This window comes from Streptomyces sp. NPDC012466, assembly GCF_042955215.1.
Taxonomy (GTDB): domain Bacteria; phylum Actinomycetota; class Actinomycetes; order Streptomycetales; family Streptomycetaceae; genus Streptomyces.
In genome coordinates, this window is record NZ_JBIBEQ010000007.1 from 1 (window position 1) to 56445 (window position 56445).

A 56445-nucleotide genomic window follows, 5' to 3' on the forward strand; every position below is an offset into this window, starting at 1 on the left:
CCGATGTTCGCCTTCAAAGCCGCCGGGTTCATCGCCACCAGCACGTTCGGCGCATCCCCGGGCGTGAGGATGTCGTGGTCGGCGAAATGCAGCTGGAACGACGACACACCCGGCAGCGTCCCGGCGGGCGCCCTGATCTCGGCCGGGAAGTTCGGCAGCGTCGACAGGTCGTTGCCGAACGACGCCGTCTCCGAGGTGAAACGGTCACCGGTGAGCTGCATACCGTCACCCGAGTCCCCCGCGAACCTGATGATCACCCGGTCCAGGCGCCTGACATCCTTCGCGCCCGCCGCTTTGCGCTGCTCTCCTACGACTGCTCCGTCGGCCTGCTCCGCTGGGCTACTGACCTGGCTGGTCACTGAACTGGACCTCCCTAGAGGCGGCTGTCCGGGAGCGGCCTTCCCGCAGGCCCTCCCAGGATCAACCCTACGACCGCAAGGGTCGCCTTCTTCGGGTCATTCGCATCTTGGACACGACATTGAGATGATCGCGCGCCCGGACTTGTCAGGATTTTCCGCGCGCCCTCAAGTCGAGGTGTGTCAGGAGTTGAGGTACGTCAGCACCGCCAGCACCCTGCGGTGGTCACCGTCGCTCGGGGACAGCCCCAGCTTCAGGAAGATGTTGCTGACGTGCTTCTCGACCGCCCCGTCGCTCACCACGAGCTGCCGCGCGATCGCCGAGTTCGTCCGCCCCTCGGCCATCAGCCCCAGCACCTCACGCTCCCTGGGGGTGAGCCCCGCGAGCACGTCCTGCTTACGGCTGCGGCCCAGCAACTGCGCGACCACCTCCGGGTCGAGCGCCGTACCGCCCTCCGCCACCCGCACCACGGCGTCCACGAACTCCCGCACCTCGGCGACCCGGTCCTTCAGCAGATAACCGACACCCCGGCTGGACCCCGCCAGCAGCTCCGTGGCGTAACGCTCCTCCACGTACTGCGACAGCACCAGCACGCCGAGCCCCGGGTGTGCCTTGCGCAGCTGCACCGCCGCCCGCACTCCCTCGTCCGTGTGCGTCGGCGGCATCCGCACGTCCGCCACGACCACGTCCGGCAGCTCGCCCTGCGCATCCAGCTCGGTGATGGTCTTGATCAGAGCCTCACCGTCACCCACGCCGGCGACGACGTCGTGCCCCCGGTCGGTCAGCAACCGGGTCAGGCCCTCCCTGAGCAGCACTGAATCCTCGGCGATGACCACCCGCACCCTGTCCTCCACGATGTTCGGCCCCCCACAGCCCGATGCCGCCCGTCCGCAGCCCACAACGGCTCCGCGCCCACCCGTGCGACGGGTCCAGCATTTCAGGGTCGGGAGGTGTATGGGGACGGGACCGGTTTCTTGACTGGCCGAACGAGTGGTTGGGGGGCGGGGGGAAGCTTCGGGGCCAGAGGTGAAGACCCCTGGCCCCGTCACAGATCACGGGGGCCGGGCCCCCGCGGCGGTCAGCGCACGTGCGCCCCCCGCCACGGCAGCTCCGCGGTCACCCGGGTCGGACCGCCCGCCGGCGAGTCCACGACCAGGATCCCGTCCACCGCGTCGAGCCGCTCCGCCAGCCCCGCGAGTCCCGATCCCTGGGCCGTGTCGGCCCCGCCCACGCCGTTGTCCACGACCTGCAGCATCAGCCGGTTCTCCGTCCGCCACACCTCGACGCCCGCCCAGGTGGCCCGGGCGTGCTTGCTGACGTTCTGGAGCAGCTCCGACACCGTGAAGTACGCGATCCCCTCGATCGCCGGCGCCGGCCGCTCCGCCAGGTCGACCTCGACCTGCACGGGCACCGTGCAGCGCGACGCCACCGACGACAGGGCCGCGTCCAGCCCGCGGTCGGTCAGGACCGCCGGATGGATCCCCCGGGCGAGGTCCCGCAGCTCCTGGAGCGCCGTCTTCACCTCGCCGTGTGCCTCGTCCACCATCCGCGCGGCCGTCTCCGGGTCCTCCTGCAGTTTCTCCTTCGCCAGCCCCAGATCCATGGCCAGCGCCACCAGCCGGGCCTGCGCCCCGTCGTGCAGATCCCGCTCGATGCGCCGCAGGTCGGCCGCCGCCGTGTCCACCACGACCCCCCGGTCCGACTCCAGCTCCACCACCCGCGAGACCAGCCGCGACGGGCCGAGCAGTCCGTGCACCATCAGCCGGTCCACCATCGTCAGCGCCCGCACGATCCACGGCGTGGCGATCGTGAACAGCAGCCCCACCAGCGCGGTCACCGTGATCTCGAAGGGGTTGTCCAGGTAGATCCGGTGCGCCTCGTCGCCGTACAGCTGGACGCCGTCCTGCCCGGCGTACATCGGGAACACCCAGAACCACAGCGGGTACGTCAGCAGCGCCCAGCCCAGCACCCAGACGTTCACGGCGACGACGAACGAGAACACCGCCCAGGGCAGCTGCAGCACCGCGTAGAGCAGCGCCCGCCACGAGGCGCCGCTCTTGAGGACGGCCCCCATCCACGCCAGGGCCCCCGCCTTCCTCACCCGCAGCGGCTCCGGCTCGGCCACCTCCAGACCCAGCAGGGCCCGTGCCCGCGTCCGCTCCATCGCGCCGAAGCCGCGGCACCCGGCGAGCGCCGCCGCCAGCACCGGGATGCCCAGGAACGTGACCAGCAGGCCCGCCCCCAGCGACACCATCGTGACCGCGTAGGTGAACAGCAGGATGCTGATCGGCAGGCTGAGCAGCACATGGGCGAGCTCGCGCCAGGTGCGGCCCTCGACCGGCGCCCGCAGCGCGGCGGGCACCCGGTGCCGCCGTTCGGTGCTCCCGGTGAACCCGGACCCGCTGTCGAGCCCGTATCCCTGTCCGTACTCCGTGGCCATCGGCGTCGTCCTTCTCCTCGTCCTGCGGCTGTGCTCCCGTACCTCCACCCTGCTCCGCCGCAGGTCGACGGACCATGGAGTCCGTCGGCGTCTGTGGAGGGGGGTTTTCCCTACCTATGGCCCACCGGTCTATGGCCCACCGGTCTATGGCCCACCGGTCTATGGCCCACCGGTCTACGGCCGACTGGGCCACGGCCCGGTGGAATAAGGCCTACTGGGCCGGGGTTCGCCGGGCTGAGACTCGGCGGACCACGGCCCGGTGGGCCACGACGTGCAGGGTCCCGGCCCGGAGGCTCAACGTGCGCCCATGGCGACGGTGGCGTCGCCACGGTCGCGCCACGGCAGCTCCGCCGTGATCGTCGTCGGGCCGCCCGGAGGCGACTCCAGGACGAACAGCCCGTCGACGGCGTTCAGCCGGTCCGCCAGGCCCTTCATCCCCGTACCGCCGTCGAGGCTCGCGCCCCCGCCCCCGTCGTCCCACACCTGTATGAGGAGCCGGGTGTCCGTCCGCCACACCTCCACCGAGGCCGCGTTCGCCCCGCTGTGCTTGCTGACGTTCTGCAGCAGCTCCGAGACGGTGAAGTAGGCGATGCCCTCGATGGCCGCGGCCGGCCGCTCCGGCAGATCGACCGTCACCTTCACCGGAACCGTGCAGCGCGAGGCGACCGACGACAGGGCCGCGTCCAGCCCGCGGTCTGTCAGGACCGCCGGATGGATACCGCGCGCCAGATCACGCAGCTCCTGGAGCGCCAGCTTCACCTCGCCGTGTGCCTCCTCGACCATTGCCGCCGCCGCGTCGGGATCCTCCAGCACCTTCTCCTTGGCCAGGCCGAGACCCATGGCCAGCGCCACCAGCCGGGCCTGCGCCCCGTCGTGCAGATCCCGCTCGATGCGCCGCAGGTCGGCCGCCGCCGTGTCCACCACGACCCCCCGGTCCGACTCCAGCTCGGAGATCCGCCGCTCCAGCTCGTCGGAGGGCGACAGCAGCCCCCGCACCATGGCCCGGTCGGCGTTGGTCAGCCCGCGGGCGATGAACGGCAGCACCGGCCACAGCACGAACAGCGAGGTCAGCGTGACGGTGAAGGTGAGGACGCCCCACGGCAGCCGGATGAACTCGTACAGGACCGTGCGCCAGCCCACCGGGTCCTTCAGCTGCATCCACAGCCGCTGGAAGAAGCCGCCCTCGCCGCGCAGCCGCAGCCGGCTCGGCTCGTCCACCCGCACTCCGAGCAGCGCCCTGGCCCGCGCCCGCTCCAGCCTGCCCAACTGCCGCGCGCCCACGAGTCCGGCGGCGAGCAGCGGGAACCCAATCACCGTGACGGTCAGTCCGAAACCGGTGAACAGCACCGTCACGACGTAGGTGAATCCGAGCAGCGCGACCGGAAGGTTGGCCAGCAGGTGCGCGATCTCTTTCCAGGTGTGCCGGTCGTAGGCGAGACGCGGGGGCGGCGGACGGTCGTCCGGCCCGGCCGCCGTGGAGGCCGCCTTGGTACCCGGGGACGGGATGCGTTGGGTCATATGCGTTAGCGTGCCCGGCGGCGGGCGGCCGCGCCATGAGGTGGACCGCCAGGATCAACTGAGGAAAACCCCACCCCCGCATGCCGGGCCGTGACGGGCTGCTTACCCTGCCTTTATCAGGGCCTAGACTCCCGTGCGTACAGATCGTCGAACGGCGGCATCCGAGTGAGCCGCAGCATCGTCGCAGGATCCAGGTCCGAGTTTCAGGGAGCGAGGGACGGACGTGCCGGAACCGACCGTCGTCACCACGACCGTCGTCGCGGCGGACTACTTCCAGTCCTATTCGGTCGTCGGACTGCTCGCCGTCGTCGGTGTGCTGTTCGTCGCCGTCGCCTTCGGGGCCGGCCGCCTGCTGCGGCCCGTGGTCCCCACCCCCGAGAAGCTCCTGACATACGAATGCGGCGTCGACCCCGTGGGCGAGGGCTGGGCCCACACCCAGGTCCGCTACTACGTGTACGCCTTCCTCTACGTGATCTTCGCCGTCGACTCGATCTTCCTGTTCCCCTGGGCGACCGTCTTCGCCGCCCCCGGCTACGGCGCCGCGACCCTGGTCGAGATGTTCATCTTCCTCGGCTTCCTGGCCGTGGGCCTGCTCTACGCATACAAGAAGGGCGTCCTGGCATGGACGTGAACCCCTCGGTGTCCGAGCCCGTTCTGCTGCCCGAGCCCAAGCGGCTGGGCGCCCTCGCGCGCCTCGCCCCCGAGCCGATGAAGGTGATCCTCAACTGGGGCCGCCGCTACTCGCTCTGGGTCTTCAACTTCGGCCTCGCCTGCTGCGCGATCGAGTTCATCGCCGCGTCGATGGCCCGCCACGACTTCATCCGGCTCGGCGTCATCCCGTTCGCCCCGGGCCCGCGCCAGGCCGACCTGATGGTGGTGTCCGGCACGGTCACGGACAAGATGGCACCGGCGGTCAAGCGCCTCTACGAGCAGATGCCGGAACCCAAGTACGTCATCTCCTTCGGCGCGTGCAGCAACTGCGGCGGCCCCTACTGGGACTCGTACTCCGTCACCAAGGGCGTCGACCAGATCATCCCCGTCGACGTCTACGTCCCCGGTTGCCCGCCCCGGCCCGAGGCGCTGCTCCAGGGCATCCTCAAGCTCCAGGAGAAGATCGCCCGCGAGTCGCTGGGGGAGCGGTACGGCACCGCCCGCCCGTCGGCGGCGGCGCTGCAGAGCGGCCTGGTGCAGCCGCCCGCCCCCGCCCCGGGTTCCGACGCGACGCCGGGGGAGGGACGATGACCGCCGTCGGCTGGCTGCCCACCGACGCCGAGGAGCTCTTCGGCCCCGACGCCACCGCCGAGGAGTCCTACGAGGTCCTGACGGTCGACGTCCCGCCGGCTGCCTGGATCGCCGCCCTGCGAACCGCCCGCGACCGGCTCGGCTGCACCTACTTCGACTGGCTGAGCGCGGTCGACGAACCGGGCACGGGCTTTTGCGTCACGGCCCACGTCGCGGCGCTCTCCCCCGTACGGCGTCTCCTCCTGCGTACGACCGTCCCGCACGAGGCTCCCGCCCTGCCCTCGGCGGTCGACGTCTACGCGGGTGCCGCCTGGCACGAGCGCGAGACGCACGAGATGTTCGGCATCACCTTCGAAGGCCACCCGGGGCTGGACCACCTGCTCCTGCCCGAGAACTTCGAGGGCCACCCCCTGCGGAAGGACTTCGTCCTGGCCGCCCGCGTCGCCAAGGCCTGGCCCGGCGCGAAGGAACCGGGCGAGTCGGAACACGGCGGCCCCAAGCGCCGCCAGATGCTCCCGCCCGGCGTCCCCGACCCCAACGAGTGGGGCCCCCTCAAGGGCCAACTCCCTCCGGCCCCCGCCCGTCCGGCCCGGGGAGCGGGGCGCGCGGCAGGCGAACGCCCCGCCCGAGCCGCGGCACGTCCCGCGGGCGAACGCCCGGCACGCCGGACCCGCTCGGCCTCGGAGGGCTCCGCGAGCCAGACCGGTGCCGCGGAGACCCCGACCCCGGCTTCTTCCCCACGGCGGACCCGTACGGCGACGGAGGGCTCGGCGAGCCAGTCCGTCTCGGGTGACGCGGCTGCTCCGACTTCGACGGGTCGGTCCGCGGCGGGGGAGCCGGCTGCTCGGGGCGCGGCGGGCCAGCCCGCGCCGGGGGAGGCGCAGGCTCCGACTTCGGCGGGCCAGCCCACGCCGGGGGAGCCGGCTGCTCAGGGCGCGGCGGGCCAGCCCACGCAGGAGCCGGGTGGGGTGGGCCAGCCCACGCCGCAGGAGCCGGGGGGCGCGGGTCAGCCCACGTCCGGCGGGCCGGCCGCTCCCGCTTCGGCCCGACCGCGGCGCAACCGCTCGGCGTCGGAGGGTTCGGCGAGTCAGCAGCCGACCGGCTCGACAGCCGCGACACCTCACCCCGAGTCCGCGGTTCCTGACCCCGAGTCCGCAACACCTCACCCCGAGTCCGCGACACCCGGCCCCGACTCCGCGACGCCCGGTCCGGAGGGCGGGGGGAGCCGGCGGGCCGCGCCCGGCCGCGGTGACAGTCGGCCGGGCAGGGCTTCGAGCGCCCCGCGCAGCTCGGACGCCCCCTGGCACCACGCCCGCCCGACCTTCGACGAACCGGCCCCCGAACCCTCGCCGGAGGCGGGGCAGTCGCCGTCTCCGGAGCCGCCAGGCGGGTCGCAGACCTCCGCGCCCACGGACGACGACACCAAGCCCACCGGCAACCCCGACAACCCCGGGAAGCCCGACAACCCCAACCCCGGCAATCCCAACCCCGGCAACCCCGAGGACCCCGCAGGAGGCTCGCAGTGAATGACGTGCTCGACGTCGCCCTGCGACTCCTGGTCGTCTTCGTCGTCTTCCTCACCTTCCCCCTGGTCATCGGCCAGACCGAACACAAGGTGATGGCCCACATGCAGGGCCGTCTCGGCCCCATGTACGCCGGCGGCTTCCACGGCTGGGCCCAGCTCGTCGCCGACGGTGTGAAGTTCGCGCAGAAGGAGGACGTCGTCCCCGCGGGCGCCGACCGCCGCATCTTCCAGCTGGCCCCGGCCGTCGCCCTCCTGCCGTATCTCCTCGTCCTGCTCGCCATCCCCATCGGCCCGGGCGAGGGAGCCGTCGGCCAGGTCATCGACGCGGGTGTCTTCTTCGTCCTGGCCGTGATGGGCGTCGGCGTCCTCGGCTCGCTCATGGCCGGATGGGCGTCCGCGAACAAGTTCTCCCTGCTCGGCGGCCTGCGCACCGCCGCCCAGCTCCTCGCCTACGAACTGCCGATGCTCCTGACCGCCGCCTCGGTGGCGATGGCGGCCGGCACCGTCTCCCTCCCCGGCATCCTCGACGCCTTCGAGTGGTGCTGGCTGCCGTGGCAGATCGTCGGCGCGATCGTCTTCTTCGTGGCCGGCCTCGCCGAACTCCAGCGCCCGCCCTTCGACATGCCCGTCGCCGACTCGGAGATCATCTTCGGCGCCTACACCGAGTACACCGGCCTCCGTTTCGCCCTCTTCCTCCTCGCCGAGTACGCCGGAATCGTCGTCCTGTGCGGCCTGACCACCGTCCTCTTCCTGGGCGGCTGGCACGGTCCCTGGGGCGCCGACGGCCTCGGCTGGGTCTGGACCCTGCTGAAGACCGCCGTCCTCGCCTTCCTCGTGATCTGGCTGCGCGTCACCTACCCCCGTCTGCGCGAGGACCAGCTCCAGAAGCTCGCCTGGACCCTCCTCGTCCCCCTCGCCCTCGCCCAGATCGCCCTCACCGGCATCGTCAAGGTGGTGATCCAGTAACCATGGCCCCCCTTCCCGGCAGTGGCCTCGCCAAGGGCCTGGCCGTCACCCTCCGCACGATGACGAAGAAGTCCGTCACCGCGCAGTACCCGGACGCCCAGCCCGACCTCCCGCCCCGCAGCCGCGGTGTGATCGGCCTGTTCGAGGAGAACTGCACGGTCTGCATGCTGTGCGCGCGCGAGTGCCCGGACTGGTGCATCTACATCGACTCCCACAAGGAGACGGTCCCGGCCGCGACTCCGGGCGGCCGCGAGCGCAGCCGCAACGTCCTCGACCGGTTCGCCATCGACTTCTCCCTGTGCATGTACTGCGGTATCTGCATCGAGGTCTGTCCTTTCGACGCCCTGTTCTGGTCCCCGGAGTTCGAGTACGCCGAGACCGACATCCGCGACCTCACCCATGAGCGCGACAAGCTCCGCGAGTGGATGTGGACCGTCCCGGCCCCGCCCGCCCTCGACCCCGGCGCGGAGGAACCGAAGGAACTCGCCACCGCCCGCAAGACCGCCGAGAAGCTGGCCGCCCAGCAGGCCCCGCCGGTCACCGAACCGCACGCCGACGAGCAGGCCCGCGCCGCCGAGCAGCCCACCCGTCCCCAGGGCGACTCCAAGCAGCAGACCGACCAGCCGAAGAACCCTGGCCCGCCCGAGCCGGGCCAGTCCGGGCCGGGTCAGCCGAAGCCCGGGCAGGAGGGCCAGGAATGACCTTCTCCGCGACCGCAGCTCTCCTCGCGACGGGCCGGACCACCGGGGCCGCCGCCGAGACCCACGGCTTCCTCTCCCCGACCGGCGTCGAGATCGCCTTCCTCCTCGTCGGCCTGGTCACCTTCGGCGCCGCGCTCGTCACCGTCACCACCCGGCAGCTGGTGCACGCCGCCCTGTGGCTCGTGGTCGCCCTCGGCGGCCTGGCCGTCGAGTACCTCCTGCTCACCGCGGAGTTCATCGCGTGGGTGCAGGTCCTCATCTACGTCGGTTCCGTCGTCGTCCTCCTCCTGTTCGGCCTGATGCTCACCCGGGCCCCCATCGGCCGCTCCCCGGACGCCGACTCGGGCAACCGCTGGGCCGCCCTCACCGTGGCCGTCGCCGCGGCAGCCGCCCTGGTCTGGGTCGTCGTCGACGCCTTCCGCACGACCTGGATCGACCTGGACGGCCCCGCCGCCGGCTCCACCGAGGTGACCGGCGCGAGCCTCTTCCAGAACTGGGTCCTCCCCTTCGAGGCCCTCTCCGTCCTCCTCCTCGCCGCCCTGGTCGGCGCGATCGTCCTGTCCCGCAAGGCGAAGGCCGACGCCACCACCCCGAGCGGCGCGGACACCCGGCGTGACACGGAAGGGGCCCGCTGATGCACCTCGCCTATCCCGCCGTGCTCTCCGCCCTCCTCTTCTGCACGGGCCTGTACGGCGTCCTCGCCCGCCGCAACGCGATCCTGGTCCTGATGTCGGTCGAGCTGATGCTCAACGCCGTCAACCTCAACCTGGTCGCCTTCGACGTCTGGCTGAGCAAGACCGCCGAGGACACCCTGCACTCCGGCCAGGCCCTGACCCTGTTCACCATCGCCATCGCCGCCGCCGAGATCGGCATCGGCCTGGCGATCGTCCTCGCCGTCCACCGCAACCGCGGCACCGCGGACATCGACAGGCTCCGCGACACCGCCGAACGGCACGACCCCGACGACCCCGGCCACGAGGCCCGCACGGCCGGGAAGCCCGACGAGGCCCAGAAGGCTGAGGCCACCGCGTGACCACGACCACCCTCGCCGTCCTCGTCCCCCTCCTTCCGTTCCTCGGCGCCGCCGCCGGCCTGCTCCTCGGCCGCACGGCACCCGGCTTCGTCCGCCCGCTCGCCGTCCTGCCGACGCTCGCCTCCCTGGTGCTCGCCGCGCTGGTCGCCGTACGCCAGGGCGGTGACGCGGCCGTCGACTCGGCCACGGAACTCACCCCCACCGGCTCGGTCCCGATCGAGCTCGCCCTGCACATCGACGGCTTCGCCGCCCTCGTCGCCGTCCTGGTCGGCCTGGTCGCCTCCTGCGTGCAGATCTACTCGACGGGCTACCTGCGCGACGATCCGCGTTACCCCTCCTACGCCGCCCTCGTCTCGCTGTTCACCTCCGCGATGCTCCTGGTCGTCTACTCGGGTGACCTGATGGTGCTGCTGGTCGGCTGGGAAGTCATGGGCATCTGCTCCTACTTCCTCGTCGGGCACTACTGGGAGACCCCGGAGGCCCGGGCCGCCTCCCTCAAGGCCTTCCTGGTCACCAAGCTCGGCGACGTCCCCTTCCTCATCGGCCTGTTCGCCCTGGCCACCGACGCCGGATCGTTCCGCATCACCCGGATCCTCGGCACCGTCGCGAGCGGTGGACTCGACCATCCGACGCTGATCGCCCTGCTGCTCCTCGCGGGTGTGGCGGGCAAGTCGGCGCAGTTCCCGCTGCACACCTGGCTCCCCGACGCGATGGCGGGCCCGACCCCCGTCTCCGCGCTGATCCACGCCGCGACGATGGTCGCCGCAGGTGTCTACTTCATCGCCCGTCTCCTCCCGGTCTTCGAGGCCTCCCAGGCCGCGATGGTCGTCCTCGCCGTCATGGCAGCCGTCACGATGACCGGCTCGGCGCTCGCCGCGCTCGCCCAGGACGACATCAAGCGCGTCCTCGCCTACTCGACGATCGGCCAGCTCGGCTACATGACGGGCGCCCTCGCCGTCGGCGACCGCGGGGCCGCCGTCTTCCACCTCCTGTCCCACGGCGCCTTCAAGGCGCTGCTGTTCCTCGCCGCGGGCGTGATCATCCACGCCGCCGGCACCAACTCGCTCGCCGCCATGTCCCGCATGCGGAACCTGCGCGACCGCGTCCCCGACGCCTACTGGACGATGACCGTGGCGCTCCTCGCACTCGCCGCGATCCCGCCGTTCAGCGGCTTCTTCTCCAAGGAGGCCGTCCTCGGCGTCGCCGAGCACGTGGTCACCGGACACACCGAGCACGCCCCCGCCGCCGCGGGCTGGATCGTCCTCGTCGCCGGTCTGCTCACGGCCGTGCTCACCGCCGCCTACGCGATGCGCCTGTGGCTGCTGGCCTTCCGGGGCCGGGGCACCGAGGCCCCCGACCACGGCAGGCAGCCACTGACGATGACCGTCGTGCTGTGGGTGCTGGCCGTCCCGTCCCTGGCCCTCGGCGGGTTCACCTTCCGCCTGCTGCCCGACTGGTTCGACGGCCGCGACCTCGGCCCGACCCTGACCACCTCTGTGCTCGGCACGGGTGTGGCCCTGGTCGGCGGCATCGTCACCTACGCCGCCTGGCGGCACACCACCGCGCTCACCGCCCGCGTCCCGCTCGGCGCCGTCGCGGCCCACCCCGAGGGCGACGCCGCGCAGGTCGAGGCGGAAGCCATCGCCACGCACGAGCCGGCCTACGGGGACATCGCCTACGCGCCGGACCCCGCCGACCCCGGACGGCTGCTGCTGGGCCCCCTGCACCGGCACGCCGCCGCCGGCTTCCACGTGGACGCCGTGTACTCGGCCCTCTTCGTCCGCCCGGTCCAGGCCGCAGCGAGCCTCGTCCGGTTCCTCGACCGCGAGGTCGTCGAGACCTACGTGCGCGGTGCGGGTGCGCTGCCCCGCTGGCTCGGCGCCGCCGTACGGCGCGCCCAGACCGGCAACGTCCAGACCTATGTGAGCGCGCTGCTCGCCGGCACCGTCGTCCTCGCGGTCGCCGTCGTCCTCGTCGCCACCGGAGCGTGAGCAGGCGTGATCGATATCAACGAGTCCGTGATGCAGTTCCTTCTGGCGTTCGTCGTCGTCGGCCCGCTCCTCGGCGCCGCCGCCGCTCTCCTGCCCGCCCCGCCCGGGCTGAAGGGGAAATCACCCGAGCAGGCCGTGCTCCGGCACGGCGTCACCGTCACGGGCGCGGTCCTCATCGCGGCGATCGCCCTCGCGCTCGGCTTCGACCACGACCAGCCGTCGAAGATGCAGGCCGACACTGACATCAGCTGGATTCCCGCACTCGACGTACGCATCCACCTCGGCATCGACGGCATCTCCCTCCCCCTTCTGGTCCTGACCGCGCTGCTGACCTTCCTCTGCGCGCTCTACTCGTACTTCAAGATGCCCGCGGGTCCGACCCCGAAGGCCTTCGTCGCCCTGCTGCTCGTCCTCGAGTCCGGCACGCTGGCGACCTTCGCCGTCCTCGACCTGCTGCTGTTCTTCCTCGCCTTCGAGATGGTCCTCATCCCGATGTACTTCCTCATCGCCCGCTGGGGCGGCGAGGGCCGCAGCCAGGCCGCGTGGCGGTTCATCCTCTACACGCTGCTCGGCTCCGTGGTCATGCTGCTCGGCCTGCTCCTGATCGGAATCAAGGCGGGCACGTTCGACATGGTGGCACTCGCCACTGACAACGGCCGGTCCCTGACCGCATCCGTGCAGGTCATCGCCGTTCTGGCGATCGGCGTCGGGCTCGCCGTGAAGACGCCGATGTGGCCGCTGCACAGCTGGCTGCCCGACGCCCACACCGCCGCCCCGACCGTCGGCTCGGTCCTCCTGGCCGGTGTCCTGCTGAAGATGGGTACGTACGGATTCGTCCGGATCCTGCTCCCCATCGCACCGGACGGGTTCCGCACCTTCGCGCCCTACCTCGCCGCCCTGGCCGTCGTCGGCATCATCTACGGATCGCTGGCCTGTCTGGCCCTCGCCAAGCAGGGCGCGAAGGGCGACCTCAAGCGCCTCATCGCCTACTCCTCCGTCGGCCACATGGGCTTCGTCCTGCTCGGCATCTCGACGATGACCCCGACCGGCGTGAACGGCGCCCTGTTCGCCAACATCGCCCACGGCCTCATCACCGGCCTGCTGTTCTTCCTGGTCGGCGCCCTGAAGGACCGCACCGGCACCACCGACCTCGACACCCTCGCCGAGGAGACGGGAGCCGCCCTGTACGGCAAGGCCCCGCGCCTCGGAGGCCTGCTCGCCTTCGCCGCCGTCGCCTCGCTCGGCCTGCCGGGCCTGGCCGGCTTCTGGGGCGAGATGCTGGCCCTGTTCGGCGCGTTCCGGCCGGCCGAGGGCCTCAGCCGGCCCGCGTTCCTCACCTTCATGGCGATCGGCGCGTTCGGCACGTTGCTGACGGCCGCGTACCTGCTGATCGTGGTCCGCCGCGTCTGCATGGGCGCCCTGCCCAAGGACGCCCCCGGGCTCACCGACGTCCGCTCGTACGAGTTCGCGGCGTGGACCCCGCTCGTCGTCCTCACCGTCGTCGCGGGCCTGTGGCCCAAGGCTCTCCTCGGCCTGAGCGACCCGGCCGTCCAGCAGCTCCTCGCAGGAGGCACCCGATGAGCTCCCCGGCCCAGTCCCTGGCCGCCTCGCTGGTCCAGTCCGTCGACTGGCTCGCCATCGCACCGCCCACCATCGCGGCGGTCGTCGGACTCGTCGTGCTGGTCGCCGACCTGTTCGTCGCCGAGCACCGCAAGGCCCTGCTCGGCTGGACGTCGGTGGCGGGCCTGGCCGTCGCCACGGCGATGCTGCTGCCCCTGCTGGACGGCGACCGCAGCACCTTCTGCCTGACCGGCGACGCCGCCGTGTGCAGCTACACGGCCGACCGCTTCACCCTGGTCATCCAGTTCCTGGTCCTCGGCGGAGCCCTCCTCGCCGCCCTCCTGTCCGTCACCGCCCTGAAGGACGCCCGCAAGGAGCTTCCCGAAGGCGAGTACTGGTTCCTGCTGCTGTCCTCCGCGGCAGGCGCCGCCCTGCTGCCCGCCTCCCGCGACCTCGCGACGCTGATCGTCGCCCTTGAGGTCGCCTCCCTGCCCGCCTTCGCGCTGGTCGGCCTGCGGTACGGCGACCGGAAGTCCTCCGAGGCGGCCCTGAAGTTCTTCCTGTCCTCGGTCACCGCGACCGCGGTCAGCCTCATGGGCGTCAGCTTCGTGTACGCCACCACCGGCACCCTCTACCTCACCCAGGTCGCCGACCGCGTCCAGAACGTCGACGGGCAGTTCCACACCCTCGCCCAGACCGGCGTCGTCCTCACCCTCGTCGGCTTCGCCTTCAAGACGGCCGCCGTGCCCTTCCACTTCTGGGTGCCCGACACGTACGTGGGGGCGCCCCTGCCCATCGCGGCCTACCTGTCGGTCATCGGCAAGGCCGTCGGCTTCAGCGGCCTGATCCTGGTCACGGTCGTGGCCCTCCCGTCCTACGCGGACGTCTGGGGCCCGGCGCTGGCCGTCCTGGCCGCGCTCACCATGACCGTCGGCAACGTCGGAGCCCTGCGCCAGCAGGCCACGCGCGCGTACAGCGCGGTCCGCCTGCTCGCCTGGTCCTCCGTGGGCCAGGCCGGCTACCTCTTGGTGCCGATCGCCGCCGCCGCGTACTCCCGGGACGCCGAGAAGTCGATCGGCTCCACCGTCGCCTACGCCCTGATGTACGGCGCGGTGAACCTGGGCGCCTTCGCCGTGGCCGCGCTGGTCGGCCGCACGAAGTCCCTCAACCGCGTCGCCGACTACCGCGGCCTGTACGCGTCCAGCCCCCTGTCCGCGCTGCTCCTGGCGTTCTTCCTGCTCTGCCTCGCCGGACTGCCCCCGGGCATCATCGGCCTCTTCGCCAAGGTCACCGTCTTCTCGGCGGCCGTCGACGCCGGCCTCGGCTGGCTGGCCGTGATCATGGCCGTCAACGTCGTCATCGCGCTGTTCTACTACCTCCAGTGGACGGCCCTGCTCTTCCGCACCCCCGAGGGCGAACCCGAGAAGCACCGCGTCCCCGGCCCGGTCACCGCAGCGATCGTCCTGACCGGCGTCCTCGGGATCGTCCTGTCCGGCGCACCCCAGCTGGTCCTGCGCTTCACCGACACCGGGCTCTTCTGAACAGACCGGGCTTCCCGGAAAACCGGCCGCTTACACCGCGCGCGCGTGGGGCACTCGCCCCCACGCGCGCGTGCCGCTTCCCGGCGCCGTCACCCGGACGGTCCACAACCGCCGCCGCACGCACAAGGGAACTAGAGCCTCCCGCCTGGCGTTGACCAGTACGGGAGGGTCCACTGGACGTGAGAACGCGGCACCAGTGGCACCGACATCCAGCAAGCAAAGGTCCCCCTGCCGCACCACTTGGAGGGCGCACCGTGCACCGCCGGCACAACGGGCTCAGGACAGCGATCCTCCTCGGAGGACTGTCCGCACTCATCATCGTCATCGGCAGCTTCTTCGGCCGCATGGGGCTCGTCATCGCCGTCGTGGTCGCACTGGCCACCAACGCGTACGCGTACTGGAACAGCGACAAACTGGCGCTGCGCGCCATGCGCGCCCGCCCGGTGAGCGAGTTCGAGGCCCCCGGGCTCTACCGCATGGTCCGCGAGCTCTCCACCCAGGCCCGCCAGCCCATGCCCCGCCTGTACATCTCCCCGACGGAAGCCCCCAACGCCTTCGCCACCGGCCGCAACCCACGCAACGCCGCGGTCTGCTGCACCGACGGCATCCTGCGCCTGCTGGACGAGCGCGAGCTGCGCGGCGTCATCGGCCACGAGCTCAGCCACGTGTACAACCGCGACATCCTCATCTCGTCGGTCGCCGGCGCCCTCGCCTCGGTCATCATGTTCCTGGTCAACTTCGCCTGGCTCATCCCCATCGGGCGCTCGGACGACGACGACGGCCCCGGCCTGCTCGGCATGCTGCTGATCATGCTCCTGGGCCCGCTCGCCGCCTCGCTCATCCAACTGGCCATCAGCCGTTCCCGGGAGTACCAGGCGGACGCCTCCGGCGCCCAGCTGACCGGCGATCCGCTCGCCCTGGCCAGCGCCCTGCGCAAGCTCGAACTCGGCACGAAGCAGCTGCCGCTGCCGCCCGAGCCGCGCATCGAGACCGCCAGTCACATGATGATCGCGAACCCGTTCCGGCCCGGCCAGGGCCTCTCGAAGATGTTCTCCACACACCCGCCGATGGCGGAACGTATCGCCCGGCTCGAGAAGATGGCAGGTGGGAACCAGTGAGGACCATTCTCAACGTCATATGGCTCGTCCTGAGCGGCTTCTGGCTGTTCCTCGCCTACATGCTCGCGGGCCTGCTCCTGTGCATCACGATCATCGGCATCCCGTTCGGCATCGCGGCCTTCCGCATCGGCGTCTACGCCCTGTGGCCCTTCGGGTACACGACGGTCGAACGCCGTGACGCGGGCGCCCCGTCCTGTGTGGGCAACGTGCTGTGGCTGGTGCTCGCGGGCTGGTGGCTCACCCTCGGCCACATCGCCACCGGCATCGCCCTGTGCGTCACGATCATCGGCATCCCGCTGGGCATCGCCAACTTCAAGCTCATCCCGGTCTCACTGCTCCCACTCGGCCGCGACATCGTGCGGACGGACGAGCCGTTCGCGGTGCGCTGACGGAGCGACGAGGGGGGCATCCCTCCTCGATGTCCACAGGCCGGGGGTTGTCCACAGGCCCGCCCGCCTGTCGGTGGCGGTCTGCATGATGAATCCATGACCGCGATCGAGCAGTTGCCCGCCCGAGTGACGACCCAGACCCACAACAGCCACGCGGAGGCCGGCACTTCGCGCACCCCGGCCGCCGACGCGAGAGCATCCGCAAGACCCGGACCCGGAGACCCCTGAGCGCCCGGCCGCAAGGGGCGTCGGGCCCTAACGCCTCCCGGCTCCCTCCGTCTTCACTCCCCGCCGCACCGCGTACGCAACGGCCCCCACCGCCAGCACCCCCGCGCCCACCACCACCGAAACCCCGGGCAGCGAGAACGCCAGCACCGCGCACCCGGCCAGCCCTACCACCGGCACCCCCCGCGCCGCCGGCGCCGAAGACAAGGTCCAGGCCGACGCGTTGGCCACGGCGTAGTACGCCAGCACACCGAAGGAGGAGAACCCGATCGCGCCCCGGACGTCCACCGTGGCGGCCAGGACCGCGACCACCGCACCCACGGCCAGCTCCGCCCGGTGCGGCACCTGGAAACGCGGATGCACGGCGGCCAGCGCCGACGGCAGATGCCGGTCCCGTGCCATGGCCAGCGTCGTCCGGGACACCCCCAGGATCAGCGCGAGCAGCGACCCCATCGCGGCCACCGCCGCACCGATCCGCACCACCGGCACGAGCCAGGGCGCCCCGGCCGCCCGCACCGCGTCGGCCAGCGGTGCCGTCGCGTCCCCGAGACCGCCCGACCCGAGTACCGAAAGGACAGCCACCGCCACACACGCGTACACCACCAGGGCGATGCCGAGCGCCAGCGGGATCGCACGCGGAATGGTGCGAGCCGGATCCCGCACCTCCTCACCGAGGGTCGCGATCCGGGCGTACCCGGCGAACGCGAAGAACAGCAGACCGGCCGCCTCCAGCACCCCGTCCGCACCACCCGAGGCACCGATGTCCAGCCGCCCGGCATCGGCCTCACCGGACACCAGACACACGACCACCACGAAAGCGAGGACAGCCAGGACCAGCGCGACGATCACCCGCGTCAGCCACGCGGACTTCTGGACACCGCCGTAGTTCACCGCCGTCAGCGCCACCACGGCCCCGACCGCCACCGCGTGCGCCTGCCCCGGCCAGACATACGTGCCCACGGTGAGGGCCATCGCCGCACAGGAGGCCGTCTTCCCGACCACGAACGACCAGCCCGCGAGATACCCCCAGAACTCCCCGAGCCGCTCCCGCCCGTACACGTACGTGCCACCCGAAGCCGGATACAGGGCGGCGAGGCGCGCCGACGACATGGCGTTGCAGTACGCGACCACGGCGGCGAGGGCGAGTCCGAGGAGCAGCCCCGAGCCGGCGGCGTGTGCCGCGGGCGCGAGGGCGGCGAAGATCCCGGCTCCCACCATCGAGCCGAGTCCGATGACGACGGCGTCACCCACACCGAGGGTGCGGCGCAGTCCGGATCCGGGGGCTGTCATGCGTCGCACCTTACTGATCAGCGCAACCGGCGGGCAGAGCCGAGGCGTCCTGCCCACCAACAGGGCGTTAACGGGCGCGGCAAGGCCGCCGCACGCGAGACGCCCGACCTACGACGCAGGGTCTCGGCCTGCCGGAAGCAAGATCACAGGGCCGGGACAGTGCGGGCACAGCGTGAAAGGGCAGGTTCACGGCATGACCATCATCAGCTGGATCATCCTCGGACTGTTGGCCGGAGCCATCGCGAAGTTCCTGCTGCCGGGGCGCGACCCGGGTGGCCTCATCGGCACGACGCTGATCGGTATCGCGGGCGCGTTCATCGGCGGCTGGATATCGGCCCGCTGGATGGACCACCCGGTCACCAAGGACTTCTACGACGGTGCGACCTGGGCGGCGGCGATCGGCGGATCGTTCGTCCTTCTGATCGCCTATCGCCTTCTGTTCGGCAACTCGCGCGACTGACCGCGCCCGCCGCCCGCGACCGGCTGACTGACCGCGACCGGCAGACGAGAAGGGTGGACACCGGCAGTGCCCACCCTTCCTCGTGACCGTGCGGGCGGAAGCCCGGGGGACCGGACCTACCGGTAGTTCACGAACTGCATCGCGAAGTCGAAGTCCTTGCCCTTGAGCAGGTTGATGACGGCCTGAAGGTCGTCACGGCTCTTGGAGCTGACCCGCAGCTCCTCGCCCTGCACCTGCGCCTTCACGCCCTTGGGGCCCTCGTCGCGGATGGTCTTCGCCACCTTCTTGGCGTTCTCCTGGGAGATGCCCTCCTTGATCGACGAGAAGATCTTGTACTCCTTGCCGGAGAGCTGGGGCTCGCCCGCGTCCAGAGCCTTCAGTGAGATGCCCCGCTTGATCAGCTTGGACTGGAAGACGTCGAGGATGGCCTTCACCCGGTCCTCGGAGTTCGCCTCCATGAGGATCTGCTCACCGGACCACGAGATCGAGGCACCCACGCCCTTGAAGTCGTAGCGCTGTGAGATCTCCTTGGCGGCCTGGTTGAGTGCGTTGTCGACCTCCTGCCGCTCGACCTTCGAGACGATGTCGAAACTGGAGTCGGCCATGTCCTGTGGCTCCTTGTATCGGGGTGCGTATCGTGCGTACCGGCGTATGTGGGCGGCCGCAGGGCCCGTTCGGGTCCCGGGCCGCATCCGGACAAGCCTAGCCACCCCCGGCCCTCCGAGCGCCGATCAATCGGGTGGCGAAGCACCCCTCCGCATCGGGTATTGTTTACGTCGTTGCCACGGAGCGCCGCGGAAAAGCGGCTCGACGGGCAGCTACCCCGGCGGTGTGCCCGAGCGGCCAAAGGGAGCAGACTGTAAATCTGCCGGCTCAGCCTTCCCAGGTTCGAATCCTGGCGCCGCCACAAGACCGAAAGGGTCTGTGACCAGCAGCAATGCTGGTCACAGACCCTTTCGGCGTTACGGGCGCGCACTGGTCGCTATGCGCGCTTTTTCCCAGTATGTCTCACCCTGATTCGGGTGCTGACCAGCCCGTGTGGGGCAGATGTGGGGCAGCTTCAGACTTTCCTAGCCGCCGTTCCTCAGTGCCCGCTCGATGCGGGCGTTCGCCGTGGCGGCGCCGCCGTCCAGGCACTTCGCGCACACCCGGAACAGCACGGACACGCTGTGGCCGGTGCGCGCGGCCACCTCCTGCGGTTCCACCCCGGAGCTAAGCCACGGGGACACGGCCGCGTGGCGAAGATCATATGGACGCTTCGCGAGCAGTGATGCGCGCTGAGCGGGTGTGAGAGCACGCGCGCGGGCTTCCGCCCACACCTCGCCGTATCCGGTGTCCTGGATGAGTCCGCCGCGTTGCGTCCGGAACAGCCGCCCGTCGGGGGCGACGCCGTACGCAGTGACGTGCCACCTGAGCAGGTTCACGAGATCGGGCGGGACCGGCACGGTGCGGACCGCTTTCCTGGGCCGGTGCTTGAGCCCTCGCCGGTCGTGCGCTTCGCCGCTGTCCGTCCAGGCTGACCCTGAGCGTGGACGGGTCTCCCGCAGTCGCAGAGTGCCCCATCCCCGGCGGGGCAGGTCGCAGTCTTGGAGGCAGAGACCGATGACTTCCGCTGGCCGTGCTGCCGCGTAGTACATGCAGCCGAAGAACGCGACCAAGCGTCGCCCGCGGGGGCTCTGTGTACGCACGGCATCGAGCAGGGCGAGAGCCTGCCGGGGCTCTCTTGCCCAGGTCCATGCCCTCGGTCTCACCGCCGGTCAGGGCGACGCGGACCTTGCCTTCCCGGCGGATCATCAGGTTGCCCAGCACGCTGCCGGTGCCACCGAGCGCGGTGAGCACGGTGCGGATGCCCATGGCGCGCAGCATCCGGATGACTTCCAGGATCTTCTTGGCGAGTTGCTTCATCTGCCGGTCGGTGCTGATCAGGATTTCCGCGCCCTCGTCGATGACCAGCAGAATCTGCGGAATCTTGGAGCTGATGGGGAGCAGGTCCGTGTTCGCCTTGGCCAGCAGGTCCTGATACGCCTTCTTGCGGTGCAGTCCGATGGCCAGCGCGGCATCGAGCATCAGCGCGGCCTCCTCGTAGGAGGAGGTGAGCCAGTCCACGCCGGGCCGGACGGGCTTGCCGTCCTGGCTGGTGAGCTCGCCGTTGAGGGCGGGCAGGACCCAGGGCAGGCCCGCGCTGCGGCGTTGAGGTCGATCACCCAGGTGAGCACGTCCTGCGCGCGGGCGAATCCGGCGAGGATCGTGCGCACCATGTTCGTCTTGCCCGACCCCGTAGGACCGACCACGAGCGCGCATTGTTCGCGCAGGTAGGCGGAGACGATCTCGCCGTTGGTGCGCACCCCCCACGGCAGGCCGGACAGGACCGACAGGGGCCCGTAGTCGTCCGGGTAGGGGCAGTCCTCCTTGAGGACGTTGACCGTGGTCACGTCCATGATCGTGCGGCCCTGGTGGATACCGGGCCCCGCGGTGGCGGTGCAGCCGTGCGACAGCCTGGCATCCGCGGACAGGGCTACCGAGTACTGCGCGATCCGGTCCTAGGTGACGCCGCCCTGCGGCTCCAGATCCAGGGAGTAGCCCGCGCCGGTCGGCCACATCTCCACACCGACCACCCGCACGCTGATCGAGCAGATCCGCTGGATCCGCTCCACCCACTCTGCTGCGATCGCCCGCCGCTCCGCGGATAACTCCCGTGCAATCTCCCTCTGCTCGGCCGCGAGCGCTTCCTCCTCGCGGGCCTCCTCGAACAGGGCGGTGGAGCGGGCAGCTGCGCCTATGCCGACACCGATCGTGGCGAGGGAGCCGAGGGCGGCCCAGGTCAGGGGACCATTCGTCATGGCCCAGGTGGTCCATCCGGCGCCGACGAGCCAGGAGGCATAGTGGACCACGATCCGTATGCCCTGGCTGACTCCTACTTCCCGGAAGAGCTAGTCCGAGGTACGCCGTTGATGCTGCCCGAAGATGTGTCAGCGCCGGGTGGCGTGTCGGCCAGCGTTGGTCTCGTCCAGGCGCGCTATCGGGATGAGATCACTGTGCGGATGCCGACTCGTGCTGAGGTCGAAAAGCTGTCTCTGCCCTCCGCCACCCCTGTCGCAGTGCACATGCGCACGGGCTACGACGAGAACAATCGGCCCCTACGAGTAATGATCACGATTCTTCCGGGAGACCGTCATGTCATCAGGTACGACGTTTCAGCGGGACTAGGCACGTCTCTCAGGAGCAGGCAAGAGTGAAGGCCCTACATAGCATCGATCCGACGTTGCCGACCGACCGATATCCGGAACAGGTCTGGTACACGTCCTACGGTTCGAATATGCACCTCGATCGACTGGCTGCCTACATCAAAGGCGGTTGCCCACCCGGCGCGGCGAGGGAGTATCCGGGGTGCAGAAACCCGGCAATGCCCGCCCGTTCTATCCCTGTTGAACTGACTGGCGCGATGTATTTCGCAACCGAATCACCCGTGTGGGGCGGCGGGAGGGCCTTCTATGACCCCCAGGCAAGCGGACGAGTGCTGGCCAGGGCACACCTGGTGACCACCGACCAGTTCTCTGACATCGCCGCCCAAGAGATGTACCGAGAGCCGGGCGCAGGTCTTGAGCTGGTGGACGTGCTGGCAGATGGCTGCGCGGTGCTAGGTGAGGGCCGCTACGAGACACTCGTGTGCGCTGGTCAGGTCGAAGGATTGCCGGTCCTGACCTTCACCGCCCCCTGGGGCGTGCGGGACGTCGGATGGGTCCCGCCCTCCGCTGCCTACGTGCGCTTCTTGGCTTCGGGACTACTGACCGCCGGCGCATGGGACGTAGAGGCGGTGGCCTCGTACGTAGCAGCGTGTCCCGGCGCCGCAGGGCACTGGACTGAGCAGGCTATCTGCGACCTTTTGAGCATGGCCTGAGAGGTGGCTAGCCAAAGGTCGTGAGCAGGGCGCCGAGGCTCTGGGCATCCGCTCAGCTATCGAACACCGAGTCCTCCCGGGGGGCCAAGCGAGGGTTACACCGACCCGCTGACACAGGTCGACCCACCTTTCCTCCGACGGCGCCCGTTCGACCCACAGAACGGCCACTGCCTCCAACGCGCGTTCGCGGAGTTGATCCTGATAGTCGAGTACCTGCCCAAGACCTGCGCGAAGCTGGCGGGCCTCGTCAGCGGTCGTCAGCGACCTGACCTCGCAGACAGTCACTCGTCCCGCGGCATCGCGCCAGGCGAGGTCGAAATCGGGGTCGGAAGCGTCCGGGGAGAGCGCCGTGAAGCCGCGCTTCTGTGCTTCCTCGGCCAAGGCGTTCTGGAGTCGCCGATGCGTCGACAGGTTACGACCTACAAGATCAGGGTCCGGCGTGGTGGGGACGGCCGACGCCGGCGAGACGTTCTCGGCTGGCGCCACGTATGCCTGCCCGATCCCGACGTCAGGGGCGGTGATCGTGGCCTTCACCGGCACGAGGTGGAAGCGAATGTCCTTACGCAGTGGACCACCGCCTGTGGCGGGCGCCTCATCCTCGGAGTACGGATCGTCTGGGTCGAGCGCCCACTCTCCGAGATAGCGCACTGTTCCCCGAGCGCCATCGAACAGACGCAGGCGCTTGCCGGTCTCTTGATGCTCCAGGATGGCCTTGTTGCCGCGGAGCATCTTTTGATCGCCGGTCTGCCCTTCGCCGGTGTAGTGAAAGGTGCCGTCTTCGTTCCAGGTGTCGTAGTAGCCGTGCTGATGACCGGAGCTGGCCGCGGTGAAGATGAGGATATTGTTCGTGGTGCTCGACGGTGAGATCCCGTTCTGGGAGCTCCCTCCGTACTGCTTGTGCAGCTCGACCCGCCGGATCTCGTCTCCAGGCTCCAGGCGCCACTTCGGTCCGTGCCCTTTGAGCAAGTTGGCTCTTGGGCACGCGCAGGTCCAGCCACTCATCAACCTGCAGTGGAACGTGGTGCCTTGGGCCGGGGTCTTCTGCCCAGTAGTCCAGGTCGGGTTGGCCGTATCCCGCGCTGCCGGTGAAGTGGCCGTGGGCGATTACGCCGGCGTTCGGTCCGCTCACCCACAGCACGAACTTGTCGCCGGCTGCCACCTCGTTCACGTAGCGCGCGATAGGCCATGACGGCAGAACGTGTCCGTCGCGACGGAAGCTCTCCAGGTCAAACTTCTTCGGGTTGCAGTGCAGAAGCCACGTAGGCACAGGACCCCTCAAGTGAAGGTGCAGTTGAGTGAATCCTAGGACGCAGCACTGACAACGAGGCGCCCTTGCCGTTCGCCAGCCCGTTGAGCCGCATCCGGGCCGACCAGAGGGTTCAACCACCTCAGGGTGATTCGTCTGCCGGGACAGGTTCGAGGAGGCCCAGGCGGCTCCCTGTGATTTCACGCGCGGAGGGGAAAGGGGGTGGGATCACCGTTGGTCCGCGCCTCCTAACGAGCGATTCCTGCTTGTGGACCTGATCCGCTGCACGGGTGAATCCCTCTCGTAGCGGTTGCCCACAGTCGCTGATCCGCTCGCCCAAGCACATACTTAATGCTGACGCTTCCATCGTGAGAGTCAGGAGAAAGTGTGAGTGCAGCAGCTATTCCTCCCGGTGCTGGAGTCGATCCTGACGCTGCACGTGAGGAGAAAGTTGATAAAGATCTTGGGCAGGTGGCCAAGATCTTGGCGGCGGCCTTCACGGCCGTTGCCGGGTTCGGTACGGCTTTCGGGCTTTCGCAGGACGCGCTACTCATTGCCGTTAAGAACTATGTTTGGGTGTACATCTTTGTCGCAATTTTTGCCCTTGTTGCGATTGCATTGAGTATCTGCTCGTTGTTTTTTAATAAGACGCAAGAGGGTAACCGGAGCCAAGCTTGGCTGCTCGCTATTGGAACCTTCTTTTATCTGCTGGCTTTGTTGCTGACGATCATCTTCGTGGCCCAGGCGGCTACCACCGGCGGACGGCCCAACATCGCAGATGTTACGATTGAGCGAGGCTCGGACGTTAAAATGACCTTTACCGTCAAGGCTGACCGTGTGGCTGATCGACGGCAGATTGTTGTGGAAGTAGACGCTACACGTGGCAAGACGGAGTTGGAGCCAGCCATTTACCGCGCTTTGTTGCGGCCGGATCGCAATGGGAATGTAGAGCAGAAAGTATCCTTCCGCTTTACCGCTCCAGCGGAGGCCACGGGTGTCACCATTCGAGTCCGCCCCGAAGGTGACACCAGAAACGGCGCAAACTGTGATGGGTCACAGACTGAGAAGAGCAGTCTGGGTTGTGTAAGCGCGCCATTGCCGAAGTAGGTCGACTCGCTGCGCACCGCTTCTGAGCTGTGGCGCGAACGCCAGCGAACGGCACCGGTCAGGGACGCGAACAGTCGGAAAACGGGCACGGCCTGGAAGCGAGGACGCGCCGGTCGTGAGGATGGGCGTTCCACTGATTGACGAAGCGACCGCCTGCGACGATGGGAGCATGCCGACGCCTGGAACGCCCCTCCCGCCTTCACTCGTCCCCGATTGCACCAAGCAATCTTGCGGTCCGCAGCTGAGACTTTGGTGCTCACGGACGCGGTGACGCAGGCCAACATTGCACCTGACTACATCTCCATGTGGGCGATCGAGACTGAGCAGAGGGCGCGCGAGATCGCGGCTGCGTTCCATGCCGCTATGCACGGTCTCCGACTGCTGTACACGGCCGTACCGACGCAGCAGCGCTGAAGGGTCGGTGACCTCGGGGGAGGGCGTGGGGGACACCCCGTGTCCAAACCGCTTAGCGCAGGTGAACTGGGCCCCCTGTAAAGCTGCTGACGACAGACCTCCAAGGCGATGTAGAAGCACGGGAGGCCGGCCGGGGTGAGCCCACGAGCCGCGGGCCCCGGCCGACCTAAGGCGAGGCCGGCGGCCACGGCGGACGGGGACCCGGCCCAGCCCTCGTTGCCCGCCACACTGCTGCGATGCCGGGGTGCTCAAGGAGCCGGACGTTCCTAGTGCTCATCATGTAAAGGATGTATGCCGCGCACTCGTGGTTCGGCGTCTCAGGACAACTGAGGGGGGAGGGCCGCAGTGTGGAGGCGCAGGATAGTAGTTGCAAGTAGACGTCTTATTGCACACCAGCAGCGCCGCTAGGCGGTCTTGCTGGTCATGTGGGGAAGGCCGATCCTGCTTCAGTAGCGACCTGTGGGGGAGAGCGCGATGACTAGTCGGTTGAAGGCGCGGCAGTGGGCAGTCTGGACTGCGGTCACGATGGTGATCTTACTTCTGATCTTGTTCACACCCGTACTGCTGGAGCGTGCGCTTGTAGCCCACGACGACTGGGAGCGGCTCAGCGCAGTCAGCCAGACTTATGGAGCGCTTTCCGTCCTCTTCTCGGCTGCTGCACTACTCGGAGTTGTCGCGTCACTTACCTATCAAGCCCGTCAGACCAGGACCGCCAGTGAGGAGGCACAGAGGTCTTGGCACCGCCAACTGTTGCTCGTCACTCTTGAGCATCCTGAGTTCATGGTGTGCTGGGAACCCCCAACTACTGAATTGACCATGGATCGGGCACGACAGTTGATGTTTACTCACCTGATCGTGACGAGTTGGGATGCAGAGTTCCGTCTTGGCCGAGTAGGCGAGCAAGGCGTGCGCGGACTACTTGAACGCCATTTTCAGGGCGAGTGTGCTCGCATGCACTGGGCGGGACGCTCGAACGGCTGGCGTCGGTATGTTGTGGCTGCGGGGGATGCGCGCGGAATCAGGTTCGTCGAGTTGATGGACGAGGCTTATGAGGCCGCACTGGCGGCTGGTCCGCCCGTTCTCTCTGCTGCTTACTTCGTTCCAGCACCGACTGGGTGAAACAGTGGGACTGCGTGGGGCACGGATGGGGGAGGCTTTGTTCGCACTGCATGTGCCCCGATGGAGCCGGTTGCACCCCGCGAGCTGTAAAGCTGCTCGCTCGGTCCGGGGCCGGCTCTCATGGCAGGTCTTCGGTTGTTGGTTTTCGGGTTTCGATGAGCTGCTCTCAGCCTCGATGCGACCATCCTCGGATGGACGCATCGGTGCTCAGTGCGCTGGTAGGGCTGATTGGTGTTGGAGCTGGTGCTGGCGCTACGTTCGGCGGGGTCGTGTATCAGCAACGACATGGCGCCCGGGAAGCAAGGGCCGCGAGGCTGCGGGGCGAAGCGGTTGCAGCAGCAGAAAAGATCCTGGGCGAGCTGCTGGCTATGCAACACAGCCTGCGACTGGGCTCGTACGGTGCCGCGGAGGAGGAGCAGCGCGACTACCGGAGGGCCTTGCAGCAGCACCATGCAACGATCCAGTTGCACTCGCAGTGGCTGCCCGATGCCGAACTCCGGTCCCGACTCACTGTCAACGCCTTGTATACGCAGGTCGGGCCGGTCGGCGATTCCCGTAGTGACGTCGAACGGCGCGGGCATGGAATGGCTCTGTGCGCGGACAGTATTGCCTGCCTCGGCGCCTTTCTACGTTCTGAGGCTCTTCCTGTGCGCGATGCCTACGTCGATCAGATACTTGGCCGCTGGCCTGAGGGGCGGGAGCTACACACGTTCATCGTCTCAGGTCCCCCCGTGGAGAGTGATGAGACTCCGGCTTCTTCTACTTAGCGCAACTGGAGGTAGCGCCCCCGCGTTGGTGTGCCGCAGGTTGCTTGGCCCAACGATCGCAACAGGAAGAGCCAGGTACGCGGACTCCGGGGTGCTCGCGTGGGTGCAGCTTCGATCCCCAAGGCCCCTCTACTGGAATGGGGGAGTCTTGCCAGGGTAGGGAGCGGGGTGATGGGGAAGACGTCGCCAACGGCCATGGCATCCGCCAACGACGACGAACCCTGAGGTGCACGCCACTAGCGCTGGGTCTGTTCCAGTGCGGCGATCTCGGGCGCCGTCGCCGTGGCCCGCTGGCCTGCCTGGACCTGCTGGAGTCGTTTGATGGTGGCAGCCAGCACGTCATGGGCGTCTGTGGGATCCGCGCCCGCGTCCTCCACTGTGACTCTGGCGATGATGGTGCCGGATCTGCTGTAGCCGTACACCGTGCCGCTCGATCCGCTGTCTGCGAGGAAGACCGACTCCTCTCCGACTCGACCGACCTTTATGGGGGGCGCGTTCATGAGCTCCCAGGGCGTCGGTGATCTCGGTGACGCCCTGGTTGAGGCTGAGTGCGAAGGTCTTTCTATCTTCAGCTAGCAGGTAGACGAGGTACATGCCCCGCTGTGCCGTCCTGGTCTCATCAGGGTCGAAGAAGGAAACTTATGGGCATGTGGCGGCGTTGCCTTTGCCCGGGCTTCCCTCAACGATGTATCCAGCAGGTGCCAGGTGCCCGATCTCCTCGGGAGCGGCCCGGAGCAGATCTGCGATGTCTTTGCTGACCTTTTTGTCGTCATCGATGACGTATGTGGAGCCGACTTTGTAGAGGAAGTCCCCAAGTTCCATACGACGGATGCTATGCATGACCACTGACACGCGCCCGGGGGTTTCTCCCGTACTGATCTGCGGGGCAGGGACGTTGGGCAGTCGTGAAGGCCAACTCGGGGCTGTGCGGGGTCGGTCGCTGCACGTCCGACATCTTCGTCATCAGCCCCCGGCTCGTCGCTCAGGCAGCGGCGCGCTTGCGTCGGTGCGGCAACACTAGGGCTGCGTGCTTCGTTGGCCGTCCTCACCAGAGCGCTGAGAGGTTTCGCCAGCGTAGTGATTTCGCAGGATATCGGCTAGGACCTCGGCAGTCGCCTGGGCCTCGTTGCTGATGGCATACACGACGTCTGTGCTCGTGCTCGCCGTCGGTGAGGAGAGCACGTCCATGTACGTAGGCGCCAACTTCTCCTCCCGCTCTGGCTCATCGCGCACGGCAATGAGCTCATCAAATGTGCGAACCCGCGACGCGTACTGCTCTAGGGCGGTCACGCTCCTTTCCAAGGCAGCCCGGCCGTCTACTAGGACCTCGGCTCGACGGGCCAGCACTTCGTTGGCGACAGCGTTGCCACGAGCCTCAAAAATCTCATGCCGCACCGCTATACGTGAGGTCGCCTGCGCACGAGCAGCAACCTCCCATAGCAGCTGCGGCAGTTCTGCCTGTATACGTGTCGAGTCGAGGACCCCCTCGCGTCGTGCAGCGGACTCCATGACGGTGTCGTAGGCGGCGACAGCCTGCCGCAACAGCCTCCCCTCGGACCCCACCACGTCGCACAAGCACACGTAGTGCCCACTTCGCTCGCGTGCGATCTTGAGGGGGCGCCGTATCTCCCACACATACAAGACGCCCCAGAAGATGGACCAGGCCAACGAGCACGCCGAGACGATGAAGGCGATTGCTGCACACCAGTTGAAGAGGGATGCAAGGAAAAGTCCGGGCAGCCACATAAGTGCGCTACCGGCAAGCACTGCGGCGACTGCACTAGCGAGGCCCATACCGACCTGCCCGAAGGTCTCCGCCCGATCGGTCTTCAATAGCGCGGGCACTCGCCTCAGCGGCCATGCGGGCATCCATCGACTCCTGCTCCGGCCGGGGACCGCGGTCGCCTGCCGGGAGCCAAAATCCGGAGATGCGCCGAAGCGATCGCTGTTCCTTTTCGGGCAACGCCGGATCGATGATCACTCGCCTCGCCGTCTTGCCCTCGTCCAACGGAAGCCCCTCGTGAAGAAGATGTGATGAGCATGCACCCTACAAGTGAGTGTGCGGCCCCGATGAGGCACTTGTCGTTGACTCCGTGGGTGGGCGACATTGGCAACACCCCTGCCTGGCCATCAAGCGTCGTGGGGCAGGCGTGGGGTGCAACGGTTGATCTATGGCGTCTTGGCTGGCAGAGGACGGTGAGCCGCGCGGTCTGTAAATCTGCCGGCTCAGTCTTCCCAGGTTCGAATCCTGGCGCCGCCACACTGGGGAAGACCCCCTCTGATCAGGTTGCTTACTGATCAGAGGGGGTTTTCGTTATGTCGAAGTCTGCCGTCCATGCCGTCCGGCCGTCGCCCGGACGGCATGGACGCGTCAGATAGGCTGCCGCCTCTTGTAACGGCATCCTCCTGATGAGGTGTGAATGAAAACAGGCAGACGAACCGTCGCGGTGGCCACGCTCGTGGGGGCGCTGGGGCTTTCGGTGCTGAACGCGCCGGCGGCTCAGGCGGCGGACACCGGTATCACCGTGTCGGACAACGCCGCTGTCCGTGGCGACGACCCAGGCTTCTTCCTCCGCGGTGGCGCACATGCCGCTGTCGCGGATCCATTCCTCAGCGCGTTTCTCGGCCTGGCGGACACGCGGGTGAATGGCGGATTCCAGTGGGAAGAAAAGAGGCGGAAGTTCCACCTCGGAAACACGTGATCCCATGCGCACGATCATCTGGGAAATCGCGTATACGAAGCGACGGGAACACCCGCCCACGCGAAAAGGCACACAGGTCGCCGAGATGACAAAAAGAAAGGCAGGGAGCCACTGCTCCTTGCCACTCTCAACATATAGCGCATGGGGGGCCTTGCGGCAAGGCCCCCGGAGTGCCGCAGAATCTTCGGCCTGAAGCCGGAAACCGGCGAAAATGGGGGATGCCTTGATCGATGTGATCATCGTCGGCGGTGGTCCGACCGGAATGATGCTGGCCGGGGAGCTGCGGCTGCACGGCGTGCGGGTGCTCGTGCTGGAGAAGGAGGCGGAGCCGGCCCCGTACGTCCGTGCGCTCGGTCTGCACGTGCGCAGCATCGAGGTGCTGGACCAGCGCGGTCTGCTGGAGCGCTTCCTCGCCGAGGGCAGCACGCACCCGGTCGGCGGTTTCGCCGGCCTCACCAAGCCGCCGCCCGACCGGCTCGACACCGCACACGGGTACGTCCTCGGTATCCCGCAGCCTCGCACCGACCGTCTGCTGGCCGAGCATGCCGCCGAGCTGGGAGCCGAGATCCGGCGCGGCTGCGCGCTGGCCGGGCTGAGCCAGGACGGCGACGGTGTGACCGCCGAGCTGGCCGACGGCACGCGGCTGCGCTCCCGCTACCTCGTCGGTTGCGACGGCGGCCGCAGCACGGTGCGCAACCTGCTCGGCGTCGGCTTCCCCGGTGAGCCCTCCAGGGTCGAGACGCTGCTGGGCGAGATGGAGCCGGCCGCGCCGCCGGAGGAACTGGCGGCCGTGATGGCCGAAGTCCGCAAGACGCACTTCCGGTTCGGCGCGATGCCCGTGCGGGACGGGGTGTACCGCGTCATCGTGCCCGCCGAGGGAGTGGCCGAGGACCGCACGGTTCCGCCGACCTTCGAGGAGTTCAAGCGGCAGCTGCGGAAGTTCGCGGGCACCGACTTCGGCGTGCACTCGCCGCGCTGGCTCTCCCGCTTCGGTGACGCCACACGGCTGGCCGAGCGCTACCGCGTCGACCGGGTCCTGCTGGCCGGCGACGCCGCGCACGTCCACCCGCCGACCGGCGGGCAGGGTCTCAACCTCGGTATCCAGGACGCGTTCAACCTCGGCTGGAAACTGGCCGCCGAAGTGCGCGGCTGGGCACCGGAGGGACTGCTGGACAGCTACCACCGAGAACGCCACCCGGTGGCCGCCGCCGTGCTGGACAACACCCGTGCGCAGATGCACCTGTTGTCGCCCGAACCGGGACCGCGGGCCGTGCGCCGGCTGATGGGGGAACTGATGGACTTCGAGGAGGTGAACCGGTACCTGATCGAGAAGACCACCGCGATCGCCGTCCGCTACGACTTCGGCGAGGGCCACGAACTGCTCGGACGGCGGCTGCGCGACGTGCGGTTGCGGCGGGGCCGCCTCTACGAGCGGATGCGCGGTGGTCGAGGACTGCTGCTCGACCAGACCGGCGGACTGTCTCCGGCGGGCTGGGCGGACCGGGTCGACCACGTCGTCGACGTCAGTGTGGAACTCGACGTGCCCGCGGTGCTGCTGCGACCGGACGGCCATGTGGCCTGGGCCGGCGACGACCAGCAGGACCTGCTCGACCGGCTGCCGAGGTGGTTCGGAAGGGCAACCGGCTGAGAGGCCCCGGTGGTCCGGCCGGGGCGGGGGCGTGCGGGGTGAGCGCGCCCCCCGCCTGCCCTGCCGCCACGGAAAGGGCAGTTCCCGCAGGGGAGAGGCGTGGCCGGGCCGCTCGCGCGGCACACTGACTCCATGTCCTCCCGCCGCAGGATCTGCCCCGAGTGCCGCCGCGAGATCGCCGTCGTCGCGGGGCGGTACGCGCGCCACGACCCGCCCGGCGCCCGCGAGCACGGCGAACTCACCTCGTGCCCGGGCTCCCGCCGCCAGGCCCGCCCGGGCCCCGAGCAACCGTCCCTCGACGGCTACACGGTCCCGGACTTCCCCGGCCAACTGCCGCTGTTCTGAACCCCGTCGAGCGACCGGCAGCGAACCTCAGTTCCCGGCCACCGACTTCACCGCCACGGACACCGGTGCGGACCCGCTGATCAGCTCCAGGGTGAGTCCGGCCGTCGCCGGGGTGTCCACCAGCTCCGCCAGCACCGCGGCCACGTCGTCCCGCGGAATCGGACCGCGGCCCGTCCGCGCCTCCAGGCGCACCAGACCCGTACCGGCGTCGTCGGTGAGCCGGCCGGGACGCAGGATCGTCCAGTCCAGCGCGTCCAGCCCGCGCACGTACGCGTCCGCCTCGCCCTTGGCGCGCAGGTACACGTCGAAGATCTCGTCGCCCTCGTGGCTCGGGTCGGCGCCCATGGACGACACGACCACGAACCGCCGTACGCCGGCCCGCACCGCCGCGTCCGCGAAGAGGACCGCCGCGGCCTTGTCCACCGTGTCCTTGCGGGTCGCCCCGCTGCCCGGGCCCGCGCCCGCCGCGAAGACGGCGGCGTCGGCACCCCTCAGCCGTTCCGCGACCTCGTCCACGGACGCCGACTCCAGGTCGAGCACGACCGGTTCGGCACCGGCCTGCCGCAGATCGTCGGCCTGCTCGGGCTTGCGGATGATTCCCGCTGCCTCGTCCCCGCGCGCGGCGAGCAGCCGCTCCAGCCGCAACGCGATCTGACCATGACCACCAGCAATGACAATGCGCATGTCTTCGACCGTACGCCCGGACGGCACCGTGCGCCGCACGACACCGGCCCCGCCCCGCCACCGGCCTCACGGCACTTCGCCCCGCCCCTGCCGCGGCAGCCCCAGTTCCACCGAGGCCGCCGAACTGCAGTACTCCCGCACCGCGCTGGTCCGCGCCACCACGCGCCCCCGGTGCACGACGATCCGGCTGTACGCCAGGGACAGCACCCCCGCGAGCCGGTCCCCGCGCACCGCGAGCAGCTCGGCCGGAAAACCCGCCTCCACCCGCACCTCGGGCAGCCCCAGCACCGCCCGTGCCGAGGAACTCACCCCGTCGTACGCCTCCTCGGGCGACAGCCCGTGGCGCGAGGCCAGCAGGAAGGCCGCCTCCAGCGGATCACCGCGCCCCACCGGGTTGGACACGTCCCGCAGCGCCCCGCTCCCGGCGGCCACCCGCACCCCGGCCGCACGCAGCAGCCGTACCGGAGCGGCCCCGCGCCGGTCGACGCCACCGCAGCCGCCCTGCGGCAGGCACACCACCGCCACCCCGGCCGCCGCGAGTTGGTCGGCCGTGCGCGAGGCCACGTCGGAGGGCAGCCGGCCGAGGTCGCCGCACGGGCTGAGGGTCACCCCGGGGCGCAGTCCGCCCGCCATCGCCGCGAGCCGGGCCAGCCGGGCCGGGTCCCCGGCGTCCGTGTGCAGGTCGACGGGGCAGCCGTGCTCGGAGGCCACCTCCAGGACCGCCTCCGCGTACCCCGCCGGATCCGGGTCCAGGTCCGGCCGGCCGCCCACCACCGAGGCGCCCATCTTCACCGCGTCCCGCAGCATCGCCAGCCCGTCCGCACCGGCCACCCCGGTCAGCACCCGGGGCATCGCCACCGTCGTCAGCTCCGCCAGCCCCCGCAGCGCCCGCCGCGCCTGGAGAACGGCCGCCAGCGCGCCGAGCCCCTGGACGTCCCCCACGCGCACGTGCGCCCGCGTCGCCGTCGCCCCGTGCCCGAGCTGGAGCAGGGCGGCCTCGGTGGCCCGGCGCTGTACGTCCTGCGGCTCGTACGAGACGGGCCCCTCGGTGTCGGCCGACAGGGCCGTGTCGGCGTGGGCGTGCGGCTCGGCCGGGGCCGGCAGCAGCAGATAGCCGCTGAGGTCCACCCGCGCGCCGCACGCGCGCGTCGCGCCCGCACCCAGACTGCCGGCCGTGCCGACCGCCTCGATGCGCCCGCCGCCCAGCCGCACGTCCACGGTCCGGCCGTCGGTGAGCCGAGCTCCGCACAGCAGCAGCGACGACGGGTCGGCCGGACCCGGCGAGGACGACGGGGGCGGTGGTGGCTGCGGCCGGCTGTCGGGCATCGCACTCCAGGGGCTCGGGCTGCGCGCGGGAGGACGCGTGATCACGCAGAGTGAGACGAGCCTAGGACGGCCTCCCGCCGGGGACGGGGAGGAGCGCAATAGTCGTACCGGCGTGGTCCGCTCACGCGACGGGAGGCACTGACGAGGCTGCCGGGAGGACGGTCCGGGCGCCCGGGGTGGGTGCCTCGAAACGGATTTGGGCGAACGGCGGCCGAGCGTGTAATGTCTTCATCGCTCGCCCCAATAGCTCAGTCGGCAGAGCGTCTCCATGGTAAGGAGAAGGTCAACGGTTCGATTCCGTTTTGGGGCTCTGGTGTGACTGGCTCCCGTCGCGAGGCGGGGTCCGGACCACATCAAAGCGGTGTAGCTCAGTCGGTAGAGCAAGCGGCTCATAATCGCTGTGTCACCGGTTCAAGTCCGGTCACCGCTACTGACAGTAGCCGATTGCGGGGTCGGTCCTTCGATCGGCTACTCTTCTTGCGTTAAACAGTCCATCCGTTCGTCTTAGGAGCACTCACGTGGCTGCCACCGACGTCCGCCCGAAGATCACGCTGGCCTGCGTGGAGTGCAAGGAGCGGAACTACATCACCAAGAAGAACCGGCGTAACAACCCGGATCGTCTTGAGATGAAGAAGCACTGCCCGCGTTGCAATGCGCACACCGCGCATCGCGAAACGCGATAAAAACAGGCTCGTACACGAGGCCGTTCCCGAGTGATCGGGGGCGGCCTCGCGTCGTTGAGGGACCCGTACCGGTCAGTAGAGCTACCAGGAGGTACCGAGCCATGGCGCTCGACCAGTCCTTCGTGGGGCGGACATACCCGCCCACCGCGCCCTACGAGGTGGGCCGGGAGAAGATCCGTGAGTTCGCCGAGGCGGTCGGCGACGCCAACCCGGCGTACACGGACGCGGAGGCCGCCAAGGCACTCGGTCACCCCGACGTGATCGCCCCGCCGACCTTCGTCTTCGCGATCACCTTCAAGGCCGCGGGCGAGGTCGTTCAGGACCCCCAGCTGGGCCTGGACTACAGCCGCGTGGTGCACGGCGACCAGAAGTTCGCCTACCGCCGTCCGGTCCGCGCCGGCGACCGGCTCACGGTCACCTCGACGATCGAGGCGATCAAATCCCTCGCGGGCAACGACATCGTCGACATCCGCGGTGAGGTGCACGACGAGGCCGGCGAGCACGTCGTGACCGCCTGGACCAAGCTCGTGGCCCGCGCGGCCGAGGGGGCGTGAGCGACATGACCGCGAAGATCTCCTACTCCGACGTCGAGGTCGGCACCGAGCTGCCCGCCCAGACCTTCCCCGTGACCCGCGCGACCCTCGTCCGGTACGCGGGCGCCTCCGGCGACTTCAACCCGATCCACTGGAACGAGAAGTTCGCCAAGGAGGTCGGCCTGCCGGACGTCATCGCGCACGGCATGTTCACCATGGCCGAAGCGATCCGCGTGGTCACCGACTGGGCCGGCGACCCGGGTGCGGTCGTCGAGTACGGCGTCCGCTTCACCAAGCCGGTCGTCGTCCCGAACGACGATCAGGGAGCCGTGATCGAGGTCGCCGGCAAGGTCGCCGCCAAGCTCGACGACAACACCGTCCGCGTGGACCTGACCGCGACCAGCGCCGGGCAGAAGGTGCTGGGCATGTCCAGGGCGGTTGTCCGACTGGCCTGAGACCGGCCGCGACACGGTGTAAGGGGCGCTCTCCACTGCGGGGCGCCCCTTACGCATAGGGTGCCCGGACCTTCGCTTGACATGGTTAGTGATTGAGCACTAACTTCGAGGGCATGGCAAGGATGAGTGCGGAAGAGCGGCGCGAGAGCGTGATCCGGGCGGCGACGACCGAGTTCGCCCGTGGCGGTTATCACGGCACCTCCACCGAGGCGATCGCCCGCCGGGTCGGCGTCTCGCAGCCGTACCTCTTCCGGCTCTTCCCGGGCAAGAAGGCGATCTTCCTGGCGGCGGCGCAGCGCTGCGTCGAGGAGTCCATCCGTACCTTCGAGGAGGCCGCCGAGGGCCTGGAGGGCGAAGAGGCTCAGCACGCCATGGCGAACGCGTACACCAAGGTCATCGCGGAACGGCCCGAGCGGCTGATGATGCAGATGCAGATGTACGTCGCCGTGGCGGCCGCCGAGCAGGAGGGCGACCACGAGTTCGGCGAGTCGGTCCGGGCCGGCTGGATGCGCCTGTGGGACACCGTCCATGTGCCGCTGGGTGCCGACGCCAAAGAGACGACGACCTTCCTGGCGTACGGGATGCTCATCAACTGTCTGCTGGGGATGGGCTTCCCTCCCGAGCACCGCGTCTGGGAAGGGCTGTACCCGTCGGCGAAGCACACGGGCCGGCTGGAGGCGTGAGGGGGAAGGGCGCATCGACGCGCCTTTCCCTGTCCGCGAAAGTTAGTGATCAATAACTAATCGCTCAAGCGAATCACCTCTCTGGGGGAGAGATGTCACAGCAGACCGCACATCGCGGGGGAGCCGCCTGGGCCCTCGTCATCACCAGCGTCGCCGGATTCATGGCGGCCCTCGACAACCTCGTCGTCACCACCGCCCTGCCCTCCATCCGCGAGGACCTCGGCGGAGGACTGCACGACCTGGAATGGACCGTGAGCGCCTACACGCTCACCTTCGCCGTCCTGCTGATGTTCGGCGCCGCCCTCGGCGACCGCTTCGGCCGCCGCCGGCTGTTCATCGCAGGAATCGCCGTCTTCACCGGCGCCTCCGCCGCGGCTGCCATGGCGCCCGGCATCGACTCCCTCATCGCCGCCCGCGCGGTCCAGGGCGCCGGCGCGGCCGTGATGATGCCGCTGACGCTCACCCTGCTCACCGCCGCCGTGCCCGCCGCCAAGCGCGGCATGGCCTACGGCATCTGGGGCGCCGTCAACGGACTCGCCGTGGCCTCCGGGCCGCTCGTCGGCGGCACTCTCACCGAACACATCTCCTGGCAGTGGATCTTCTGGCTGAACGTCCCGCTGGGCCTGGTCCTGCTGCCGCTCGCCCGGCTGCGACTCGCCGAGTCCCACGGCACCGGAGCCCCGCTCGACGTCCCCGGCACCCTGCTCGCCAGCGGCGGCCTCTTCGGCATCGTCTACGGCCTGGTCCGCGGCCCGGCCGACGGCTGGACCTCTTCCCTCGTCCTGACGGGCCTGTTCGCGGGCTCGGCCCTGCTCGCCGGCTTCGTCCTCTACAGCACCCGCGCCAAGAACCCCATGCTCCCGATGCGGCTGTTCCGCTCCCGGGCCTTCGCCGGCATCAACGCGGCGAGCCTGCTGATGTTCCTCGGCATGTTCGGCTCGATCTTCCTGCTCAGCCAGTACATGCAGGGCGTCCTCGGCTACTCGCCCACCGAGGCGGGCCTCCGGATGCTGCCCTGGACCGGCATGCCGATGCTCGTCGCCCCCGTCGCCGGCATCCTGGCCGACCGCATCGGCGGCCGCCCGGTCGTCGCCGCGGGCCTCTTCCTGCAGGCCCTCGGCCTCGGCTACATGGCGGTGGTCGCCACAGCCGACGCCTCCTACACCGCCCAGCTGCCCGCCCTGATCATCAGCGGCATCGGCATGGCGCTGTTCTTCGCCCCCGCCTCGCATCTGGTGATGTCCAGCGTGCGGCCCTCGGAGCAGGGCATCGCCTCCGGTGCCAACAACGCCCTGCGCGAGGTGGGCGGGGCGCTCGGCATCGCCGTCATGGCGTCGATCTTCGCGGCCCAGGGCGGTTACGAAACCGGCCAGAGCTTCGTCGACGGCATGCGGCCGGCCCTCGTGACGGGTTCCGCGGTGGTCGCCCTCGCGGGCATCGCGGCCCTGCTGATTCCGACCCGGCGGCGCACCGAACGGCAGGCGCGTACGGCCGAACCCGCACCGGTGCGGGAGACGGTCTCCCCCTGACCCGACGAACCCGAGCAAGGAGAAGCGGCCATGCCCACTCTTCCCTGGACCGTCCCGAACACCCCGCCCCGCGACACCGAGGTGCACGTCTTCGCCTCCCGCTTCGAGACCCGCACCCTGTGGGGCGCCCTCAGGTTCCTCGCCGGTACGCCCGCCGTCTGGCGGCAGGTCCGCCGCAGCCCCGGCGCCTACGGGGCGACCCTGAAGGCGCAGCCCCTGAAGCGGACCTTCTGGACCCTGTCGGCCTGGGAGTCCAAGGACGCGCTCCACGCCTTCGTCCGCGCCGGTGCCCACGGCCCCGCCTCCCGGGGCCTGGCCCCGCAGATGAAGGACTCGGCCTTCACCACCTGGCAGGTGAACAGTGAGGACCTCCCGCTCTCCTGGTCGGAGGCGCTCCGCCGACTGTCCTGACGGCCACCACGCGTGCGTGCGGCCCCGTTCGCCGGAACGGGGCCGCACGCACGCGTGCCCGACCGGTCAGTGCCGTCTCGTAGTCTTGGGCCCGTGCAGGAACTCCACGACGCCCCCCTCGCCCCGTTGACGACCTTCCGCCTGGGCGGCCCCGCAACCCGGCTGGTCACCGCGACGACGGACGACGAGGTGATCGCCGCCGTCCGCGAAGCCGACGAGGCGGGCACCCCGCTGCTGCTCATCGGCGGCGGCTCGAACCTGGTCATCGGCGACAAGGGCTTCGAGGGCACCGCCCTCGTCATCGCCACCAAGGGCTTCACCCTCGACGGCACGACGCTGGAGCTGGCCGCGGGCGAGGTCTGGACCGACGCCGTCGCCCGAACGGTCGAGGCGGGCCTGGCCGGCATCGAATGCCTGGCCGGCATCCCCGGCTCGGCGGGCGCGACACCGATCCAGAACGTCGGGGCCTACGGCCAGGAGGTGTCCTCGACGATCACCGAGGTCGTCGCCTACGACCGCCACACCGGCGAGACGGTCACCCTGGCCAACGAGGACTGCGCCTTCTCCTACCGCCACAGCCGCTTCAAGTCCGACCCCGAGCGCTACGTCGTCCTGCGCGTCCGTTTCCGTCTGGAGGACGCCGAGGGCCTCTCCGCGCCCCTCCGGTACGCCGAGACGGCCCGAGCCCTCGGCGTGGAAGCGGGCGACCGCGTCCCCCTCGCCTCGGCCCGCGACACCGTGCTCAAGCTGCGCGCCGGCAAGGGCATGGTCCTGGACCCCGAGGACCACGACACCTGGTCGGCCGGGTCCTTCTTCACCAACCCGATCCTCACGGACACGGACTTCGCGACGTTCCGGGCGCGCGTGCGAGAGCGGCTCGGCGACGGGGTGGAGCCGCCCGCGTACCCGGCCGGTGAGGGCCGCACCAAGACCTCCGCGGCCTGGCTGATCGACAAGGCGGGCTTCACCAAGGGCTACGGCGACGGCCCCGCCCGCATCTCCACGAAGCACACCCTGGCGCTCACCAACCGGGGGAGCGCGACGACGGAGGACCTCCTCACCCTGGCCCGCGAGGTCGTGACGGGCGTCCGCGAGGCCTTCGGCATCACCTTGGTCAACGAGCCGGTGACGGTCGGGGTCAGCCTGTAGGCACCCGGCGTCGCCGCCGAGGTCGGTGGGTCCGTAGCCCGGCGGCGCGGCGTGCGGCTGCGCCCACCCGTGCCGCGCCCAGCGGCACGAGTGCCCGCCGCCAGGCGGGACGGCCCCGACCCGCGTCGCCGCCGAGGTCGGTGGGTCCGCGGCCCGGCGGCGCGGCGTGCGGCTGCGCCCACCCGTGCCGCGCCCAGCGGCACGAGTGCCCGCCGCCAGGCGGGACGGCCCCGACCCGCCCCCCCCGCGTCAGGCGACGAGGCGAGCTACGCGGTCAGCCAGTCGTCCACCCCCGACAGCAGCTTCGTCTTCACATCCTCCGGCGCCGCCGACCCCCGCACCGACTGCCGGGCCAACTCCGCCAGCTCCGCATCCGTGAACCCGTGATACCGCCGCGCGATCTCGTACTGCGCGGCGAGACGTGCCCCGAACAGCAGGGGATCGTCCGCGCCCAGCGCCAACGGCACGCCCGCCTCGAACAGGGTCCGCAGCGGCACGTCCTCCGGCTTCTCGTACACGCCCAGCGCCACGTTCGACGCCGGACACACCTCGCACGTCACCTGCCGGTCCGCCAGCCGTTTCATCAGCCGCGGATCCTCCGCCGCCCGCACCCCGTGCCCCACCCGGTTCGCCCCCAGGTCGTCCAGACAGTCCCGCACCGAGGACGGGCCCGCCAGCTCACCCCCGTGCGGCGCCGACAGCAGTCCGGCCTCCCGTGCGATGGCGAACGCCCGGTCGAAGTCCCGTGCCATGCCCCGCCGCTCGTCGTTCGACAGCCCGAAGCCGACCACACCCCGGTCGGCGTACCGCGTCGCCAGCCGCGCCAGCGTCCGCGCGTCCAGCGGGTGCTTCATCCGGTTCGCCGCGACCAGCACCCGCATCCCGAGCCCGGTCTCCCGCGACGTCGTCTCCACCGCGTCCAGGATGATCTCCAGCGCCGGGATCAGCCCGCCCAGCCGCGGCGCGTACGACGTCGGGTCGACCTGGATCTCCAGCCACCCCGACCCGTCCCGCAGATCCTCCTCCGCGGCCTCCCGCACCAGCCGCTGGATGTCCTCCGGCTCCTGGAGACACGAGCGAGCCGCGTCGTACAGCCGCTGAAAGCGGAACCAACCCCGTTCGTCCGTCGCCCGCAGGCTCGGCGGCTCCCCGCCGGCCAGCGCCTCGGTCAGCGCGTCGGGCAGTCGCACCCCGTGCTTGTCGGCCAGTTCCAGCACGGTGTAGGGCCGCATCGACCCGGTGAAGTGCAGGTGCAGATGGGCTTTCGGCAGCTCAGAGACATCACGTACACGCTCCATCCCAGGATCCTGCCGTACGTCCCGGCCGTCCCGGTAGCCGTTTCCCCTTTCGTGGTCTTGCTCGCACAAACAAATGGGGCACATACCGAAAACGGCATGTGCCCCGAGCCGGAGGACCGGCGAAGCGGACGTCAGTCCCGCGCCTCCGCCAGCAGCTTCTGGATCCGGCTCACGCCCTCGACCAGATCCTCGTCACCCAGCGCGTACGACAGCCGCAGGTAGCCCGGCGTGCCGAAGGCCTCACCCGGTACGACCGCGACCTCGGCCTCCTCCAGGATCAGCGCGGCAAGCTCCACGGTGTCCTTGGGCCGCTTGCCCCGGATCTCCTTGCCGACCAGCTCCTTCACCGACGGGTACGCGTAGAAGGCGCCCTCCGGCTCCGGGCACACCACGCCGTCGATCTCGTTCAGCATCCGCACGATGGTCTTGCGGCGCCGGTCGAACGCCTCGCGCATCGTCGCGACGGCGTCCAGGTCACCGGAGACGGCGGCCAGCGCGGCGGCCTGGGCGACGTTGGACACGTTCGACGTGGCGTGCGACTGAAGGTTCGTCGCGGCCTTGACGACGTCCTTCGGGCCGATGATCCACCCCACACGCCAGCCGGTCATCGCGTACGTCTTGGCGACACCGTTGACCACGACGCACCTGTCGCGCAGCTCGGGCAGCACCGCCGGCAGCGACACGGCCGAGGCGTCGCCGTAGACCAGGTGCTCGTAGATCTCGTCGGTCATCACCCACAGACCGTGCTCGACGGCCCAGCGGCCGATCGCCTCGGTCTCGTGCTCGCTGTAGACCGCGCCGGTCGGGTTCGACGGGGAGACGAAGAGGACGACCTTCGTCTTCTTCGTACGGGCCGCCTCCAGCTGCTCGACGGTCACCCGGTACCCGGTCGTCTCGTCGGCGACGACCTCCACCGGGACACCCCCGGCCAGCCGGATCGACTCCGGGTACGTCGTCCAGTACGGCGCGGGCACGATGACCTCGTCACCCGGGTCGAGGATCGCGGCGAAGGCCTCGTAGATGGCCTGCTTGCCACCGTTGGTGACCAGGATCTGGGAGACGTCCGGCTCGTAGCCGGAGTCGCGCAGAGTCTTCGCGGCGATCGCGGCCTTCAGCTCGGGCAGGCCGCCGGCCGGCGTGTAGCGGTGGAACTTCGGGTTCTTGCAGGCCTCGATCGCGGCCTCGACGATGTAGTCCGGGGTCGGGAAGTCGGGTTCACCGGCGCCGAAGCCGATCACCGGCCGCCCTGCGGCCTTGAGGGCCTTGGCCTTGGCGTCCACGGCGAGGGTGGCGGACTCGGAGATCGCGCCGACTCGGGCGGAGACCCGGCGCTCGGTGGGAGGGGTTGCAGCGCTCATGGGCCCCATCGTTTCAGACCGGAAACGCGCGCGGCACGGGGGTTTCACAGACTGAACAACGTCGGGCAAACCCCTGAACAACAGTGCGGATCGCCTGCACAGCCTGGGCGATCTTCAGCGGATTCACGTCAGTCCGGCCCCCGCTCCCGAGGCGATCTTCCGCCAACGAGCCCTGCGCCGCGCCCTTTCTGTTCGACGACCGGCCGCCGAGCACGTACACTCTCACCTCGTTGGCCTTCAGCAGGCCGCGCCCGTTCGGTGCACACCAAGCATTCGGATGGATGCGGTACGTTGGGGGACACACAAAGGGTCGTAGCTCAATTGGTAGAGCACTGGTCTCCAAAACCAGCGGTTGGGGGTTCAAGTCCCTCCGGCCCTGCTACACACACCTTCGCCAGGATGTGTGCGCATGTACGTACAGCAATGCACCGCCGTGCGGCTCAGACCGGGCGCGGCACGGCCACGACCCGGAATCAGGTGAGGACGAGTGACGGACGCCGTGGGCTCCATCGACATGCCTGATGCCCAGGACGAGGCGCCGGAGTCGAAGAAGACCCGCAAGGGCGGCAAGCGCGGCAAAAAGGGCCCGCTGAAGCGCCTTGCCCTCTTCTACCGCCAGATCGTCGCGGAACTGCGCAAGGTCGTCTGGCCGAGCCGCAACCAGCTGACGACCTACACGACCGTGGTGATCGTCTTCGTCGTCATCATGATCGGCCTGGTCACCGTGATTGACTATGGGCTCAGCAACGCCGCCAAGTACGTGTTCGGCTGAGCAGTCCGCGAAGAGCGCCGAGGTACCCGGCGCTCCTTTCGCATGTTCCACCCCTATGTATCCAGGAAGAAGCAGCCACCGTGTCTGACCCGAACGTGAACGACGCCATCGAGCCTGTCGAGTCCGTCGAGGACGAGCTCGACACCGTCGAGGGCGCGGACAGCGAGGACACCGAGGCCTCCGCCGAGGTCGAGGCTGCCGACGCCGTCGCGGACGACGCCGCCGAGGCGGAGACCGAGGACGACGAAGAGGCCGCGGAAGAACTCGAGGAAGAGCCCGAGGACGACCGCGACCCGATCGAGAAGCTCCGCGAGGAACTGCGGATCCTGCCCGGCGAGTGGTACGTCATCCACACCTACGCCGGCTACGAGAACCGCGTGAAGACCAACCTGGAGCAGCGCGCCGTCTCGCTGAACGTCGAGGACTACATCTTCCAGGCCGAGGTGCCACAGGAAGAGGTCGTCCAGATCAAGAACGGCGACCGCAAGACGATCAAGCAGAACAAGCTTCCGGGCTACGTCCTCGTCCGCATGGACCTGACGAACGAGTCCTGGGGCGTCGTCCGCAACACCCCCGGCGTCACCGGCTTCGTGGGCAACGCCTACGACCCGTACCCGCTGACCCTGGACGAGATCGTCAAGATGCTCGCCCCCGAGGCCGAGGAGAAGGCCGCCCGCGAGGCCGCCGAGGCCGAGGGCAAGCCGGCTCCGCAGCGCAAGGTCGAGGTCCAGGTGCTGGACTTCGAGGTGGGCGACTCGGTCACCGTCACCGACGGCCCGTTCGCCACGCTGCAGGCGACCATCAACGAGATCAACCCGGACTCGAAGAAGGTCAAGGGCCTCGTGGAGATCTTCGGCCGCGAGACGCCGGTCGAGCTCTCCTTCGACCAGATCCAGAAGAACTAACCGCTTCTGGACGCACCGCTTCCGAACAGGTCAGACGGGCCTTACAGCCCGTCTGACCTGCTCGGTTTTTGGCCGCACATGGATACCCGTTATCGTTGTGCGGTATGCCTCCATCCGGATGATCCGGTTCGGAGGCTGAAAAACTCTCACTAGGACCCGGAGAGAGCACATGCCTCCCAAGAAGAAGAAGGTCACGGGGCTCATCAAGCTCCAGATCCAGGCCGGTGCCGCCAACCCGGCCCCGCCGGTCGGCCCCGCGCTGGGTCAGCACGGCGTGAACATCATGGAGTTCTGCAAGGCCTACAACGCCGCGACCGAGTCGCAGCGTGGCTGGGTGATCCCGGTGGAGATCACGGTCTACGAAGACCGTTCCTTCACCTTCATCACCAAGACGCCGCCGGCCGCGAAGATGATCCTGAAGGCCGCCGGCATCGAGAAGGGCTCGGGCGAGCCGCACAAGACCAAGGTCGCGAAGATCACGCGTGACCAGGTCCGTGAGATCGCCACGACCAAGATGCCCGACCTCAACGCCAACGACCTGGACGCCGCCGAGAAGATCATCGCCGGCACCGCCCGTTCCATGGGCGTCACGGTCGAGGGCTGAGCCCCAACTCCATCAGCAGAAGTGGCAGGGCCTGCTCGGCCCGGACCACGACTCCTAAGAATCCACAGGAGCAGTAGTGAGCAAGCGCAGCAAGTCCCTTCGCGCTGCGGACGCCAAGGTCGACCGGGAGAAGCTCTACGCCCCGCTCGAGGCCGTCCGTCTCGCCAAGGAGACCTCCACGACCAAGTTCGACGGCACCGTCGAGGTCGCCTTCCGTCTGGGTGTCGACCCGCGCAAGGCCGACCAGATGGTCCGTGGCACCGTGAACCTCCCGCACGGCACCGGTAAGACCGCCCGGGTCCTGGTCTTCGCGACCGGTGACCGTGCCGAGGCCGCTCGTGCCGCGGGCGCCGACATCGTCGGCGCCGACGAGCTCATCGACGAGGTGTCGAAGGGCCGTCTGGACTTCGACGCCGTCGTCGCCACCCCGGACCTCATGGGCAAGGTCGGCCGCCTCGGCCGTGTGCTCGGTCCGCGTGGTCTGATGCCGAACCCGAAGACCGGCACCGTCACCCCCGACGTCACCAAGGCCGTGACCGAGATCAAGGGTGGCAAGATCGAGTTCCGCGTCGACAAGCACTCGAACCTGCACTTCATCATCGGCAAGACGTCGTTCGACGACACCAAGCTGGTGGAGAACTACGGCGCGGCGCTGGAGGAGATCCTCCGTCTGAAGCCGTCCGCCGCCAAGGGTCGCTACATCAAGAAGGCCGCCATCAGCACCACGATGGGCCCCGGCATTCCGGTCGACTCCAACCGCACCCGCAACCTCCTCGTCGAGGAGGACCCGGCTGCGGTCTGAGCCTGACGGCTCACCCAACCGGTCACGGGCCCCGCACCTCTTACAGGTGCGGGGCCCGTTCCCTTTTCCGGTACGTACGCCGGTGGCCTGGGTTAACGTGCGGGAACCGGATGCGAACGGGGGGACGTATGCAGGGCACGACCGTGCGCCGCGTGGGCCTGGTGCTCGTGGCGACCGCGCTGACGGGGGTGGCCGCCTGCACCTCTCAGGACTCCTCCGACCGCCCCGGCCGGAACGACCGTGCCGGGCGCGACCGGTCCCCGGCGGCCCTGCGCTCGGCCGAACGGGCCACCGAGCAGGCCGAGTCCGCCCGGGTCGAGTCCACGACGACCATGGGTTCCCTGATGTCCATGACCGCCGCCGGCACCCTCGGCTGGAGCGACGGCATCACCGGCACCCTCACCATCACCTACACCGGCGGCACCATGGCCGACACCATGCGCCGGCTCGGCAGCACCTCGATGGAGGCCCGCTACCTGCCCGACGCCTACTACGCGCGGATGGGCGAGAAGTTCGCGGACCAGGCCGGCGGCAAGCACTGGATCCGGTACGCCTACGAGGACCTCGAAGTCCTCACCGGCGGCTCGGGCGGCCGGCTCGGCGACCAGATGCGCAGCACGACGCCCAACCAGTCCGTGAAGCTCCTGCTGTCCTCCGGCGACGTCAGGAAGGTCGGTGAGGAGTCCGTCCGCGGCCGGACCGCCACGCACTGGTCCGGCACCGTGGCGGCGGCCGACGTCGCCGACGCCGGCCTGCGGAAGCAGCTCACCGAGGCCGGTGTCACCACCGAGACGGTCGACATCTGGGTCGACCAGCGGAACCTGCTGGTCAAGAAGGTCGAGAAGGCGCGGATGGCCACGGGCCTGATGACCCAGACCGCGCACTACACCGACTACGGCGTGGCGGTCCGGGCCGAGCGGCCCCCGCAGTCCGACACCGGGGACTTCGAGGACCTGATGCGCAAGCAGTCCGGTACGCCCTGAGGCCTGCCGCCTATTCGGATAGATCACTTGTGCCCCCCTGGGATAGGCTCGCGGCCTTGCTGTGAAGCAAGCATGTATTCCTTGGGGGGAATCCGATGAAGAAGTCCATACCTGCCGCCGGCCTGGGCGCTCTGCTTCTCGCCGCCGGTGCCGTCGGCTGCGGTTCCGAGGAGTCGCCGGAGATGACGCCCGCGGCGGCCGTCGCGAAGGCGGCGAAGAACACGGAGGACATCACGTCCCTCCAGTACCGCATGAAGGGCTCGGTCCCCGAGTCCGGCCGCGTCGAGGGCGAGGCGTCCATGCGCCTGAAGCCCACGATCGCCATGAGCATGAAGATGAAGGCGCCCGACCAGGCCGCCGGTCAGACCGTGGAGATCCGTCTCGTCGACAAGGCCATGTACCTCGGTGGGGGAGCCGAGATGGCCAAGGAGATGGACGGCAAGCGCTGGCTGAAGTTCGACCTGTCCGGCTCCGACGCCGCCAAGGACCTGGACAAGATGGGGTCCACGAGCCAGGCCGAGCAGAACCCGGCCGCGGAGTCCACCTTCCTCACGGGCGCCAAGGACGTGAAGGAGGTCGGCAGCGAGCAGGTCGACGGTGTCGAGACCACCCACTACACGGGCACGGTCACCCTCGCCGACCTCCGCGCTTCGCTGAAGGACGACAAGGCGGAGACCCGCAAGCAGCGCGAGAAGAGCATCAAGCAGTACGAGAAGCTCGGTGTCGACAAGTTCACGATGGACATGTGGGTCGACGGCGAGGACCACACCAAGCAGTTCCGCATGAAGGGCCAGGCCGACAAGGGCCCGATGGACATGACCATCACCTTCCTCGACTACAACAAGCCGGTCACCGTCACGGCCCCGCCGGCCAAGGACGTCGCGGACCTGAGCGAGATGTTCAAGGAGCTGGAGCAGGGCTGAACCGCCCCGCGCTGATCAGCCGTACGGGCGGATTTGCTTGACGGCGATCCGTTCCCGTACTCTCCTACAGAAGCCAAAGACCGCTGGTCGTTACCGCGCGCTCATCAGAGGGTGCGGTGGCCGAAGGATCCGCTGAACGGCGGACGACCCGCGCAGGTGACACTGGAGAAGCTCCCGTAGTCCGCCGCCTTGTGTGGCGTGAATCCGGTCGAGCTACGCCCCGTGCGCTTGCGCCGGGGCGTTTCGTTTTCCCCAGTCCTCCTTCGGGTCCGCGCGGTCCGAATCACCCGGAAGGAGGCCGAGGCTCATGGCGAGGCCAGACAAGGTCGATGCCGTCGAGGAGATGCGGGAGAAGTTCCGCAACTCCAACGCTGCTGTCGTTACCGCGTACACCGGTCTCACCGTCGCGCAGCTCCAGCAGCTGCGTCGTTCACTCGGTGAGAACGCTCAGTACCGTGTGGCGAAGAACACGCTGACCAAGATTGCGGCCAACGAGGCCGGGATCACGACGCTGGACGACCTCTTTGCGGGTTCGTCGGCCGTCGCCTTCGTGACCGGTGACCCGGTCGAGGCGGCGAAGGGTCTCCGTGACTTCGCCAAGGACAACCCCAACCTCGTCATCAAGGGCGGCGTCCTTGACGGCAAGGCGTTGTCCGCCGATGAGATCAAGAAGCTTGCGGACCTCGAGTCCCGCGAGGTTCTGCTCTCCAAGCTGGCCGGTGCCATGAAGGGCAAGCAGTCCCAGGCTGCCTCTGTCTTCCAGGCGCTGCCGTCGAAGCTCGTCCGCACCGTGGACGCGCTCCGTGCCAAGCAGGACGAGCAGGGCGGTGCCGAGTAACTCGGCTCGCATCCCGGCCGCCGCTGCCTGAACGCGGCGACCGTCGCGGGCCAGTAGTACGCCCGCCTCACATGTACATCCGGCACCTGCCGAATTAGTGGAAGGACCGCCATCATGGCGAAGCTCAGCCAGGAAGACCTGCTCGCGCAGTTCGAGGAGATGACCCTCATCGAGCTCTCCGAGTTCGTGAAGGCGTTCGAGGAGAAGTTCGACGTCACCGCCGCCGCTGCCGCGCCGGTCGTCGTCGCCGGTGGTGCCGCTGGTGGCGCCGCCGCCGAGGCCGCTGAGGAGCAGGACGAGTTCGACGTCATCCTCACGGGTGCCGGCGACAAGAAGATCCAGGTCATCAAGGTCGTGCGTGAGCTGACCTCCCTGGGTCTGAAGGAGGCCAAGGACCTCGTGGACGGCGCCCCGAAGCCCGTTCTCGAGAAGGTCGCCAAGGACGCCGCCGAGAAGGCCGCCGAGTCCCTCAAGGGCGCCGGCGCCTCCGTCGAGGTCAAGTAAGACCCTCGGATCCGTCAGGATCCGCAACACGTCCGGCTGGACGTGTAACGCGTAAGCGCGGAAGAGCGATCATCCATCCGGGTGGTCGCTCTTCGGCGTTCTCGGGGGCCGGCCACGGTTGCCTTGAACCCTCTGTGACGGGGGGTATGGTGATCTTCGTCGTGTCTCCGGGCGGCTCCGGATCGGGCAGGGGGGCCTTGACGAACCGCACGCAGCGCGCAATTCTCAGGACGCGTCGTCACAGGATCCGAATCCGAGGCATGGATCGGCGACGAAGAGGGCAGTACTTACGTGCGTTGAGGGCAGCGCCTTGTCGCAGGAGTGGAACAACGAGGGTGAACACGGGTTTCACAACCCGCACTGGACATCAGTGTGCCAAGTGGCTACACTGACCCTTTGCGCTGCCTGTTAGCTGTCCCCTGCCCGTCACCAGGGGTCTGCCCTCGCCCGAGCATCGACGACAAGACTTGTTGACCTGGCCTTTGGCCCGATCGACGCGGCTTGTCTCCGTGTACGGGAGAGGGGCCGGTACGCGCGTAGTGAGTCCGAGCCCTCGGAAGGACCCCCTCTTGGCCGCCTCGCGCAACGCCTCGACCGCGAATACGAACAACGCCGCCAGCACTGCCCCGCTGCGCATCTCTTTTGCAAAGATCAAGGAGCCTCTCGAGGTTCCGAACCTGCTCGCGCTGCAGACCGAGAGCTTCGACTGGCTCCTCGGCAACACCGCCTGGCAGAGTCGGGTCGAGGAGGCTCTCGAGAACGGTCAGGACGTCCCCACCAAGTCCGGGCTCGAGGAGATCTTCGAGGAGATCTCCCCGATCGAGGACTTCAGCGGGTCGATGTCGCTGACCTTCCGCGACCACCGCTTCGAGCCGCCGAAGAACTCCATCGACGAGTGCAAGGACCGCGACTTCACGTACGCGGCCCCGCTCTTCGTCACCGCCGAGTTCACCAACAACGAGACCGGCGAGATCAAGTCCCAGACGGTCTTCATGGGCGACTTCCCGCTCATGACGAACAAGGGCACCTTCGTCATCAACGGCACCGAGCGTGTCGTGGTGTCGCAGCTCGTCCGTTCGCCCGGTGTCTACTTCGACTCCTCCATCGACAAGACGTCCGACAAGGACATCTTCTCCGCGAAGATCATCCCGTCCCGGGGTGCCTGGCTGGAGATGGAGATCGACAAGCGCGACATGGTCGGTGTCCGCATCGACCGCAAGCGCAAGCAGTCCGTCACCGTCCTGCTCAAGGCGCTCGGCTGGACCACCGAGCAGATCCTCGAGGAGTTCGGCGAGTACGAGTCGATGCGCGCCACCCTGGAGAAGGACCACACCCAGGGCCAGGACGACGCACTGCTCGACATCTACCGCAAGCTGCGTCCGGGCGAGCCCCCCACGCGTGAGGCCGCGCAGACGCTGCTGGAGAACCTGTACTTCAACCCCAAGCGCTACGACCTGGCCAAGGTCGGCCGCTACAAGGTCAACAAGAAGCTGGGTGCGGACGCTCCGCTGGACGCGGGCATCCTGACCGTCGAGGACATCATCTCGACGATCAAGTACCTGGTGAAGCTGCACGCGGGCGAGACCGAGACGGTCGGCGACAGTGGTACGAACATCGTCGTCGAGACCGACGACATCGACCACTTCGGCAACCGCCGCCTGCGCAGCGTCGGCGAGCTCATCCAGAACCAGGTCCGTACGGGTCTGGCGCGTATGGAGCGTGTCGTCCGCGAGCGGATGACGACCCAGGACGTCGAGGCGATCACGCCGCAGACCCTGATCAACATCCGGCCGGTCGTCGCCTCCATCAAGGAGTTCTTCGGCACCAGCCAGCTGTCGCAGTTCATGGACCAGAACAACCCGCTGTCGGGTCTCACCCACAAGCGCCGTCTGTCGGCTCTTGGCCCGGGTGGTCTCTCCCGTGAGCGGGCCGGCTTCGAGGTCCGTGACGTGCACCCCTCGCACTACGGCCGCATGTGCCCGATCGAGACGCCCGAAGGCCCGAACATCGGTCTGATCGGCTCGCTCGCCTCCTACGGCCGGGTCAACGCGTTCGGTTTCGTCGAGACCCCGTACCGCAAGGTGTTCGAGGGCCAGGTCACCGACGAGGTCGACTACCTGACCGCCGACGAGGAGGACCGCTTCGTCATCGCGCAGGCCAACGCGCAGCTGACGGACGACCTCCGCTTCGCCGAGGCCCGGGTGCTCGTCCGCCGCAAGGGCGGCGAGGTCGACTACGTCACCGGCGAGGACGTGGACTACATGGACGTCTCGCCGCGCCAGATGGTGTCGGTCGCGACGGCCATGATCCCCTTCCTCGAGCACGACGACGCCAACCGTGCCCTCATGGGCGCGAACATGATGCGTCAGGCCGTGCCGCTGATTAAGTCCGAGGCCCCGCTCGTCGGCACCGGCATGGAGTACCGCTCCGCGGTCGACGCCGGCGACGTGGTCAAGGCCGAGAAGGCCGGTGTGGTCCAGGAGGTCTCCGCGGACTACATCACCACCGCCAACGACGACGGCACGTACATCACGTACCGCCTGGCCAAGTTCGCCCGCTCCAACCAGGGCACCTCGGTCAACCAGAAGGTCATCGTCAACGAGGGCGACCGGATCATCGAGGGCCAGGTCCTGGCCGACGGTCCGGCCACCCAGAACGGCGAGATGGCGCTGGGCAAGAACCTGCTCGTGGCGTTCATGCCGTGGGAGGGTCACAACTACGAGGACGCGATCATCCTGTCGCAGCGCCTCGTGCAGGACGACGTCCTCTCCTCGATCCACATCGAGGAGCACGAGGTCGACGCCCGTGACACCAAGCTCGGCCCCGAGGAGATCACCCGGGACATCCCGAACGTCTCCGAGGAGGTCCTCGCCGACCTCGACGAGCGCGGCATCATCCGCATCGGTGCCGAGGTCGTCGCCGGCGACATCCTCGTCGGCAAGGTCACGCCCAAGGGTGAGACCGAGCTGACGCCGGAGGAGCGCCTGCTGCGCGCCATCTTCGGTGAGAAGGCCCGTGAGGTCCGTGACACCTCGCTGAAGGTGCCGCACGGCGAGATCGGCAAGGTCATCGGCGTCCGCGTCTTCGACCGCGAGGAGGGCGACGAGCTTCCCCCCGGTGTGAACCAGCTGGTGCGCGTGTACGTGGCGCAGAAGCGGAAGATCACCGACGGTGACAAGCTCGCCGGCCGTCACGGCAACAAGGGCGTCATCTCGAAGATCCTGCCGATCGAGGACATGCCGTTCCTGGAGGACGGCACCCCGGTCGACATCATCCTCAACCCGCTCGGTGTGCCGTCCCGAATGAACCCGGGACAGGTCCTGGAGATCCACCTCGGCTGGCTCGCCAGCCGCGGCTGGGACGTCTCCGGCCTCGCGGACGACTGGGCTCAGCGCCTGCAGGCCATCGAGGCCGACCAGGTCGCCCCGGGCACGAACGTCGCCACCCCCGTCTTCGACGGTGCGCGTGAGGACGAGCTGGCCGGTCTGCTGAACCACACCATCCCGAACCGCGACGGCGAGCGCATGGTGCTCCCGACCGGTAAGGCGCCGCTGTTCGACGGCCGCTCCGGCGAGCCGTTCCCGGAGCCGATCTCGGTCGGCTACATGTACATCCTCAAGCTGCACCACCTGGTCGACGACAAGCTGCACGCCCGGTCGACCGGTCCGTACTCGATGATCACCCAGCAGCCGCTGGGTGGTAAGGCCCAGTTCGGTGGCCAGCGCTTCGGTGAGATGGAGGTGTGGGCGCTGGAGGCTTACGGCGCCGCGTACGCCCTCCAGGAGCTGCTGACCATCAAGTCCGACGACGTCACCGGCCGCGTGAAGGTCTACGAGGCCATCGTCAAGGGCGAGAACATTCCCGAGCCCGGCATCCCCGAGTCCTTCAAGGTGCTCATCAAGGAGATGCAGTCCCTGTGCCTCAACGTGGAGGTGCTGTCCTCGGACGGCATGTCCATCGAGATGCGCGACACCGACGAGGACGTCTTCCGCGCTGCGGAGGAGCTTGGCATCGACCTGTCCCGGCGTGAGCCGAGCAGCGTCGAAGAGGTCTGACGGGAGTTCGGAGGCCTTCGTGATGAAGGCCTCCGGCCCCAGGACCCCCGTATCAGACCCCATGACTTACAACCCTGAGAGGGATTGACGCATAGTGCTCGACGTCAACTTCTTCGACGAGCTCCGGATCGGTCTGGCCACCGCTGACGACATCCGTCAGTGGAGCCACGGCGAGGTCAAGAAGCCCGAGACGATCAACTACCGCACGCTCAAGCCCGAAAAGGACGGACTCTTCTGCGAGAAGATCTTCGGTCCGACCCGGGACTGGGAGTGCTACTGCGGCAAGTACAAGCGTGTCCGCTTCAAGGGCATCATCTGTGAGCGGTGTGGCGTCGAGGTCACCCGTGCCAAGGTGCGCCGTGAGCGGATGGGCCACATCGAGCTCGCCGCCCCGGTCACCCACATCTGGTACTTCAAGGGCGTCCCGTCGCGTCTGGGCTACCTGCTCGACCTGGCCCCCAAGGACCTCGAGAAGGTCATCTACTTCGCGGCGTACATGATCACGTACGTCGACGAGGAGCGCCGTACGCGCGACCTGCCCTCGCTGGAGGCCCACGTCTCCGTCGAGCGCCAGCAGATCGAGCAGCGCCGCGACGCCGACCTGGAGGCCCGCGCCAAGAAGCTCGAGACCGACCTGGCCGAGCTGGAGGCCGAGGGCGCCAAGGCCGACGTGCGCCGCAAGGTGCGCGAGGGTGCCGAGCGTGAGATGAAGCAGCTGCGCGACCGTGCGCAGCGCGAGATCGACCGTCTCGACGAGGTGTGGAACCGCTTCAAGAACCTCAAGGTCCAGGACCTGGAGGGCGACGAGCTGCTCTACCGCGAGCTGCGTGACCGCTTCGGCACGTACTTCGACGGCTCGATGGGTGCCGCGGCGCTGCAGAAGCGCCTGGAGTCCTTCGACCTCGACGAGGAGGCCGAGCGCCTCCGCGAGATCATCCGTACCGGCAAGGGCCAGAAGAAGACCCGTGCGCTCAAGCGCCTGAAGGTCGTCTCCGCGTTCCTGCAGACCAGCAACAGCCCCAAGGGCATGGTGCTCGACTGCGTGCCGGTCATCCCGCCGGACCTTCGCCCGATGGTGCAGCTGGACGGTGGCCGCTTCGCGACCTCCGACCTGAACGACCTGTACCGCCGTGTGATCAACCGGAACAACCGACTGAAGCGCCTTCTCGACCTCGGTGCGCCCGAGATCATCGTGAACAACGAGAAGCGCATGCTCCAGGAGGCCGTCGACGCGCTGTTCGACAACGGCCGCCGTGGTCGCCCGGTCACCGGTCCCGGTAACCGCCCGCTGAAGTCCCTCAGCGACATGCTGAAGGGCAAGCAGGGTCGCTTCCGTCAGAACCTGCTCGGTAAGCGTGTGGACTACTCCGCGCGTTCCGTGATCGTCGTCGGTCCGCAGCTGAAGCTGCACCAGTGCGGTCTGCCGAAGGCGATGGCGCTGGAGCTCTTCAAGCCGTTCGTGATGAAGCGCCTGGTCGACCTGAACCACGCGCAGAACATCAAGAGCGCCAAGCGCATGGTCGAGCGCGGCCGCACGGTCGTGTACGACGTGCTGGAAGAGGTCATCGCGGAGCACCCGGTTCTGCTGAACCGTGCGCCCACGCTGCACCGCCTCGGCATCCAGGCCTTCGAGCCGCAGCTGGTCGAGGGCAAGGCCATCCAGATCCACCCGCTCGTCTGCACCGCGTTCAACGCGGACTTCGACGGTGACCAGATGGCCGTGCACCTGCCGCTGTCCGCGGAGGCGCAGGCCGAGGCCCGCATCCTGATGCTGTCCTCGAACAACATCCTCAAGCCGGCCGACGGCCGTCCGGTGACGATGCCGACCCAGGACATGGTCCTCGGTCTGTTCTTCCTCACCACCGACGGCGAGATGCGCGAGCTCAAGGGCGAGGGCCGTTCCTTCGCCTCGGTCGCCGAGGCGATCATGGCCTTCGACGCGGGCGAGCTGTCGCTCCAGTCGAGGATCGACGTCCGCTTCCCGGTCGGCACCATCCCGCCGCGTGGCTGGACCCCGCCGGCGCGCGAGGAGGGCGAGCCCGAGTGGCAGCAGGGTGACAGCTTCCGGCTGAACACCACCCTGGGCCGCGCGCTCTTCAACGAGCTGCTGCCCGAGGACTACCCGTTCGTCGACTACGAGGTCGGCAAGAAGCAGCTCTCCGAGATCGTCAACGACCTCGCCGAGCGCTACCCGAAGGTCATCGTGGCGGCGACGCTCGACAACCTGAAGGCGTCCGGCTTCTACTGGGCCACCCGTTCCGGCGTGACCGTGGCCATCTCCGACGTCGTCGTTCCCGAGGCGAAGAAGGAGATCGTCAAGGGCTACGAGGCGCAGGACGAGAAGGTCCAGAAGCAGTACGAGCGCGGTCTGATCACCAAGGACGAGCGCACGCAGGAGCTCATCGCGATCTGGACCAAGGCGACCAACGAGGTCGCCGAGGCGATGAACGACAACTTCCCGAAGACCAACCCGATCTTCATGATGGTGAACTCGGGTGCACGAGGCAACATGATGCAGATGCGTCAGATCGCCGGTATGCGTGGTCTGGTGTCGAACGCGAAGAACGAGACGATCCCGCGTCCGATCAAGGCGTCCTTCCGTGAGGGTCTGTCCGTGCTGGAGTACTTCATCTCCACGCACGGTGCCCGTAAGGGTCTGGCGGACACCGCTCTGCGTACCGCCGACTCGGGTTACCTCACGCGTCGTCTGGTCGACGTCTCCCAGGACGTCATCATTCGCGAGGAGGACTGCGGCACCGAGCGCGGTCTGCGTCTGAAGATCGCCGACCGGAACGCCGAGGGCACGCTGGTCAAGACGGAGGACGTCGAGACCTCCGTGTACGCGCGCTGCCTCGCCGAGGACATCGTGGTCGACGGGCAGGTGCTGGCCCCGGCCGGTACCGACCTGGGCGACGTCCTCATCGAGGAGCTCGTGCAGCGCGGCGTCGAGGAGGTCAAGACCCGCTCGGTCCTGACCTGCGAGTCCGCCGTCGGCACCTGCGCGATGTGCTACGGCCGTTCGCTCGCCACCGGCAAGCTGGTCGACATCGGTGAGGCGGTCGGCATCATCGCCGCCCAGTCCATCGGTGAGCCCGGTACCCAGCTGACGATGCGTACCTTCCACACCGGTGGTGTGGCCGGTGACGACATCACCCAGGGTCTGCCGCGTGTCGTCGAGCTCTTCGAGGCCCGTACCCCGAAGGGTGTCGCCCCGATCTCCGAGGGCCAGGGCCGCGTGCGGTTCGAGGAGACCGAGAAGACCAAGAAGATCGTCGTCACCCCGGACGACGGCAGCGACGAGACGGCGTTCCCGATCTCGAAGCGCGCCCGTCTCCTGGTCAGCGAGGGCGAGCACGTCGAGGTGGGCCAGAAGCTCACCGTGGGTGCCACCAACCCGCACGACGTGCTGCGCATCCTGGGCCAGCGTGCCGTCCAGGTCCACCTGGTCGGCGAGGTCCAGAAGGTCTACAACTCGCAGGGTGTGTCGATCCACGACAAGCACATCGAGATCATCATCCGGCAGATGCTGCGCCGTGTGACGATCATCGAGTCCGGCGACGCCGAGCTGCTGCCCGGCGAGCTGGTCGAGCGCTCGAAGTTCGAGACCGAGAACCGTCGTGTGGTCCAGGAGGGTGGTCACCCGGCCTCGGGTCGTCCGCAGCTCATGGGTATCACCAAGGCCTCGCTGGCGACGGAATCCTGGCTGTCGGCCGCCTCCTTCCAGGAGACGACCCGAGTCCTGACGGACGCGGCGATCAACGCCAAGTCCGACAGCCTCATCGGCCTCAAGGAGAACGTCATCATCGGTAAGCTCATCCCGGCCGGTACGGGCCTGTCCCGCTACCGCAACATCCGGGTCGAGCCGACCGAAGAGGCCAAGGCCGCGATGTACTCGGCCGTCGGCTACGACGACATCGACTACTCGCCGTTCGGCACGGGCTCCGGCCAGGCCGTTCCGCTGGAGGACTACGACTACGGTCCGTACAACCAGTAAGCGAGTCGCTTGAGTCGAAGGGCGGTCACCCTGCGGGGTGGCCGCCCTTCGGCGTGTCCGTGCGCCGGGACGGCGTCCCGGGTGGTGGTGGTCCCGGACGCCGTCCCGGCGGGCCTGAGGCGCGTCCCGGGGAGGGCGGCGAGGCCGGGGCGCGTTCCCGCGCGGGGAGCGCGCCTGCCGGCTGTCTGGCCGACATGCAGCGGCTCCCTCGTCACGCACCGGTGCCGGAACCCGCGCCTGGGCGCATCATGGAAGGACTCCGGACCCCGGGGAGGTGCTCCGTGTCGCAGCCGCACTATCCGTCCTGGCAGCCCTGGCAGGGCTCCGGTGCTCCGTCGATGCTCGCGTCGCACG

Annotated in this window: 51 protein-coding genes, 4 tRNA genes and 4 pseudogenes (1 of these 59 only partly in view); 42 read left to right on the forward strand and 17 right to left on the reverse strand. The window is 68.9% G+C overall.

Annotated elements, in window-relative coordinates:
* The 4 genes and pseudogenes from ACFY9E_RS24775 to ACFY9E_RS24790 form a co-directional block, all read right to left on the reverse strand.
* Positions 1-359 (reverse strand): annotated as a pseudogene (locus ACFY9E_RS24775) (2-oxoglutarate ferredoxin oxidoreductase subunit alpha); the annotation flags it as partial.
* A 180-nt stretch (positions 360-539) separates the two neighbouring features.
* Complete coding sequence (locus ACFY9E_RS24780; protein WP_390988376.1) at positions 540-1199, reverse strand: LuxR C-terminal-related transcriptional regulator; 660 nt, start codon at positions 1197-1199, stop codon at positions 540-542.
* A gap of 236 nt (positions 1200-1435) precedes the next feature.
* Positions 1436-2797, reverse strand: coding sequence for a sensor domain-containing protein (locus tag ACFY9E_RS24785; protein WP_390987638.1), 1362 nt, complete (start codon positions 2795-2797; stop codon positions 1436-1438).
* A gap of 294 nt (positions 2798-3091) precedes the next feature.
* Positions 3092-4315: a sensor domain-containing protein gene (locus ACFY9E_RS24790; protein WP_390987639.1), complete on the reverse strand. Its 1224-nt coding sequence runs from the start codon at positions 4313-4315 to the stop codon at positions 3092-3094.
* A gap of 223 nt (positions 4316-4538) precedes the next feature.
* On the opposite strand from ACFY9E_RS24790, the gene ACFY9E_RS24795 reads away from it, so the two are divergent.
* The 12 genes from ACFY9E_RS24795 (at position 4539) to ACFY9E_RS24850 (ending at position 16381) form a co-directional block, all read left to right on the forward strand.
* Positions 4539-4946 (forward strand): NADH-quinone oxidoreductase subunit A, encoded by a 408-nt coding sequence (locus ACFY9E_RS24795; RefSeq protein ID WP_030234112.1) that lies wholly within the window; start codon positions 4539-4541, stop codon positions 4944-4946.
* On the forward strand, positions 4937-5557 hold the full coding sequence (locus ACFY9E_RS24800; RefSeq protein WP_390987641.1) for an NADH-quinone oxidoreductase subunit NuoB: 621 nt from the start codon (positions 4937-4939) through the stop codon (positions 5555-5557). Before ACFY9E_RS24795 ends, ACFY9E_RS24800 begins: the two co-directional genes overlap by 10 nt.
* The gene (locus ACFY9E_RS24805; RefSeq protein WP_390987643.1) at positions 5554-7083 is read left to right on the forward strand and encodes an NADH-quinone oxidoreductase subunit C; all 1530 of its coding nucleotides are present in this window, start codon (positions 5554-5556) and stop codon (positions 7081-7083) included. Before ACFY9E_RS24800 ends, ACFY9E_RS24805 begins: the two co-directional genes overlap by 4 nt.
* A complete protein-coding gene (locus ACFY9E_RS24810; RefSeq protein WP_390987644.1) occupies positions 7080-8048 on the forward strand; it encodes an NADH-quinone oxidoreductase subunit H in 969 nt (322 codons plus the stop codon). The genes ACFY9E_RS24805 and ACFY9E_RS24810 overlap by 4 nt, the downstream gene beginning before the upstream one ends.
* Before the next feature lie 2 nt (positions 8049-8050).
* Positions 8051-8749, forward strand: a complete 699-nt coding sequence (locus tag ACFY9E_RS24815) for a 4Fe-4S binding protein (protein WP_390987646.1) — start codon at positions 8051-8053, stop codon at positions 8747-8749.
* Entirely contained in the window at positions 8746-9384 is a 639-nt protein-coding gene (locus ACFY9E_RS24820; RefSeq protein WP_390987647.1) for an NADH-quinone oxidoreductase subunit J, read from the forward strand. Before ACFY9E_RS24815 ends, ACFY9E_RS24820 begins: the two co-directional genes overlap by 4 nt.
* Complete coding sequence (gene nuoK, locus ACFY9E_RS24825) at positions 9384-9782, forward strand: NADH-quinone oxidoreductase subunit NuoK (RefSeq protein WP_390987648.1); 399 nt, start codon at positions 9384-9386, stop codon at positions 9780-9782. Before ACFY9E_RS24820 ends, nuoK begins: the two co-directional genes overlap by 1 nt.
* Positions 9779-11773 (forward strand): NADH-quinone oxidoreductase subunit L, encoded by a 1995-nt coding sequence (locus tag ACFY9E_RS24830; protein ID WP_390987650.1) that lies wholly within the window; start codon positions 9779-9781, stop codon positions 11771-11773. The genes nuoK and ACFY9E_RS24830 overlap by 4 nt, the downstream gene beginning before the upstream one ends.
* Positions 11774-11779: 6 nt before the next feature.
* Positions 11780-13354, forward strand: a complete 1575-nt coding sequence (locus tag ACFY9E_RS24835) for an NADH-quinone oxidoreductase subunit M (RefSeq protein WP_390987652.1) — start codon at positions 11780-11782, stop codon at positions 13352-13354.
* Positions 13351-14874 (forward strand): proton-conducting transporter membrane subunit, encoded by a 1524-nt coding sequence (locus ACFY9E_RS24840; RefSeq protein ID WP_390987653.1) that lies wholly within the window; start codon positions 13351-13353, stop codon positions 14872-14874. The genes ACFY9E_RS24835 and ACFY9E_RS24840 overlap by 4 nt, the downstream gene beginning before the upstream one ends.
* A gap of 254 nt (positions 14875-15128) precedes the next feature.
* Entirely contained in the window at positions 15129-15992 is an 864-nt protein-coding gene (gene htpX, locus ACFY9E_RS24845; RefSeq protein WP_390987655.1) for a zinc metalloprotease HtpX, read from the forward strand.
* Positions 15989-16381, forward strand: a complete 393-nt coding sequence (locus tag ACFY9E_RS24850; RefSeq protein ID WP_283974144.1) for a YccF domain-containing protein — start codon at positions 15989-15991, stop codon at positions 16379-16381. Before htpX ends, ACFY9E_RS24850 begins: the two co-directional genes overlap by 4 nt.
* A 255-nt stretch (positions 16382-16636) precedes the next feature.
* On the opposite strand, the gene ACFY9E_RS24855 is transcribed toward ACFY9E_RS24850, so the two are convergent.
* Complete coding sequence (locus tag ACFY9E_RS24855; protein WP_390987656.1) at positions 16637-17896, reverse strand: amino acid permease; 1260 nt, start codon at positions 17894-17896, stop codon at positions 16637-16639.
* 193 nt (positions 17897-18089) lie between these two features.
* Between ACFY9E_RS24855 and ACFY9E_RS24860 the strand changes: the two genes are divergently transcribed.
* On the forward strand, positions 18090-18356 hold the full coding sequence (locus ACFY9E_RS24860) for a GlsB/YeaQ/YmgE family stress response membrane protein (protein ID WP_390987658.1): 267 nt from the start codon (positions 18090-18092) through the stop codon (positions 18354-18356).
* Positions 18357-18472: 116 nt separating this feature from the next.
* Here the strand turns inward: ACFY9E_RS24860 and ACFY9E_RS24865 are convergent, their stop codons facing one another.
* On the reverse strand, positions 18473-18961 hold the full coding sequence (locus ACFY9E_RS24865; protein ID WP_283973896.1) for a YajQ family cyclic di-GMP-binding protein: 489 nt from the start codon (positions 18959-18961) through the stop codon (positions 18473-18475).
* Positions 18962-19181: 220 nt separating this feature from the next.
* Here ACFY9E_RS24865 and ACFY9E_RS24870 point away from each other — a divergent pair.
* Positions 19182-19263: transfer RNA gene (locus tag ACFY9E_RS24870), tRNA-Tyr, on the forward strand.
* Positions 19264-19426: 163 nt separating this feature from the next.
* Here ACFY9E_RS24870 and ACFY9E_RS24875 read toward each other — a convergent pair.
* Together ACFY9E_RS24875 and ACFY9E_RS24880 are read right to left on the reverse strand one after the other, a co-directional pair.
* A pseudogene (locus ACFY9E_RS24875) lies at positions 19427-20077 on the reverse strand (tyrosine-type recombinase/integrase); the annotation flags it as partial.
* A pseudogene (locus ACFY9E_RS24880) lies at positions 20055-21238 on the reverse strand (FtsK/SpoIIIE domain-containing protein); the annotation flags it as partial. The pseudogenes ACFY9E_RS24880 and ACFY9E_RS24875, both read right to left, overlap by 23 nt.
* Here ACFY9E_RS24880 and ACFY9E_RS24885 point away from each other — a divergent pair.
* On the forward strand, positions 21239-21592 hold the full coding sequence (locus ACFY9E_RS24885; protein WP_390987660.1) for a UTRA domain-containing protein: 354 nt from the start codon (positions 21239-21241) through the stop codon (positions 21590-21592).
* A gap of 545 nt (positions 21593-22137) precedes the next feature.
* Here ACFY9E_RS24885 and ACFY9E_RS24890 read toward each other — a convergent pair.
* The gene (locus ACFY9E_RS24890; protein ID WP_390987661.1) at positions 22138-23220 is read right to left on the reverse strand and encodes a hypothetical protein; all 1083 of its coding nucleotides are present in this window, start codon (positions 23218-23220) and stop codon (positions 22138-22140) included.
* 667 nt (positions 23221-23887) lie between these two features.
* Between ACFY9E_RS24890 and ACFY9E_RS24895 the strand changes: the two genes are divergently transcribed.
* The 3 genes from ACFY9E_RS24895 (at position 23888) to ACFY9E_RS24905 (ending at position 26907) form a co-directional block, all read left to right on the forward strand.
* Positions 23888-24607, forward strand: coding sequence for a hypothetical protein (locus ACFY9E_RS24895; RefSeq protein ID WP_390987663.1), 720 nt, complete (start codon positions 23888-23890; stop codon positions 24605-24607).
* 888 nt (positions 24608-25495) lie between these two features.
* A complete protein-coding gene (locus tag ACFY9E_RS24900) occupies positions 25496-26140 on the forward strand; it encodes a DUF6082 family protein (protein ID WP_390987665.1) in 645 nt (214 codons plus the stop codon).
* Between the two features lie 191 nt (positions 26141-26331).
* The gene (locus tag ACFY9E_RS24905; RefSeq protein ID WP_390987666.1) at positions 26332-26907 is read left to right on the forward strand and encodes a hypothetical protein; all 576 of its coding nucleotides are present in this window, start codon (positions 26332-26334) and stop codon (positions 26905-26907) included.
* A gap of 236 nt (positions 26908-27143) precedes the next feature.
* On the opposite strand, the gene ACFY9E_RS24910 is transcribed toward ACFY9E_RS24905, so the two are convergent.
* The 4 genes and pseudogenes from ACFY9E_RS24910 to ACFY9E_RS24925 all read right to left on the reverse strand — a co-directional run bounded on the left by ACFY9E_RS24910 (position 27144) and on the right by ACFY9E_RS24925 (position 28776).
* Positions 27144-27407, reverse strand: coding sequence for a hypothetical protein (locus ACFY9E_RS24910; RefSeq protein ID WP_390988404.1), 264 nt, complete (start codon positions 27405-27407; stop codon positions 27144-27146).
* Between the two features lie 49 nt (positions 27408-27456).
* Positions 27457-27501 (reverse strand): annotated as a pseudogene (locus ACFY9E_RS24915) (hypothetical protein); the annotation flags it as partial.
* A 45-nt stretch (positions 27502-27546) separates the two neighbouring features.
* Positions 27547-27729: a hypothetical protein gene (locus ACFY9E_RS24920; RefSeq protein WP_390987668.1), complete on the reverse strand. Its 183-nt coding sequence runs from the start codon at positions 27727-27729 to the stop codon at positions 27547-27549.
* A gap of 195 nt (positions 27730-27924) precedes the next feature.
* Positions 27925-28776 (reverse strand): hypothetical protein, encoded by an 852-nt coding sequence (locus ACFY9E_RS24925; protein WP_390987669.1) that lies wholly within the window; start codon positions 28774-28776, stop codon positions 27925-27927.
* 551 nt (positions 28777-29327) lie between these two features.
* On the opposite strand from ACFY9E_RS24925, the gene ACFY9E_RS24930 reads away from it, so the two are divergent.
* From ACFY9E_RS24930 to ACFY9E_RS24940, 3 genes are all read left to right on the forward strand, one after another.
* A complete protein-coding gene (locus ACFY9E_RS24930; protein WP_390988406.1) occupies positions 29328-29609 on the forward strand; it encodes a hypothetical protein in 282 nt (93 codons plus the stop codon).
* Positions 29610-29832: 223 nt separating this feature from the next.
* Complete coding sequence (gene rox / locus ACFY9E_RS24935; RefSeq protein ID WP_390987671.1) at positions 29833-31257, forward strand: rifampin monooxygenase; 1425 nt, start codon at positions 29833-29835, stop codon at positions 31255-31257.
* A gap of 132 nt (positions 31258-31389) precedes the next feature.
* The gene (locus tag ACFY9E_RS24940) at positions 31390-31602 is read left to right on the forward strand and encodes a hypothetical protein (RefSeq protein WP_283973871.1); all 213 of its coding nucleotides are present in this window, start codon (positions 31390-31392) and stop codon (positions 31600-31602) included.
* Positions 31603-31629: 27 nt separating this feature from the next.
* Here the strand turns inward: ACFY9E_RS24940 and ACFY9E_RS24945 are convergent, their stop codons facing one another.
* A complete protein-coding gene (locus ACFY9E_RS24945; RefSeq protein WP_390987673.1) occupies positions 31630-32286 on the reverse strand; it encodes an NAD(P)H-binding protein in 657 nt (218 codons plus the stop codon).
* 66 nt (positions 32287-32352) lie between these two features.
* Positions 32353-33612 carry an amidohydrolase family protein gene (locus ACFY9E_RS24950; RefSeq protein WP_390987675.1) on the reverse strand — a complete coding sequence of 420 codons (1260 nt, stop codon included), beginning with the start codon at positions 33610-33612 and terminating at the stop codon, positions 32353-32355.
* 237 nt (positions 33613-33849) lie between these two features.
* Here ACFY9E_RS24950 and ACFY9E_RS24955 point away from each other — a divergent pair.
* The 9 genes from ACFY9E_RS24955 (at position 33850) to ACFY9E_RS24995 (ending at position 39055) form a co-directional block, all read left to right on the forward strand.
* A tRNA-Thr gene (locus ACFY9E_RS24955) sits at positions 33850-33922 on the forward strand.
* A gap of 47 nt (positions 33923-33969) precedes the next feature.
* Positions 33970-34042 (forward strand) — tRNA-Met (locus tag ACFY9E_RS24960).
* 88 nt (positions 34043-34130) lie between these two features.
* Complete coding sequence (rpmG, locus tag ACFY9E_RS24965; RefSeq protein ID WP_003948671.1) at positions 34131-34295, forward strand: 50S ribosomal protein L33; 165 nt, start codon at positions 34131-34133, stop codon at positions 34293-34295.
* Between the two features lie 101 nt (positions 34296-34396).
* Positions 34397-34849 carry a MaoC family dehydratase N-terminal domain-containing protein gene (locus ACFY9E_RS24970; protein ID WP_390987677.1) on the forward strand — a complete coding sequence of 151 codons (453 nt, stop codon included), beginning with the start codon at positions 34397-34399 and terminating at the stop codon, positions 34847-34849.
* Between the two features lie 5 nt (positions 34850-34854).
* Positions 34855-35283 carry a MaoC family dehydratase gene (locus ACFY9E_RS24975; protein WP_031141254.1) on the forward strand — a complete coding sequence of 143 codons (429 nt, stop codon included), beginning with the start codon at positions 34855-34857 and terminating at the stop codon, positions 35281-35283.
* Positions 35284-35396: 113 nt separating this feature from the next.
* Positions 35397-35966, forward strand: a complete 570-nt coding sequence (locus ACFY9E_RS24980) for a TetR family transcriptional regulator (protein ID WP_390987678.1) — start codon at positions 35397-35399, stop codon at positions 35964-35966.
* A gap of 92 nt (positions 35967-36058) precedes the next feature.
* Positions 36059-37495 (forward strand): DHA2 family efflux MFS transporter permease subunit, encoded by a 1437-nt coding sequence (locus ACFY9E_RS24985; protein ID WP_390987680.1) that lies wholly within the window; start codon positions 36059-36061, stop codon positions 37493-37495.
* 30 nt (positions 37496-37525) lie between these two features.
* On the forward strand, positions 37526-37906 hold the full coding sequence (locus tag ACFY9E_RS24990) for a DUF3291 domain-containing protein (protein ID WP_390987682.1): 381 nt from the start codon (positions 37526-37528) through the stop codon (positions 37904-37906).
* A gap of 93 nt (positions 37907-37999) precedes the next feature.
* A complete protein-coding gene (locus ACFY9E_RS24995; protein WP_390987684.1) occupies positions 38000-39055 on the forward strand; it encodes a UDP-N-acetylmuramate dehydrogenase in 1056 nt (351 codons plus the stop codon).
* A gap of 266 nt (positions 39056-39321) precedes the next feature.
* Here ACFY9E_RS24995 and ACFY9E_RS25000 read toward each other — a convergent pair whose 3' ends face one another.
* Both ACFY9E_RS25000 and ACFY9E_RS25005 read right to left on the reverse strand, forming a co-directional pair.
* Positions 39322-40353, reverse strand: a complete 1032-nt coding sequence (locus ACFY9E_RS25000; RefSeq protein ID WP_390987685.1) for an adenosine deaminase — start codon at positions 40351-40353, stop codon at positions 39322-39324.
* A 131-nt stretch (positions 40354-40484) separates the two neighbouring features.
* Complete coding sequence (locus ACFY9E_RS25005; protein ID WP_390987687.1) at positions 40485-41711, reverse strand: aminotransferase class I/II-fold pyridoxal phosphate-dependent enzyme; 1227 nt, start codon at positions 41709-41711, stop codon at positions 40485-40487.
* Between the two features lie 306 nt (positions 41712-42017).
* Here ACFY9E_RS25005 and ACFY9E_RS25010 point away from each other — a divergent pair.
* The 12 genes from ACFY9E_RS25010 to ACFY9E_RS25065 form a co-directional block, all read left to right on the forward strand.
* Positions 42018-42090: transfer RNA gene (locus ACFY9E_RS25010), tRNA-Trp, on the forward strand.
* A 108-nt stretch (positions 42091-42198) separates the two neighbouring features.
* Complete coding sequence (gene secE / locus ACFY9E_RS25015; protein WP_388247536.1) at positions 42199-42483, forward strand: preprotein translocase subunit SecE; 285 nt, start codon at positions 42199-42201, stop codon at positions 42481-42483.
* Positions 42484-42563: 80 nt separating this feature from the next.
* Positions 42564-43388: a transcription termination/antitermination protein NusG gene (gene nusG / locus ACFY9E_RS25020; RefSeq protein WP_390987689.1), complete on the forward strand. Its 825-nt coding sequence runs from the start codon at positions 42564-42566 to the stop codon at positions 43386-43388.
* 169 nt (positions 43389-43557) lie between these two features.
* The gene (gene rplK / locus ACFY9E_RS25025) at positions 43558-43992 is read left to right on the forward strand and encodes a 50S ribosomal protein L11 (RefSeq protein ID WP_003992325.1); all 435 of its coding nucleotides are present in this window, start codon (positions 43558-43560) and stop codon (positions 43990-43992) included.
* Positions 43993-44068: 76 nt separating this feature from the next.
* A complete protein-coding gene (rplA, locus tag ACFY9E_RS25030; protein WP_283973860.1) occupies positions 44069-44794 on the forward strand; it encodes a 50S ribosomal protein L1 in 726 nt (241 codons plus the stop codon).
* Positions 44795-44922: 128 nt separating this feature from the next.
* Positions 44923-45777 carry a hypothetical protein gene (locus ACFY9E_RS25035; protein ID WP_390987691.1) on the forward strand — a complete coding sequence of 285 codons (855 nt, stop codon included), beginning with the start codon at positions 44923-44925 and terminating at the stop codon, positions 45775-45777.
* Positions 45778-45872: 95 nt separating this feature from the next.
* Positions 45873-46700 carry a DUF1396 domain-containing protein gene (locus ACFY9E_RS25040; protein ID WP_390987693.1) on the forward strand — a complete coding sequence of 276 codons (828 nt, stop codon included), beginning with the start codon at positions 45873-45875 and terminating at the stop codon, positions 46698-46700.
* A 307-nt stretch (positions 46701-47007) separates the two neighbouring features.
* Positions 47008-47538, forward strand: coding sequence for a 50S ribosomal protein L10 (gene rplJ / locus ACFY9E_RS25045; protein WP_062928576.1), 531 nt, complete (start codon positions 47008-47010; stop codon positions 47536-47538).
* 114 nt (positions 47539-47652) lie between these two features.
* The gene (gene rplL / locus ACFY9E_RS25050; RefSeq protein WP_033308983.1) at positions 47653-48042 is read left to right on the forward strand and encodes a 50S ribosomal protein L7/L12; all 390 of its coding nucleotides are present in this window, start codon (positions 47653-47655) and stop codon (positions 48040-48042) included.
* A 569-nt stretch (positions 48043-48611) separates the two neighbouring features.
* Positions 48612-52097: a DNA-directed RNA polymerase subunit beta gene (gene rpoB, locus ACFY9E_RS25055; protein ID WP_363118623.1), complete on the forward strand. Its 3486-nt coding sequence runs from the start codon at positions 48612-48614 to the stop codon at positions 52095-52097.
* A 94-nt stretch (positions 52098-52191) separates the two neighbouring features.
* A complete protein-coding gene (locus ACFY9E_RS25060) occupies positions 52192-56091 on the forward strand; it encodes a DNA-directed RNA polymerase subunit beta' (RefSeq protein WP_390987695.1) in 3900 nt (1299 codons plus the stop codon).
* Positions 56092-56372: 281 nt separating this feature from the next.
* On the forward strand, positions 56373-56445 hold the beginning of the coding sequence (locus tag ACFY9E_RS25065; RefSeq protein WP_390987697.1) for a DUF1707 domain-containing protein. It continues 449 nt past the right edge of the window; 73 of the gene's 522 nt are visible here — the first part of the coding sequence; its start codon is at positions 56373-56375; its stop codon lies beyond the right edge, outside the window.

Coding starts and splice junctions, on each gene's coding strand:
- ACFY9E_RS24785 (WP_390987638.1), bottom strand. CDS start 2,797: ATGGCCACGGAGTACGGACAGGGATACGGGCTCGACAGCGGGTCCGGG.
- ACFY9E_RS24790 (WP_390987639.1), bottom strand. CDS start 4,315: ATGACCCAACGCATCCCGTCCCCGGGTACCAAGGCGGCCTCCACGGCG.
- ACFY9E_RS24800 (WP_390987641.1), top strand. CDS start 4,937: ATGGACGTGAACCCCTCGGTGTCCGAGCCCGTTCTGCTGCCCGAGCCC.
- ACFY9E_RS24805 (WP_390987643.1), top strand. CDS start 5,554: ATGACCGCCGTCGGCTGGCTGCCCACCGACGCCGAGGAGCTCTTCGGC.
- ACFY9E_RS24815 (WP_390987646.1), top strand. CDS start 8,051: ATGGCCCCCCTTCCCGGCAGTGGCCTCGCCAAGGGCCTGGCCGTCACC.
- ACFY9E_RS24820 (WP_390987647.1), top strand. CDS start 8,746: ATGACCTTCTCCGCGACCGCAGCTCTCCTCGCGACGGGCCGGACCACC.
- nuoK (WP_390987648.1), top strand. CDS start 9,384: ATGCACCTCGCCTATCCCGCCGTGCTCTCCGCCCTCCTCTTCTGCACG.
- ACFY9E_RS24840 (WP_390987653.1), top strand. CDS start 13,351: ATGAGCTCCCCGGCCCAGTCCCTGGCCGCCTCGCTGGTCCAGTCCGTC.
- ACFY9E_RS24855 (WP_390987656.1), bottom strand. CDS start 17,896: ATGACAGCCCCCGGATCCGGACTGCGCCGCACCCTCGGTGTGGGTGAC.
- ACFY9E_RS24860 (WP_390987658.1), top strand. CDS start 18,090: ATGACCATCATCAGCTGGATCATCCTCGGACTGTTGGCCGGAGCCATC.
- ACFY9E_RS24865 (WP_283973896.1), bottom strand. CDS start 18,961: ATGGCCGACTCCAGTTTCGACATCGTCTCGAAGGTCGAGCGGCAGGAG.
- ACFY9E_RS24900 (WP_390987665.1), top strand. CDS start 25,496: ATGACTAGTCGGTTGAAGGCGCGGCAGTGGGCAGTCTGGACTGCGGTC.
- ACFY9E_RS24905 (WP_390987666.1), top strand. CDS start 26,332: ATGGACGCATCGGTGCTCAGTGCGCTGGTAGGGCTGATTGGTGTTGGA.
- ACFY9E_RS24910 (WP_390988404.1), bottom strand. CDS start 27,407: ATGAACGCGCCCCCCATAAAGGTCGGTCGAGTCGGAGAGGAGTCGGTC.
- ACFY9E_RS24920 (WP_390987668.1), bottom strand. CDS start 27,729: ATGGAACTTGGGGACTTCCTCTACAAAGTCGGCTCCACATACGTCATC.
- ACFY9E_RS24925 (WP_390987669.1), bottom strand. CDS start 28,776: ATGCCCGCATGGCCGCTGAGGCGAGTGCCCGCGCTATTGAAGACCGAT.
- ACFY9E_RS24930 (WP_390988406.1), top strand. CDS start 29,328: ATGAAAACAGGCAGACGAACCGTCGCGGTGGCCACGCTCGTGGGGGCG.
- ACFY9E_RS24940 (WP_283973871.1), top strand. CDS start 31,390: ATGTCCTCCCGCCGCAGGATCTGCCCCGAGTGCCGCCGCGAGATCGCC.
- ACFY9E_RS24945 (WP_390987673.1), bottom strand. CDS start 32,286: ATGCGCATTGTCATTGCTGGTGGTCATGGTCAGATCGCGTTGCGGCTG.
- ACFY9E_RS24950 (WP_390987675.1), bottom strand. CDS start 33,612: ATGCCCGACAGCCGGCCGCAGCCACCACCGCCCCCGTCGTCCTCGCCG.
- ACFY9E_RS24970 (WP_390987677.1), top strand. CDS start 34,397: ATGGCGCTCGACCAGTCCTTCGTGGGGCGGACATACCCGCCCACCGCG.
- ACFY9E_RS24975 (WP_031141254.1), top strand. CDS start 34,855: ATGACCGCGAAGATCTCCTACTCCGACGTCGAGGTCGGCACCGAGCTG.
- ACFY9E_RS24980 (WP_390987678.1), top strand. CDS start 35,397: ATGGCAAGGATGAGTGCGGAAGAGCGGCGCGAGAGCGTGATCCGGGCG.
- ACFY9E_RS24985 (WP_390987680.1), top strand. CDS start 36,059: ATGTCACAGCAGACCGCACATCGCGGGGGAGCCGCCTGGGCCCTCGTC.
- ACFY9E_RS24990 (WP_390987682.1), top strand. CDS start 37,526: ATGCCCACTCTTCCCTGGACCGTCCCGAACACCCCGCCCCGCGACACC.
- ACFY9E_RS25000 (WP_390987685.1), bottom strand. CDS start 40,353: ATGGAGCGTGTACGTGATGTCTCTGAGCTGCCGAAAGCCCATCTGCAC.
- ACFY9E_RS25005 (WP_390987687.1), bottom strand. CDS start 41,711: ATGAGCGCTGCAACCCCTCCCACCGAGCGCCGGGTCTCCGCCCGAGTC.
- rplK (WP_003992325.1), top strand. CDS start 43,558: ATGCCTCCCAAGAAGAAGAAGGTCACGGGGCTCATCAAGCTCCAGATC.
- ACFY9E_RS25035 (WP_390987691.1), top strand. CDS start 44,923: ATGCAGGGCACGACCGTGCGCCGCGTGGGCCTGGTGCTCGTGGCGACC.
- ACFY9E_RS25040 (WP_390987693.1), top strand. CDS start 45,873: ATGAAGAAGTCCATACCTGCCGCCGGCCTGGGCGCTCTGCTTCTCGCC.
- rplJ (WP_062928576.1), top strand. CDS start 47,008: ATGGCGAGGCCAGACAAGGTCGATGCCGTCGAGGAGATGCGGGAGAAG.
- rplL (WP_033308983.1), top strand. CDS start 47,653: ATGGCGAAGCTCAGCCAGGAAGACCTGCTCGCGCAGTTCGAGGAGATG.